Consider the following 57,083-nt stretch of genomic DNA (forward strand, 5'->3'; position numbering starts at 1 on the left):
CGGTGCGCGGGACGCCGGCCGCGAAGGCGATCCTGGACGACACCGAGCGCGACGTCGTCATCACGTCGGCGAAGCCGGCCCGGACACTGGCGCAGCTCAAGGCGCTGCCGCTGGGCGCGGTGAAGCTGGGCGACATCGCGACCGTCCAGCTGGTGGACGGCCCGGTCTCGATGACCCGCATCGACGGTCAGCGCGCGGCCACGATCACCGCCCGCCCGACCGGCGACAACACGGGCGCGGTGAGCGCGGACCTGACGTCGAAGCTGAACGCGCTGAAGCTCCCGGCGGGCGCGACGGCCGAGATCGGCGGTGTCTCGCAGGACCAGGACGACGCCTTCAAGAACCTCGGCCTGGCGATGCTCGCGGCGATCGCGATCGTCTTCATGCTGCTGGTGGCGACCTTCCGTTCGCTCGCGCAGCCGCTGATCCTGCTGGTCTCCGTCCCGTTCGCGGCGACCGGCGCGATCGGCCTGCTGGTCGCCACGGGCACCCCGATGGGTGTCCCGGCGATGATCGGCATGCTGATGCTGATCGGCATCGTGGTGACCAACGCGATCGTCCTGATCGACCTCATCAACCAGTACCGCAAACAGGGTTACGGCGTCGTCGAGGCCGTGGTCGAGGGCGGCCGCCACCGTCTGCGGCCCATCCTCATGACGGCCCTGGCGACCATCTTCGCCCTGCTGCCGATGGCCCTGGGCGTCACCGGCGAGGGCGGCTTCATCGCCCAGCCGCTGGCGGTGGTCGTCATCGGCGGCCTGATCACCTCGACCCTGCTCACCCTGCTCCTCGTCCCGACCCTCTACGCGATGCTCGAACTGCGCAAGGAGCGCCGGGCGAAGAAGCGGGCGGCGAAGCGGCAGCCCGAGCCGGAGGGGGTGCCGGAGCCGGCCGGCGTGTAGGACGTGTGGGAACGGCCCGGCCGACCCCCCTTCCCCCGCGGGGTTTTCATATCCTGTGAACTCGAACTGCTCTGCGGGGGAAGGGGATCGGGGCGGTGCCACTGCACAAGGACGACCCGAGGTCGCTCGGCGGATACCGGATCGTCGACCGGCTCGGGGCCGGCGGCATGGGGGTCGTCTACCGGGCCACATCCAGATCCGGCCGGGAAGTCGCCGTCAAGGTGGTGCACGCCCAGTACGTCGAGGACCCCGTCTTCCGCACCCGTTTCCGCCAGGAGATCGAGGCCGTCCGCAAGGTGAGCGGTGCCTTCACCGCACCGGTCGTGGACGCGGACCCGGACGCCGTACGGCCCTGGATGGCCACCCAGTACGTGGCCGCGCCCTCGCTCGCCGAGCGGATCAAGGCCGACGGCCCGTTGCGGGGCGCGGAGTTGCGGCGGCTGGCGTTGGGCCTGGTGGAGGCGCTGCGCGACATCCACCGTGCGGGCGTCGTCCACCGCGACCTCAAGCCCGGTAACGTCCTGATGGCCGAGGACGGGCCCCGCGTCATCGACTTCGGCATCTCGCGCGTGACGGAGAACCAGACGCTCACCGAGACCGGTCACATGATCGGCACCCCGCCCTTCATGTCACCGGAGCAGCTCACGGACGCCCGCTCGGTGGGCCCGGCCACCGACGTCTTCTCTTTGGGCGCCCTCCTGACGTATGCGGCGACCGGCCGCGGCCCGTTCGACGCCGACAGCCCTTATCTGACGGCTTATCGGGTGATGAACGAGGAACCGGCGCTGGAGCACCTGCCTCCGTCTCTGCGCGCGATCGTGGTCCGTTGCCTGGCCAAGTCCGCCGGCGAGCGGCCGACACTGGATGAGCTGCTGAAGGAGTTCGCGGTCATCCTGCCCGAGGAGCGCTCTGCGCCCGGGGACACAGCCACCGTGGCGCTGCGCCGGCCCGTTCCCGAGGCGAGCCGTGCGCCGGTCGCCGTGCCGTCCGCGGGGCGCCGCGGCCGCCTGCTCGCCCTGACCGGGGTGACCGGCGTGCTCGCCGTCGCCCTCGCGGTCTACCTCGTCCTCGGTTCGCTGGAAAGCCGCGGTACCGCGGACGCGGGCCGTTCCAGCACGGCGGCGGCCTCCCGCTGGGCGGCCGTGCCGGCCGGCTGGAAGCCCTGGAGCACCACGGTGCGCGAGGACGCCGAAAGCGGCGTCATCCACGCCCCGGAATCCCCCGGGGACACGGGGACCCCGTCCTGCGCGCTGAACGCCGACGCCGTCTACTGCGCCGGAGGCGGCGTCCCGCCGGTCCGCCTCGACGCGCTGACCGGCCGCACCCTGTGGCGGGCCGACACCGCGCCGTACGGGAAGGAGGCCGGCGGCTACGAGGGGTGGATCCTCGGGGCCCACGACGGGGTGGTGCTGGTGCGGCAGTCCGTGCTCCTCGGGTCGGGGGACGGCCGCACCCCGTCCGTGGTGGCCCTCGACGCCGACACCGGCAGACAGCTGTGGTCCCGCCCGGTGACCGCGGAGAACGGCGCTCCGGGCCTGGCGGGCGGGCTCGCCCTGATCCAGGACGCCGACGGCCGCACGGTGACCGCCCGTTCCCTCCTGGACGGCGCCCGCCGCTGGTCGGCGCCCCTGCCGGCCGACCACTCGTGTGTCTTCGAGGGCTCCGGCGCTGCTCTGTACGCCCTGTGCAGCAGGTACGACGGTGACAGCCCGGGCGTCCGGCTGATCTCGGTCGACCCGGCCGACGGCACGACCCGCCCGCTGGCGACGCTCGCGCCCCACAGCGTCCATCTCGGTGCGCTCGACGACTCGCTGGTGTTCGTGGAGCAGAACAAGGCGAGTCTGGAGAGCTCCTCCGACGACCCGGCGTACGCGCGCGTGGTGCTCGTCGACCGGGCGAGCGGGGCCCGGCGGACGGTGCCACTCGCGGGGGACCCGGCCGGGCAGGCGGCGCTGGTCGGCGGGGTGCTCTGCTTCGCAGCCTCCAACGGCCTGGTCACTGCCGTCTCCCCGACCACGGGCAAGCGGCTGTGGCAGACCCGGACGACCCTGGAACGGCCGGGGCAGCCGATGGCGGACCCGCGGGGTACGGCGGTGTTCCTCGCCAGTGTGACCGGACGGGTGGCCGCCCTGGACACCCGCGAGGGCACCGTGCTGTGGGAGTCCCTCCCGCGCGCGAGCCGGGCGGTGAGCAACGGCTGGACCCCGGCGATGTTCCGCCAGGCGGGCGCGCTCGTGGTGATCACCCCCGACGGGACCGTCTTCTCCGTCGACCCCGCGCACCCCCACAGCACCCCGGCACCGGCGTGACCACGCACGCCGGTGCCGGAGCGCGGTGAGGCCTACGGCAGCGCCAGCATCCGCTCCAGCGCCAGCTTCGCGAACGCCTCGGTCTCCTTGTCGACCTCGATGCGGTTGACCAGCTTGCCCTCGGCCAGGGACTCCAGGGCCCAGACCAGGTGGGGGAGGTCGATGCGGTTCATGGTCGAGCAGAAGCAGACCGTGCGGTCGAGGAAGACGATCTCCTTGCCCTCGGGCGCGAAACGGTTCGCCAGCCGGCGCACGAGGTTCAGCTCGGTGCCGATGGCCCACTTCGAGCCGGCCGGGGCGGCCTCCAGGGCCTTGATGATGTACTCGGTCGACCCGACGTAGTCCGCCGCGGCCACGACCTCGTGCTTGCACTCCGGGTGGACCAGCACGTTCACGCCGGGGATGCGGGCGCGGACGTCGTTCACCGAGTCGAGGCTGAAGCGGCCGTGGACGGAGCAGTGGCCGCGCCACAGGATCATCTTGGCGGCGCGCAGTTCGTCGGCGGTCAGACCGCCGTTCGGCTTGTGCGGGTTGTAGACCACGCAGTCGTCCAGGGACATGCCCATGTCGCGGACGGCGGTGTTGCGGCCCAGGTGCTGGTCCGGCAGGAACAGGACCTTCTCGCCCTGCTCGAAGGCCCAGTCCAGAGCGCGCTTGGCGTTCGACGACGTGCAGATGGTGCCGCCGTGCTTGCCCGTGAAGGCCTTGATGTCCGCGGAGGAGTTCATGTACGAGACGGGCACGACCTGCTCGGCGATCCCCGCCTCGGTCAGCACGTCCCAGCACTCGGCGACCTGCTCGGCCGTCGCCATGTCGGCCATCGAGCAGCCGGCGGCGAGGTCGGGCAGGACGACCTTCTGGTCCTCGGAGGTCAGGATGTCCGCGGATTCCGCCATGAAGTGCACACCGCAGAACACGATGTACTCGGCCTCCGGGCGCGCGGCCGCGTCCCGGGCCAGCTTGAAGGAGTCGCCCGTGACGTCGGCGAACTGGATGACCTCGTCGCGCTGGTAGTGGTGACCGAGGACGAAGACCTTGTCACCGAGCTTCTCCTTGGCGGCGCGGGCCCGCTCCACGAGGTCCGGGTCGGACGGGGAGGGCAGGTCGCCGGGGCACTCGACGCCCCGCTCGCTCTTCGGGTCGGCCTCACGGCCGAGCAGCAACAGGGCGAGCGGAGTCGGCTGTACGTCGAGCTCCGTGGTCTGGGCGGTGGTCACGACACGCACCCTTTCTACTTTTCGTCGAACTGACGCTTAATATCATAACCTGCTTCACGTCACTTTGACGATGGTCATTGCGTCGATGTGACGTGAATCCCTGACCCGACCGCGGCCCGGCCCCGGCGGTTGCTGTTCGCTCCGACGCGCGTGTGCGAGCATGAAAGGCAGGAAGAGGAAAGAAGTGGAAACACGATCCTCGGCCCGGAATGAATCCGCGGCCCCGCCGGTTGCAACCGTCGGCAAGCAGTCTCCGTACAACCCGGGAGAGATGTAGATGTCCGTATCGGACGAGACCACCACCGTCACCGACGGCATCATCCTGACCGACGCCGCCGCGTCGAAGGTCAAGGCCCTGCTCGACCAGGAAGGCCGTGACGACCTCGCCCTGCGCGTGGCCGTCCAGCCCGGCGGCTGCTCCGGCCTGCGCTACCAGCTCTTCTTCGACGAGCGCTCCCTCGACGGCGACGTGGAGAAGGACTTCGGCGGCGTCAAGGTCGTCACCGACCGGATGAGCGCCCCGTACCTGGGCGGCGCCACCATCGACTTCGTGGACACGATCGAGAAGCAGGGCTTCACGATCGACAACCCGAACGCGACCGGCTCCTGCGCCTGCGGCGACTCCTTCAGCTGAGCCGTCCCTGAACGACGCGAAGGCGGCGGCCCCCTCCGAGGGGGCCGCCGCCTTCGCGTACGGGGGAGCGGACTACTGCGGCAGCCGTGCCCCGGGCTTCTCCAGCGGGATCTCCCGGTTGTCCGACCCGACCACGGTCCGCCCGCCGAGCGGCTCGTCCAGCTGAACGGTCTGGTGGAACACCTTGGCGATCAGGATGCAGATCTTGTCGGGTTCGGTCGTCGCGGTCACGGTGACCTTCACCTCGTTCTCGCTCTCGACCGCCGTCGCCTTGTAGGTGGAGCACACCCCGCCCGTGAAGCTCACGGTCAGCTCCCTGCCCTCGGCCGTGTACCCCTCGACCTTCACCTCACTGGTCTGCGCGCCGGAGGCCGGCGGTTCGGACGGCGTGGCCGCCGTGGACGAGACCAGGTACTCCGGCTCGACCGCCGGGTGCGTCACCGTGTAGCCGTCCCCGGCCCCCTCGATCTCGAACAGCCAGGACGGCACGAGCACCTGCCGCCCGCCCGAGGCATGCGGGGCGAGCCCGAACACCGCGTCCCCGACCGTGAGCGACTGCTTCTGCGGAACGTCCGTGGACCCACCGCACGGGCTCTCCAGCCGGTCCTCCAGCGGCACCGGGCTCGCACAGCCGCCGATGCCCATCCGGTGGTCCGTCGCCCCCGGAGCCGCGTTCATCCGGTCCAGCGTCTCCTGCGCGCTCAGCACCGGATACGTGTTCCCCTTCGCCGGCGTCTCCAGCTGCCCGCTCCCGCCGACGACCTCGCCCTGGGAGCTGACGGTGACGCCGGTCGTCCACCCGTAGGTGGGCAGGCCGCCGACCTCGGGGTCCGCGTTCACGACCCGCTGCGCGCCCATGAGCTGGCTCGCGTCGATCTTGGCGTCGTCCTGGCCGACCGCCTTCAGGACCGGCGCCGCCGCCTTCTTCGCGGCCGCCTCGCTCACCGGGTCGCCGGCCGGAGCCACGGGATCCTGGGTGCAGACCTCGGCGCCGCCCTCACAGGCGTCGGTGCCGGGCGCGTACCGGCTGAACGTCCACAGGCCGGGCGCCTGCTTGTTCACCCGCAGCACCGGGCCCGAGCCGTCCTTGCCGGAGCCGACCTTCCACTCCTGCCCCTCGGTGACCGGCGTCCCGTCGACACCCAGCGCGGCCGCCAGCCGGGCCACCTCGTCCTTCGTGACCTGGCCCTTCGCCCAGTACACGGGCGCGGAGTCGGGGCCGTCCGGAAGAGTGCCGTCGGCCCGGTACGTCACCCCGTAGGGGTTCGGCTCGCCGGGTGCGATGCCGTTCGTGGTGCCGCCGGAGGGGCTGCCGGCGTAGTCGTCGAGGACGAGCGCCGGGGGAGTGCCGTCCCCCGAGGGCGCCCCCGCGTCCGAGCCGCCGCCCGAGCCGCCGATCGTGTTCGCGGCGAGGTAGGCGCCCCCGCCGCCCACGAGGAGCACGGCTGCGGCGACGGAGGCGATGAGGACGGAGGAGCGGCGACGGGATCCGGCCGAGGACTCGTCGTCGGCGGAGGAGGCGGCAGCGGGCTCCTCGGCATCGGAGGCATCGGAGGCATCGGGGGTCTCGGAGGTCTTGGGGGCCTCGGGGGTCTTGGGAGCTTTGGAAGCCTCGGGACCTTCCGAAGCCGTGGAAGTCGGGGACCCCGAGGTGGCCGGCTCGGAGGCGGCGCCCTTCTCGGCGCTCTCCTCGTCCTCCTCGACGTTCTCCTCGGCGGTTGCCTCGACGTTCTCCTCGGCGGTTGCCTCGACGTTCTCCGCGCCCGAGTCCCGCGCAGACGTCTCCTCCGAACGGCTCTCCCGCGAACGGGTCTCCCCCGAACGGGTCTCCTCCGGCGTACCCCGGTCCTCCGGCCCGCGCGCGGTGTCGTCGTTGTCGGGTCGCTCGGTGTTCACCGCATCGCTCCTTCGGCTGCCCTGCTGTCGTACCTCACATCCCCTCGACGGGGGACAGCGATGGGACGCGGCGGGGGAGCGCACGGTTCCCTGCCGGGCGCTCCCCGCCGAAGAATTGCCGAAGAAAGCCGACGAACGGCGGAAGAAGGAGTGAGACTCAGTTGCCGTAGTCGGGCATCGCCTCCAGCATCCGTGCCGAGGCCGCCGGGACGGTCACCCCGTGGATCAGGGACGGCGGCACGGGACGGGTGGCGATCTTCTCCGGGGCGGTCCAGTGCGGAGCCATCCGGGCGCAGTCCCCGCGCAGCGACGCCAGGTCGCCTTCGAGGTCGACCGGAGCGGGAGCGTGGACCTTGAGGTTCGTCATAGCGGCACCGTACGCATGGTCGAGCCCGCGAAGAAAGATCTACTATCGGGTAGTTTCGTCTGCTTCAGTGGCGCCGGTCCACCGGGTAGCGTGAACTGTCAATCCACCTCCCACAGGAGAATCCACGCCGTGCGCATCGCAGTCACCGGCTCCATCGCGACCGACCATCTCATGACGTTCCCCGGCCGCTTCGCCGACCAGCTCGTCGCGGACCAGCTCCACACGGTCTCGCTGTCGTTCCTGGTCGACAAGCTGGACGTACGGCGCGGCGGGGTGGGCGCGAACATCGCCTTCGGTATGGGGCAGCTCGGCACGAAGCCCATCCTGGTCGGCGCCGCGGGCGCCGACTTCGACGAGTACCGCGCCTGGCTCGACCGGCACGGAGTGGACACCGAGTCCGTCCGCATCTCCGAGACGCTGCACACCGCCCGCTTCGTGTGCACCACGGACGCCGACCACAACCAGATCGGCTCCTTCTACACCGGCGCGATGAGCGAGGCCCGCCTCATCGAGCTGAAGACCGTCGCCGACCGCGTCGGTGGACTCGACCTGGTCCTGATCGGCGCCGACGACCCCGAGGCGATGCTCCGCCACACGGAGGAGTGCCGCTCCCGGAACATCCCCTTCGCCGCCGACTTCTCCCAGCAGATCGCCCGCATGGACGGCGAGGAGATCCGCATCCTGCTGGACGGCGCGACCTACCTCTTCTCCAACGAGTACGAGAAGGGCCTCATCGAGTCCAAGACCGGCTGGAGCGACGAGGAGATCCTCGGCAAGGTCGGCCACCGCGTCACCACCCTCGGCTCGCGCGGCGTCCGCATCGAGCGGGCCGGCGAGGACCCGATCGAGGTCGGCTGCCCCGAGGAGGAGCGCAAGGCCGAACCGACCGGCGTCGGCGACGCCTTCCGCGCCGGCTTCCTCTCCGGCCTGGCCTGGGGCGTCTCCCTGGAGCGCGCCGCCCAGATCGGCTGCATGCTGGCCACCCTCGTCATCGAGACGGTCGGCACCCAGGAGTACCAGCTCCGCCGCGCCCACTTCATGGACCGCTTCACCAAGGCCTACGGCGACGAGGCCGCCACCGAGGTCCAGAAGCACCTGGGCTGAGTCGGGACCGGCCCTCCCGATCACCCCGGAGCCGTGAGCTCCGGCACCCGAGCCCGCGCGGGGGCACACCCACGCCCCCGCGCCGAGGCCGACCAGCCCCGCAGCCCCGAGCCGGGCCGCGGGGCCCGGTACCCGCGTCGGGCTACGGGTCTCGGCACCCACCTCTGCGGCGGGCTGATCCCACGGGACCTGCCCCAGGGCCTGTCCGGCGGATCATGCCGTAGACGCGGGGCTTGGCACGCCCTCCCCCGCTCTCGGCTTCTCCCCACGCTCGGCTTCGCTCGCGCGGCGGGACCCCCATCGCGCCGACGCCCTCCTCCGCCTTGCAGCTGGACGCTCTCCCACGCTCGAACAGCCTCGCGCCGGGGGGACCCCATCGCCCCGCTCACCTGCGTTGATGAGTCATCGCCGGCTTCCCGCGACCTGATCCGCCGGACAGGCCCTAGACGAGTCGGCGGACGACATAGGCCGAGCCCCGGTCCGCCGGCTCCTCGCCCATGTACTCCTGCCCCCGCATCGCGCACCACGCCGGGATGTCGAGCCGGGCCGCCTCGTCGTCCGACAGGACGCGGACCGTGCCGCCGACCGGCACGTCCCCGATGACCTTCGCCAGCTCGATGACGGGGATGGGGCAGAGCTTGCCGAGGGAGTCCACGACCAGCTCGTGCTCCCGTACGACAGCCGTGGGCGCGGGCGCCCCCAGCTTCTCCCGCACCCCCGCCACCGCCCCCGGCAGCACCGCGAGGAACCGCTCCACGTCCTCCTCCGCCGTCCCCGGCGGCAGCGACACCCGCACGTTCCCCTCACTCAGCACCCCCATCGCCTTCAGCACATGGCTGGGCGTCAGCGTGCTGCTCGTGCACGACGACCCGGACGACACGGAGAAACCGGCCCGGTCCAGCTCGTGCAGCAGAGTCTCCCCGTCGACATAGAGACACGAGAACGTGACGACCCCGGGCAGCCGGCGCTCCGGATCCCCGACCACCTCCACATCCGGCACCAGGTCCGGCACCCGCGCCCGGATCCGCTCCGTCAACTCCCGCAGCCGTACCGCCTCGGCCACCGCCTCCGCGCGCACCGCCCGCAGCGAGGCCGCCGCCGCCACGATCGCCGGGATGTTCTCGAACCCGGCCGCCCGCCCCGACTCCCGCTCGTCCACGGGCCCTCGGGGCGCGAACCGCACGCCCTTGCGCACCACCAGCAGCCCCACCCCCGACGGCCCGCCCCACTTGTGCGCACTCGCCGTCAGCAGCGACCAGGGCCCCTCCACCGGCCCCCACCCCAACGACTGGGCCGCGTCCACCAGCAACGGCACCCCCGCCTCCCGGCACACCTCGGCCACCGCCGCCACCGGCTGCTCGGTCCCCACCTCGTGGTTGGCGGACTGCAGACAGGCCAGCGCGGTGTCGGAGCGCAGGGTTTCCTCGTACGACTCCACGGTCACGGCCCCCGACCGCAGCACCGGCACCCGCGTCACGACCCCGCCGTCCGCCTCGAACACCTCCGCCGAATGGAGCACCGAGGAGTGTTCGACGGATGACACGATCAGGTGGCGCCCCACCCGCCGCCGCCCCGCCAACGCCCCCGCGACACCGCTGTGCACGGCCCGCGTTCCCGACGAGGTGAACACCAACTCGTCCGCCCGGCACCCGACGGCCTCAGCAGCGGCCTCCCGGGCCGCGTCGATCAACATCCGCGCCCTGCGCCCCTCCCGGTACAGCCGAGCGGGATCGGCCCATCCCTCGTCGATCGAGGCCAACAAGGCCTGACGAGCCACGGGATGAAGGGGAACGGCGGAGGCGGCATCGAAGTAGGACACAGGTCAACGCTAGAGCTTGGGGAGGGCAGCGGACCTCAAGGGGCGGCGCTGTTTCGATGTGGGGCGCCACCGCGACGGGGGTCCCCCGCTCGAGCGCAGCCGAGAGTGGGGGGCGACCAGCCACAATCCACCCGCACACGCCCAACAAGCCCCATCCCCGAGCTATTAGGCGCCCCGTCCCACCCCTTCGGGGTCACCCGCGGCGCGTATGCCACCCTCCCCGCGAACCCCCGGAGGGCGTCGGCTAGGGTTTGGTCCGCATAAACATCCAAACCCCTGCCCGACGCAGGGCGGCGACCGACCAGCGAGAAGGCCGCAGCCAACACGCGCGGGCGAGACTCTCGGGAAGGCGCTACGTGAGTCCCAACGGCTCCGACCGCTCGCCGCGGCGCCCGATGCGGCGGAAGCTGCTGCAGGCAATGACCGCGGGCCTGGTCCTGGCGACCGCCACCGGTTGCACATGGGAGGACTTCCCCCGCCTTGGTATGCCCACCCCCACCACGGAAGAGGCTCCGCGGATCCTCTCCCTGTGGCAGGGATCCTGGGCTGCCGCGCTCGCCGTCGGCGTGCTGGTGTGGGGCTTGATCTGCTGGAGTGCGATCTTCCACCGGCGCAGCCGCACCAAGGTGGAGGTTCCTCCGCAGACCCGGTACAACATGCCGATCGAGGCCTTGTACACGGTGGTCCCGATCATCATCGTGTCGGTCCTCTTCTACTTCACGGCCCGTGACGAGTCGAAGCTGCTCAGCCTCGAGAAGAAGCCCGATGTCACGGTCAACGTGGTCGGCTTCCAGTGGAGCTGGTGCTTCAACTACATCGAGAACGTCGACGGTTCCACCGGTGACGCGAAGACCGACGAGAACCTGAACGCGATTCCGGACCGGTACAAGAAGGACTTCCCGGCCGACGCGGGCGGCGTCTACACCTGCGGCACCCCCGGTGAGCGGAACCCGCAGACCAACAACCCCGGTCCGACCCTCTGGCTCCCCGAGGGCAAGACGGTCCGCTTCGTCCTCACGTCGCGTGACGTCATCCACTCCTTCTGGGTGGTGCCGTTCCTGATGAAGCAGGACGTCATCCCGGGCCACACCAATGCCTTCCAGGTGACCCCCAACAGGGAGGGCACCTTCCTGGGCAAGTGCGCCGAGCTCTGCGGCGTCGACCACTCCCGGATGCTGTTCAACGTGAAGGTCGTCTCCCCCGAGCGTTACGAGCAGCACCTCAAGGACCTCGCCAAGAAGGGGCAGACCGGTTACGTTCCCGCGGGCATCGAGCAGACGAGCCACGAGAAGAACCGGGAGACGACAAACCTGTGAGCATCCTCAACGAACCCCAGGGTGCCGCGGCAGCAGGGTCCCACTATGCGGACGAGCTGCCGGTCCGGCGCCAGCGCCGCGGCGAAGTCGTCGTCAAGTGGCTGACCACCACTGACCACAAGACGATCGGCACGTTGTACCTCGCCACCTCGTTCGCGTTCTTCATCATCGGTGGCGTGATGGCGCTCCTGATGCGCGCCGAGCTGGCCCGCCCGGGCCTGCAGCTCATGTCGAACGAGCAGTTCAACCAGGCGTTCACGATGCACGGCACGATCATGCTGCTGATGTTCGCGACGCCGCTGTTCGCCGGCTTCGCGAACTGGATCATGCCGCTGCAGATCGGCGCGCCCGACGTGGCCTTCCCCCGGCTGAACATGTTCGCCTACTGGCTGTACCTGTTCGGCTCGCTCATCGCCGTCGGTGGCTTCCTCACCCCGGACGGCGCGGCCGACTTCGGCTGGTTCGCCTACTCCCCGCTGTCGGACGCGGTCCGCAGCCCGGGCATCGGCGCCGACATGTGGATCATGGGTCTGGCCTTCTCCGGCTTCGGCACCATCCTCGGCTCGGTCAACTTCATCACCACGATCATCTGCATGCGCGCCCCGGGCATGACCATGTTCCGCATGCCGATCTTCACCTGGAACGTGCTGCTGACCGGTGTCCTGGTCCTGCTGGCCTTCCCGGTCCTGGCGGCCGCGCTGTTCGCCCTGGAGGCGGACCGCAAGTTCGGCGCGCACATCTTCGACTCGGCCAACGGCGGCGCGTTGCTGTGGCAACACCTCTTCTGGTTCTTCGGACACCCAGAGGTGTACATCATCGCCCTGCCGTTCTTCGGAATCATCTCCGAGGTCATCCCGGTGTTCTCGCGCAAGCCGATGTTCGGTTACATGGGCCTGATCGCGGCGACCATCTCGATCGCCGGTCTGTCCGTGACGGTGTGGGCGCACCACATGTACGTCACCGGCGGTGTGCTGCTGCCCTTCTTCTCCTTCATGACGTTCCTCATCGCCGTCCCGACCGGCGTGAAGTTCTTCAACTGGATCGGCACGATGTGGAAGGGCTCGCTGTCCTTCGAGACCCCGATGCTGTGGGCGACGGGCTTCCTGATCACCTTCACCTTCGGTGGTCTGACCGGTGTCATCCTGGCCTCGCCGCCGATGGACTTCCACGTCTCCGACTCGTACTTCGTGGTGGCGCACTTCCACTACGTCGTCTTCGGCACCGTCGTCTTCGCGATGTTCTCCGGCTTCCACTTCTGGTGGCCGAAGTGGACCGGCAAGATGCTGGACGAGCGCCTCGGCAAGATCACCTTCTGGACGCTGTTCGTCGGCTTCCACGGCACGTTCCTGGTGCAGCACTGGCTGGGCGCCGAGGGCATGCCGCGCCGGTACGCGGACTACCTGGCCGCCGACGGCTTCACCGCCCTGAACACGATCTCGACGATCAGCTCGTTCGTGCTCGGTCTGTCGATCCTGCCGTTCTTCTACAACGTGTGGAAGACGGCCAAGTACGGCAAGCCGGTCGGCGTCGACGACCCGTGGGGCTACGGCCGCTCCCTGGAGTGGGCCACCTCCTGCCCGCCGCCGCGGCACAACTTCCTCACCCTGCCGCGGATCCGCAGCGAATCCCCGGCGTTCGACCTGCACCACCCCGAGATCGCCGCGCTCGAGCAGCTCGAGCACGCCGGTGCCGGTGCCATCGCGGGCAGCAAGGAGGCCGGCAAGTGAAGATCCAGGGCAAGATGTTCATCTGGCTGAGCGTCTTCGTCCTCGCCATGGCGGTCGTCTATGGCGTGTGGTCGAAGGAGCCGGCCGGCACCACGGCCCTCTTCCTGGCCTTCGGCCTGTGCATCATGGTCGGCTTCTACCTGGGCTTCACCGCCCGGCGGGTCGACACCGGTGCCCAGGACAACAAGGAGGCGGACGTCGCGGACGACGCCGGCGAGCTGGGCTTCTTCAGCCCGCACAGCTGGCAGCCGCTCTCCCTGGCCATCGGCGGCGCCCTCGCCTTCCTGGGGGTCGCGGTCGGCTGGTGGCTGCTGTACTTCTCCGCCCCGCTGATCCTCATCGGCATCTGGGGCTGGGTCTTCGAGTACTACCGCGGTGAGAACCGCACCCAGTAACACGCGCTGAACGCGGCAGGAGCCCGGACACTCCGTCAGGAGGGTCCGGGCTCCTGCCTTTGCCGCAATGCACATCACCCGTCCGTGTCTCCCGGCGCGCCGCCGTTGACATGGCTCCCTAGCGTGATCCTCATGAGCCACTCACCCCGCCCCCGCACCGTCGTCAGCTGCACGCTGCTGGTGATCGCCCTGGTCGAGGGCGCAACCGCCTGCGACTCGGACGGCAACCCGCTCGCCTCGCGTCCCTACGACGCGACGGACCAGATCTCCTTCAACGGCCCCCGAGCCGAAGGCAGGAAAGCAGACCCGGACAAGCCCCTGGAGATCACCACGGAGGATTCCGGCGGCCGCATCACGGACGTCACCGCCGTGGACGCCGCGGGCCGCTACGTGGCCGGCGAACTCGCCGCCGACGGCAGCCGCTGGCACAGCACCGAGCCCCTCGCCGCCAACGCCCGCTACACGGTCCGCGTGAGCACCGAGGACGAGGACGGCGCCCCCGGCCGCCGGGTCCTCACCTTCGACACGGGCATGCCCAGCACCAAGAAGCTCCTGACGGTGACGTTCGGCCCCCAGACGGGCACCTACGGCGTCGGCCAGCCCGTCACCGCGGAACTGAGCCAGCCCATCAAGGACGCCGCCCAGCGCGCCATCGTCGAACGCGCCCTCAAGGTCGACGCCAAGCCCTCCGTGCAGGGCGCCTGGCACTGGGTGGACGACAAGAAGCTCCACTACCGCCCGAAGGACTACTGGCCCGCCCACGCCGCGATCCGCGCCCACAGCAACCTGGACGGCATCAAGGTCGGCGACCGCCTGTGGGGCGGCAGAACCCAGGACCTCGAACTCACCATCGGTGACCGCGTCATCGCCCTCACCGACGCCTCGGCGCACAACCTGACCGTGTTCAAGAACGGCGAGGAGATCAAACGAATACCGGTCACCACCGGCAAGCCCGGCTTCGAGACCCGCAACGGGGTCAAGGTCGTCCTGGGCAAGGAGTACTTCGTACGGATGCGCGGCACCACCGTCGGCATCGCCGAGGGCTCCGCGGAGTCGTACGACCTGCCCGTCTACTACGCCACCCGCGTCACCTGGAGCGGCGAGTACGTCCACGCCGCCCCCTGGTCCGTCGGCTCCCAGGGCTACGCCAACGTCAGCCACGGCTGCACCGGCATGAGCACCGCCAACGCCGCCTGGTTCTTCGCGAACGTCCGCCAGGGCGACATCGTCCAGGTCGTCAACAGCTACGGCCACACGATGGAGACGTTCGGCAACGGCTTCGGTGACTGGAACATCGACTGGACGAAGTGGACCACGGGCAGCGCCTTGACGAGCGGCGAGCAGAGGCCCCGACAGGACACGTCAAGACTGCGGCCCACGTCCGTGTAGGCGCCCGCACCCCGTCAGCCGCGCAGGCGCCCGCACCCCTCTCAGGCGCTCAGCAGCCGCTTCCTCCGCAGCAACGAAGCCAACGCCCCCGCGAACTCCACCGGCTCCACGGGCAGCGTCACAGCCGCGTCAGCCCGGCTCCAGGTGGCCAGCCACGCGTCCTGGGGCCGCCCGATGAGCAGCAGCACCGGCGGGCACTGGAACACCTCGTCCTTGATCTGCCGGCACAGCCCCATACCTCCCATGGGCACCGCCTCGCCGTCCAGGACGACGACATCGATGCCGCCCCTGTCCAACTCCCGCAGAACCGCCGGAGGCGTCGCGCACTCGATGAACTCGACCAGGGGCGCATCCGGAGCGGGCCGGCGGCCGGCGGCCAACCGCACCTGCTCGCGGGTGGTGGCGTCGTCGCTGTAGACCAGCACCGTGGCGGTCGCCTGCATGGTTCCTCCGCGTCATTGGGTGTGGAACATCCGGGTACCGATGAGGCGGATGCTACTCCCCTCAACAGCCTGTCAACACCTGTCGGAACAGGGCTCCGATGGGCCATACGGGCCCTCCGCACAGTGCGAACACTCCGAACGGCACCCCCCGGAGTGAGGGCGGGATAAGCGACCGACATAATGTCGGTCGTGGCGACAGCAACGACAGTAGAAACCGGGCACGCGCACCCGTCGGTCAACCGGCCGAACCTCACCAGCGTCGGAACCATCATCTGGCTGAGTTCCGAGCTGATGTTCTTCGCGGCCCTCTTCGCGATGTACTTCACCCTGCGATCGGTGACGGGACCCGAGTTCTGGAAGGAGAAGGCAGATTTCCTGAACTTCCCGTTCTCGGCGACCAACACCACGATCCTGGTGCTCTCCTCCCTCACCTGCCAGCTCGGCGTGTTCGCCGCCGAGCGCGGTGACGTCAAGAAGCTCCGGGGCTGGTTCATCGTCACCTTCATCATGGGTGCGATCTTCATCGGCGGCCAGGTGTACGAGTACACCGAGCTGGTCAAGCACGAGGGTCTCTCGCTCTCCTCCGACCCCTACGGCTCGGTCTTCTACCTGACCACCGGCTTCCACGGCCTGCACGTGACGGGCGGCCTCATCGCCTTCCTGCTGGTCCTCGGGCGCACCTACGCGGCCAGGAGGTTCACCCACGAGCAGGCGACCGCCGCGATCGTCGTGTCCTACTACTGGCACTTCGTCGATGTCGTCTGGATCGGCCTCTTCGCCACGATCTACATGATCAAGTAGCCGGGCCCGATCCCGCACCCATCCCAGAAGCATCGACGCAGAAGATCCTGACACCGGGGTAATCCGTGAAAAAGCTCTCCGCACGACGACGCCATCCGCTGGCGGCGCTCGTCGTCCTACTCCTCGCGCTGGCATGCACCGGGGGGCTGTACGCCGCGTTCGCACCCGCGAGCAAGGCGCAGGCAGATGAAACCGCCCAGTCCCTGGCCATCGAAGAGGGCAAGAAGCTCTACGCCGTAGGCTGCGCCAGCTGCCACGGCACCGGCGGTCAGGGCAGCTCCGACGGTCCGAGCCTGGTCGGCGTGGGCGCCGCGGCCGTGGACTTCCAGGTCGGCACCGGCCGTATGCCCGCGGCGACCTCCCAGGGCGCCCAGGTGCCGCGGAAGAAGGTCGTCTACACGCAGGCCGAGATCGACCAGCTCGCCGCGTACATCTCCTCGCTCGGCGCCGGCCCGAACATTCCGACCGAGGCCGAGTACGGTCCGGAGGGCGCGGACATCGCCAAGGGCGGCGAGCTGTTCCGCACCAACTGCGCGCAGTGCCACAACTTCACCGGCAAGGGCGGTGCCCTCACCCGGGGCAAGTTCGCTCCGACCATCGAGGACGTGGACCCGAAGCACATCTACGAGGCCATGCAGACCGGCCCGCAGAACATGCCCTCCTTCCCCGACACCACGCTGTCGGAGCAGAACAAGAAGGACATCATCGCGTACCTGAACGCGGTCAACGGAGATGAGACGGAGAGCCCCGGCGGTCTCGAGCTGGGCGGCCTCGGGCCGGTCAGTGAGGGTCTGTTCGGCTGGATCTTCGGTCTCGGCGGACTGATCGCCGTCGCCGTGTGGGTCGCCGCCCGGACCGCAAAGGCCAAGAAGTCATGAGTAGCCAAGACATTCCAGAAGAGAACCTGCCCGCTGAGCAGGACGACCACGGTGCCCACGGTGCGGTGACCGTCGCGGACGAGAAGAACCCGTTCGCCGACCCCGGGCTGCCGCCCCACGAGCACCGGATGCAGGACATCGACGAGCGGGCCGCCAAGCGGTCCGAGCGTACGGTCGCCTTCCTGTTCACGCTGTCGATGCTGGCGACCGTCGGCTTCATCGCCTCGTTCGTGACGATCCCGGTCGACGAGTCGGTCTACATCTTCCCGCTCGGGCACATCAGCGCGCTGAACTTCGCGCTCGGCATGACGCTGGGTGTCTCCCTGTTCGCCATCGGCGCGGCGGCGGTCCACTGGGCCCGCACCCTGATGTCCGACGTGGAGATCGCCGACGAGCGTCACCCGATCGAGGCGTCCCCCGAGGTCAAGGCCAAGGTCATGGCCGACTTCAGGGACGGCGCCAAGGAGTCCGCGCTGGGCCGCCGCAAGCTGATCCGCACCACGATGTTCGGCGCGCTGGCCCTGTTCCCGCTCTCCGGTGTCGTGCTGCTGCGCGACCTGGGCCCGCTGCCCGAGGACAAGCTGCGCCACACGCTGTGGGCCAAGGGCAAGCTGCTCGTGAACATGAACACCAACGAGCCGCTGCGTCCCTCGGACGTCGCCGTCGGTTCCCTCACCTTCGCCAAGCCGGAGGGCCTGGAGGAGCACGACCACGACTTCCAGACCGAGATCGCCAAGGCCGCCCTGATGATCGTCCGGATCCAGCCGGAGAACATCAAGGACAAGCGCGAGCTCGAGTGGTCGCACGAGGGCATCGTGGCGTACTCGAAGATCTGCACCCACGTCGGCTGCCCGATCTCGCTGTACGAGCAGCAGACGCACCACGTGCTGTGCCCCTGCCACCAGTCCACCTTCGACCTGTCCGACGGTGCCCGAGTGATCTTCGGCCCGGCCGGTCACGCCCTGCCGCAGCTGCGCATCGGCGTGAACGACGAGGGCTACCTTGAGGCGCTTGGCGACTTCGAAGAGCCCGTCGGTCCTGCCTTCTGGGAGCGCGGATGAGTAACAACGACGACCGCCGCAAGGCACCCGCAGGCGAGCGGGTGGCCGACTGGGCGGACGGCCGGCTGGGGATCTACTCCCTGGCCAAGGCCAACATGCGCAAGATCTTCCCGGACCACTGGTCCTTCATGCTGGGCGAGATCTGCCTCTACAGCTTCATCATCATCATCCTCACGGGTGTGTACCTGACGCTGTTCTTCCACCCGTCGATGAACGAGGTGGAGTACCACGGCAGCTACGTCCCGCTGCAGGGACAGCTGATGTCGGAGGCGTTCGCCTCCACGCTGGACATCAGCTTCGACGTCCGCGGTGGTCTGCTCATCCGGCAGATCCACCACTGGGCGGCGATCATCTTCCTCGCCGGCATGTTCGTGCACATGATGCGCGTCTTCTTCACCGGCGCGTTCCGCAAGCCGCGTGAGATCAACTGGCTGTTCGGCTTCCTGCTGTTCGTCCTGGGCATGTTCACCGGTTTCACCGGCTACTCGCTCCCGGACGACCTGCTCTCCGGCACCGGTGTCCGCTTCACCCAGGGCGCGATCCTGTCCGTGCCGATCGTCGGCACGTACATCTCGATGTTCCTGTTCGGCGGGGAGTTCCCGGGCGGCGACTTCGTCGCGCGGTTCTACTCGATCCACATCCTGCTGCTGCCGGGCATCATGCTCGGTCTGGTGGTCGGCCACCTGATCCTGGTCTTCTACCACAAGCACACGCAGTTCGCGGGTCCCGGCCGGACCAACAAGAACGTCGTCGGCATGCCGCTGCTGCCGGTCTACATGGCCAAGGCCGGGGGCTTCTTCTTCCTGGTCTTCGGTGCCATCGCGGCCCTCGCCGGCATCGCGTCCGTCAACCCGATCTGGGCCCTGGGCCCGTATCGTGCGGACCAGGTGTCCACCGGCGCCCAGCCCGACTGGTACATGGGCTTCGCCGAGGGTCTGGTCCGCGCCATGCCGGGCTGGGAGATCAACTTCTGGGGTCACACGCTCGTCCTGGGCGTGTTCATCCCGCTGGTGCTCTTCGGTCTGTTCCTCGGTGTGATCGCGCTCTACCCGTTCATCGAGTCCTGGATCACCGGCGACAAGCGCGAGCACCACATCCTGGACCGGCCGCGCAACGCCCCGACCCGTACGGCCTTCGGCGTCGCCTGGGTCACCGGCTACATGATCATGCTGATCGGCGGTGGCAACGACATCGTCGCCACCCACTTCCATCTGTCGATCAACGCGGTCACCTGGTTCGTCCGGATCGGCTTCTTCGCCGGACCGGTCCTGGCCTTCGTCATCACCAAGCGGATCTGCCTCGGCCTCCAGCGCCGCGACAAGGACAAGGTGCTGCACGGTCGCGAGACCGGCACCATCAAGCGCCTGCCGCACGGTGAGTACATCGAGGTCCACGAGCCGCTCAGCCAGGAGCAGCTGTACACGCTCACCTCGCACGAGCAGTACGCGCCGGCCGAGATCGGCCCGACGGTCGACGAGAACGGCGTCGAGCGCAAGGTGAAGCGTTCCGAGAAGGTACGCGCCAAGCTGAGCAAGGCGTACTACGGCGAGGAGAGCCAGATCGCCAAGCCGACCGTCGAGGAGTACAAGGAGATCACGAGCGGCCACGGCCACCACTGATCACTGGGTCGCCACGCAACCAGCGAAGGGCCCCGTCCGGTGTTCGGACGGGGCCCTTCGCCGTGCCCCGCGGCTGGATAGGGTGGACCCGTTGAGACGCGCGTCCCGTAGAGCGGGACCGGACTGACCCAGGAGCGGCTTATGAGCGCTGTGACCCCCGCTGGAGGCGACACCGCGGCGGGCCGTTCCTGGCCCGAGGTGCTGAACGCCCTGCTGTACGGCCACGACCAGAGCGCCGACGCGACGGCCTGGGCGATGGACCGGATCATGCGGGGCGAGGCCACCGACGCGCAGATCGCCGGGTTCGTGGTGGCCCTGCGGGCCAAGGGCGAGACCGTCGAGGAGATCAACGGGCTCGTGCGCACGATGTACGAGCACGCGAACGTGATCGAGGTGTCGGGCCGTACGGTCGACATCGTCGGCACGGGCGGCGACGGCGCGAAGACAGTGAACATCTCCACGATGTCGGCGCTGGTGGTGGCCGGCACGGGCGCGAAGGTCGTCAAGCACGGCAACCGCGCGGCCTCGTCGGCGTCGGGCTCCTCGGACGTCCTGGAGAAGCTGGGCGTCAATCTGGACCTGTCCCCGCAGCGGGTGGCCGAGGTCGCCGAGGAGGCCGGGATCACCTTCTGCTTCGCCATCAAGTTCCACCCGGCGCTGCGTCACGCGGGCGCGGCTCGCGGCCAGTTGGGCATCCGGACGGTGTTCAACGCCCTCGGTCCGCTGACCAACCCGGCCAAGGTGCGTGCCCAGGCCGTCGGGGTCGCCGACCCGCGCATGGCACCGATCATCGCGGGTGTCTTCGCCGAACGCGGCAACTCCTCCCTGGTGTTCCGCGGTGACGACGGCCTCGACGAGCTGACGACGACGTCCACCTCCCGCGTCTGGACCGTCCGGGACGGCAAGGTCACCGAGGAGTCCTTCGACCCGCGGGACGTCGGCATCGAGCTGGTGCCGGTGGAGGCCCTGCGCGGCGGTGACCCGTCCTACAACGCCGAGATCGCCCGCCGCCTCCTCGACGGCGAGACGGGACCGGTACGGGACGCGGTGCTCCTGAACTCGGCGGCCGCGCTGGTCGCCCTGGACCCGACGGACGCACCGCTCGCCGAGCAGCTGCGGGCCGGGATGGCGAAGGCCGCGGAGGCCGTCGACTCCGGCTCCGCCAAGCGGGCGCTGGAGCGCTGGGTGGCGGCCAGCAACGCGTAAGACAGCCGGGACGCGGTCCCGTAATCCGGACACGAGTTGCGGGACCGCGATCACTTCACGTACGTTCCTGTCCAGGTCATGAGCGACAGTCATGAGGCCCCGGCCGACTGTCCGGCAACCCTCCGTCCGTGGCGGGGTGCCCCGGGTGAAGACCAGGTCGTAGGCAGCGAGGTCTACGGCAAGCGCGGACCCCTCGAGAAACCAGGGGTCCTGGTCGTCGAGGAGCCTTCCGTGAGCAAGCGAATGCGATAGGGCCGCAGAGCCCCGCCTCCGCATCCCCCTTTTTCTCCTTCACCCACGCTGAGCCATACCCTCCGCCATATCCGTCGTACGGGTGCTCGCGTGGTGAATTCAGCCTGCTTTCACGGGAGTTCACCCATGTCCGTCTCCACCGCTGCCGCCGCCCAGTCTCTTTGTGCCCCGCTGCCCGTTCTGGGCCGGGATGTCACCGTCCCGCTCGTCACGGGCGGCGAAGTCACCTATGCGGCGCTCGACTACGCGGCCAGTGCCCCCGCCCTCCAGCGCGTCTGGGACGACGTGGCGGCCTACGCCCCGTACTACGGCAGCGTCCACCGCGGTGCCGGCTACCTCTCCCAGCTCTCCACGGACCTCTTCGAGAACGCCCGCAGGACGGTCGCGGAGTTCCTCGACTGCCGGGCCGACGACCAGCTGGTCTTCACCCGCTCCACCACCGACTCCCTGAACCTCCTCGCCGCCGCGCTCCCCGCCGACTGCCAGGTCTTCGTCTTCGAGACCGAGCACCACGCCTCGCTGCTGCCGTGGAAGGACGCCCGGGTCACCTACCTCGACGCCCCCCGCACCCCGCGCCAGGCCGTCGAGACCCTGGAGCGCGCCCTCGCCGACCGCACTGTGTCCATTGAAGGGGGCCACGGCCCGGCCCTGGTCTGCGTCACCGGCGCCTCGAACGTCACCGGCGAGCTGTGGCCCGTACGCGAGCTGGCGGCCGCCGCTCACGCGCATGGTGCCCGGATCGTCCTGGACGCCGCCCAGCTGGCCCCGCACCACCCGGTGAGCATCCGTGACCTGGACGTCGACTGGGTCGCCTTCTCCGGTCACAAGCTGTACGCCCCGTTCGGCTCCGGTGTCCTGGCCGGCCGCGCCGACTGGCTGCGCACGGCGGAGCCGTACCTCGCGGGCGGCGGCGCCAGCCGCAAGGTCACGCGGCGGGAGGACGGGGGAGTGGACGTGGAGTGGCACGAGACCGCGGCCCGGCACGAGGCGGGCTCCCCGAACGTCATCGGCGCCTACTCCATCGCCTCCGCCTGCAAGGCCCTCACCGAGGCGGGCTTCGACACGCTGGTCGCCCGCGAGCAGTACCTGATCGAGAAGGTGCGGGCAGGCCTCGCCGAGGTCCCCGAGGTGCGGGTCCTGTCCCTCTTCGGCGACGACGCCCCGCGGGTGGGCGTCCTCTCCTTCGTCGTCGAGGGCTGGAACAGCTCCCACTTCGCCGCCGCCCTGTCCGCCGAGTACGGCATCGGCGTCCGCGACGGCCTCTTCTGCGCCCACCCCCTGGTCCGCACCCTCCTCGGCACCGACCCGCAGACCCAGGGCGAGTGCGGCGCCCCCGAGGCGGCCCCGGGCGAGAAGTCCCTCAACGCGATCCGCGTGAGCTTCGGCGCGGGAACACCGGACGAGCACGTGGAGCGCTTCGTGAACGCGGTGCGGGAGCTGGTGACCGAGGGCGCGAAGTGGCAGTACCGCACGGAGGACGGCCGCTGCGTCCCCGCGGTGTAGGAGGATCTTCGCCCGGAGGCGGTGTTCAGGCGCTCAGGAGTCCAGCCCGATCGCGAACGCCGCCTCCAGGTCGTGCTGCGAGTACGTACGGAAAGCGACGTGCGTGTCCGTCGCCTCCACCCCCGGGATCTTGCTGATCCGGCCGGGAATGACCTCGGCCAGGTCCTCGTGCTGCCTGACCCGCACCATCGCGATCAGGTCGTACGTCCCGGTCACGGAGAACACCTCGCTCACGCTGTCCAGCGAAGCGATCGACTCGGCGATCTCGGGAATCCGGTCCACGCTGGTCTTGATGAGGACGATCGCGGTGATCACGGCTGGTTCTCTCCCTCGGGGGCCGGAGCTGGGGCGGCCTTCACTCTAGTCGGATGGTCGAAGCGGGCCCACGCGTAGCAGAAGCCCAGGCCGAAGCCCAGCACGTGGGCCAGGTACGCCACGCCGGGGCCCTGCCCGGCCTGCCCCGCGGCCAGCCACTGCAGCGCCGCCCAGAAGGGCAGCACCACCCAGGCCGGGAAGCGCAGCGGCAGGAAGAAGAGGAACGGCAGGAGACTGGTCACGCGTGCCCGGGGGAACAGGTACAGGAACGCGCCGAGGACCGCCGAGATGGCCCCGGAGGCGCCGACCAGGGACCGCTCGGAGTCGGCGTCGGCGGCGGCGTAGCCCAGGAGGGCCAGGTAACCGCAGCCGAGGTAGAAGAGCGCGAACTGGACGCGGCCCATCCGGTGCTCGGTCATCGCCCCGAAGACGTAGAGGAAGAGCATGTTGCCCAGCAGGTGCACCCAGCTGCCATGGATGAACAGGGCCGTCGCGGGGGTGAGGGCGGCGGGTGCGGAGCCCTCGAACAGGTCGGCCGGGATCACGCCCCACCGCCGGAAATAGGCCCGCTGCGCGGCCGGCAGCTCCTCGCCGGTGCCGTACGCCGGACTGAGGCCCGAGGCGGGGCCGATCGCGAAGATCAGGCAGCACAGGGCGATCAGTCCGTAGGTCACTGGCGCCGAAGGCCGCCGGAGCGCTCGGCTCACCGTCCTGCTCACGGTCCCGCTCCCGTCGCTGATCATGGACACAGAGCATGACGTAACGGGACGCACTACCCCAGGCCGCCTCGCCGCCGTGGACGGACGGGCGGCGAGTACCCGCCAGGCCGTAGGGTTACGAGCCACACGCGGCGGGGAGCCTTGGGCGCGACCCGACGCTTGAAGACCGACACTAGAAGGAAGCGGACAGTCACGATGACGGTTCCCCTGCCGACCGCCGCGACGCGGTGGCGCTGCACGCTCTGCGGCAACCTCACCCGGTTCGACGTGACGCGCTCGTCGAAGGTCGTCGAGTACGTGCACCTCGATCTCGCCGGTGAGCCGACGATCGAGGAGCGCCAGGTGGTCAGTGAGACCATCGAGTCGGTGCGGTGCCGTTGGTGCAACGCCGTGGACCAGGTGGAACTCGTGGACAGGCCGGGCGCCGGCTCCTGACGATGGGGGTCCCCCCGCTCGAGCGAAGTCGAGAGTGGGGGAGGGCTCCGCACAGCTAGCTAGTGGGGTGTGACGGATGGTGGAGAGCGCAGGCGGGGGGCCGGGCGACGGCGCCGCTGAGGTGCTCGACCGTCCGCTGCCCGACGGTGTGCGCCGCCGGGTCGTCCAGATCGTCTCGGACGGCTTCGGCGGTCTGACCGTCGGTGAACTGCCTGCCCAGTTGCGGCAGTATGCCAGGTTCGCCCCGAATCGGCGGGCCAAGTTCGCGGGCAACGCGATGGCGGCCGCGCTGGAGACCGACCCGCTGTTCCGGCAGCGCATCGCGGAGAAGTTCAGAGAGGTCCAGCCGGAACTGGCCGGCGCGCTCGACTCCGGCTCGCCGCCCCCGGCCGCGGATCCGCTCGATGTGGCGGCCGCGGCCTACGTACTGCGGCCCACCGGCTGGGTGAAGCTGGTGACCGCGGCCGGTGAGGAGGCGCAGCGGGCGGACGCCGAGCGGGCCGGCGAGGAGAGCCGGGCGGAGCTGGAGCGGCTGCGTGAGCAGCTCGCCCAGGCGCGGGAGCAGACCCGCGCCGAGACCGAACGGCTGCGTACCGAGCTGGAGGCGGCGAAGAAGGAAGCGGACTCGCTTCATCGCAAGCTGCGTTCGGCCCTCAGTGACGTCAAGCGTGGCGAGGCGGCCCTGCGCAAGGTGCAGGGCGAGATCGAGGCCGTACGGGCCGAGGGGCAGGCGCAGGTGTCCGCGGCCGAGAGCGAGGCGCGGCGGCTGAAGGCGCGGCTCAGTGAGGCGGAGGCCGCCCTGGAGGCGACCCGGCGGGCGGCGCGCGAGGGGCGCAGTGTCGAGGACATGCGGGTGCGGCTGCTGCTGGACACCGTGCTGGACGCGGCCCAAGGGCTGCGCCGGGAACTGGCGTTGCCGCCCGTGTCGGTCCGCCCGGCGGAGACCGTGGATGCGGTCGAACCGGGACGAATGACCCCGAAGGACATCGCCGCGCGGGCGTTGTCCGAGAACGACCCCGCGATCCTGGACCAGTTGCTCGCGCTGCCGCAGGCGCATCTCGTCGTCGACGGCTACAACGTCACCAAGACCGGCTATCCCCAGATGCCGTTGGAGAAGCAGCGTCTGCGGCTGCTGGGGCAGCTCTCGCAGCTCGCCGCGCAGACCGGCGCCGAGGTCACCTGTGTCTTCGACGGCGCCGAACTGGCCGCGCCGGTCCTGCTCGCGCCGCCGCGCGGGGTGCGGGTGCTGTTCTCCAAGCCGGGGGTCACCGCCGACGAGCTGATCCGCCAGCTGGTGCGCGCCGAGCCGCCCGGCCGGCCGGTCATCGTCGCCTCGACCGACCGCGAGGTGGCCGACGGGGTCGCGCGGGCGGGGGCGCGGCCGGTGGCTTCTGCGGTACTTCTCAAGCGGCTGACCTGAAGGTCAACCTTCAGGGCGAATGCCCGAATTGGCATAGGTGTCACGCAACGTAGCGTCAACCTGGCATCACTGCTGGTGTGTTAGTCGTAAAGAATGCATTGCGTCACAGACTTTTTTGGTGCGAGGATTTGAACTGATCACAGGATGGTCACTAGGGTCTGCCATCATCGAATCTCCGCACGAGTGATCACTCACAAGAAGGAGCTCGTCCTCCGTGGCGTCCCACCGTCGTCCCAAGCAGCCGAGCCGCGCACGTGTGACCGTGCTGACCACCGCCGCTGCCGCCGCTGTCGCCCTGAGTTCGCAGGCTGCCAACGCCGCGCCGAGCGAGAAGCCGAGCAAGGACGAGGTCAAGGCCAAGGTCGACAAGCTCTACGAAGAGGCGGAGCACGCCACCGAGAAGTTCAACGGGGCCAAGGAGAAGCAGGAGAAGCTCCAGAAGGAGATCTCCACCATCCAGGACAACGTCGCCCGCGGCCAGGAAGAGCTCAACGAGCTGCGCGACAGCATCGGCCTCGCGGCCGCCGCCCAGTACCGCACGGGCACCATCGACTCCTCCCTCCAGCTCTTCCTCTCCTCGAACCCGGACGACTACCTGGACAAGGCGTCCACCGCCGACCAGCTCAGCGCCCAGCAGGTCGAGGCCCTGAAGAAGATCCAGGAGAAGCAGCGCGAGCTCGCCCAGGACCGCGCCGAGGCCTCCGACAAGCTCAAGGACCTCACTTTCACCCGCACCGAGCTGGCCAAGCAGAAGAAGGCGGTCCAGGGCAAGCTCGCCGAGGCGCAGAAGCTCCTCAACACGCTGACGGCTCAGGAGAAGGCCGCCCTGGCCGCCGCCGACGCCCGCGCCAGCCGCGACGCCGGCGAGCGCGTCGACCTCGGCAACACCGGCCCCGCCTCCGGCCGCGCCCTCGCCGCCTTCCAGGCCGCCCAGAGCAAGATCGGCTCGCCCTACGTCTGGGCCGCCTCCGGCCCGAACTCCTTCGACTGCTCGGGCCTGACCTCCTGGGCCTACGCCCAGGCCGGCGTCCAGATCCCGCGCATGTCCCAGGACCAGGCCAACGCCGGTACGCGCATCTACTCCCAGTCCGACCTCAAGGTCGGCGACCTGGTCATCTTCTACAGCGACCTGCACCACGTCGGCTTCTACGCGGGCAACGGCCAGATCCTGCACGCCCCGCGCTCCGGCACGGTCGTGCGCTACGAGTCGATCAACAACATGCCGTTCCAGTTCGGCGTCCGGATCTGACCGTCCCTCAAGGACCTCCGGCCCGCGCGGGCAGGTTTCAAGATCAGGACCTCGTGGCGCCCGAACGGGCGAATCGGAACAACCAGGTGTGACCCCACGCCCCGCCGATGACCTGCGTCAGAGGCGGGGCGTCACTGTGCGTGACCTCGGAGTTTCTTTGGTCGGCCCTCGGTCCCGGGGCTACTGTCTGCCGCGTTTCCCCCGGCACCCCGTGCCGAGGGGACGGTCTCTGTCCGCCAGTGGAAGGAGCGCGGCTTCCCGTGAGGTCCCATCGCCGCCTTGCACCGCCCGTGACCGACCGGGGCGCCCTGTGCGTCCTGTCCGCCGCGGCCGCCGCCCTGGGCGCCCTGGCCGCCGCCGTACCGGCCCCGGCCGCGCCGTACGACGACGCCGGGGCCGAGGTGGGCCGTCTCTACGAGGAGGCCGAGAAGGCCACCGAGGCCTTCAACAAGGCCGGTGAACAGGCCGGCACGCTGCGCCGGCAGGTCGGTGACGCCCAGGACCGGATCGCCCGCCAGCAGGAGCGGGTCAACGATCTGCGGGGCCGGCTCGGCACGCTGGCCGGCGCCCAGTACCGCTCGGGCGGCCTCGACCCGTCCCTGGCGCTGCTGTTCGCCGACGACCCGGGCGACTACCTCGACAGGGCCGTCGTCCTCGACCGGATCACCCTCCATCAGGCCGGCGAGCTGAAGGACCTTCAGGACGCCCTGCGGGAACTCGCCCAGGAACGCGCCGAGGCCACCCGCAAGCTCGGCGAACTGGAGAAGAGCCGCAGGGCCGTCGCCCGGCACAAGCGGACCGTCGAGCAGAAGCTCGCCACGGCCCGGCACCTGCTCAACTCCCTGCCGTTCGCGGAGCGAGCCGCCTACGAACGGGCCTCCCGCTCCGGCCGCTTCGACCTGTCCGGCCTCGGGGACGCCGTGCCGCTCCCGGGCCGTGCGGCCGCCGCGGTGGCCGCCGCCCGCTCCGCGCTCGGCAAGCCGTACGTCTGGGGCGGCAACGGCCCCTCAGGCTTCGACTGTTCGGGCCTGATGCAGTGGTCGTACGCGCAGGCCGGCGTCTCCCTGCCGCGCACCTCGCAGGCCCAGGCGCACGCCGGCCGGCAGGTCCCGCTCTCCCAGGCCCGACCCGGCGACCTCGTCACCTACCGCTCCGACGCCAGCCACGTCGGCATGTACGTCGGCAACGGCCAGGTCATCCACGCCCCGTATCCGGGCGCGCCCGTGCGCTACGACCCGGTGGGGATGATGCCGGTCTCGGCGGTGACGCGGCCCTGAGGGGTGCCTTCGGCGATGGCCGTGGGGAGGCGGGTGGGGGGCGTGCGGCGCGGGCGGGAGCGGTTGCTTGCGGGCAGTGCGGTGAGGGTGTCGTCTGTCGCCCGGCGGTCGGCCGTGTCGGTGACGGCAGGTGCCGTTCTTCGCGCTGACTCGGTCCTGACCGGGGTCGGCCGGGTTCGCAGGGCGGGTTCCGCTTCGGGCGGGGCGCCGTACGATCGGGAGGATGGCTGGTCGTGGGCGGGCGCGCGGATCCGGAGCCGTGGGGCTCGCGGTGCTGCTGCTCGTCCTTCTCGTGGGGTGCGGTGGGCGTCCCGCGACGGACAGTGCCCGGGCCGACGTGCAGCGGGTGCTCGACCGGCGGGCCGCGGCAGTCCTGGCCCACGACCGGAGCGCCTACGCCGCCACCGGTGACAGCACCGGATACACCCGCCTGCGGGCCGTACCGCTGGCCGCCTGGTCGTACCGGGTGACCGCCGTCGACCGCGAGGGCGACACCGCCACCGCCGCCGCCGAGTTGAGCTTCCGGATAGCGGGCTACGACAAGGCGCCGGCGACCGTGGCCCGGACGCTGAGCCTGAGCCGCGGCGCGGACGGGCAGTGGTCCGTGACCTCGGAGCGGCCCGCGAAGAAGGCCGGGGCGCAGCTGTGGGACCAGGGCACGGTGGCCGTCGTCCGGGGCGCGCACAGTCTCGTCCTGGGCGTCGGGCAGAGCGGCACCCGGCTGCGGACCTTCGCGAACCTGGCCGACCGCGCGGTCCCGGCGGTCTCGCAGGCGTGGGGCACCGACTGGGCGCGGCACGTCGTTCTCCTCGTACCGAAGTCGCTGGACGGCATGGCGGCCCTGCTCGGCTCGCCCGCCTCCTCCTACCGGGGGATCGCCGCGGTCACCACGGCCGAGACGGGCGGCGCGGCCAAGGCGCCCGCGGACCGGGTCGTCGTCAACCCGGACGCGTACGCCGTGCTCGGCCCGGTCGGGCAGCAGGTCGTGCTCACCCACGAGACCACCCATGTCGCCACCCGCGCCCACACCAACGCCGCCACCCCGCTGTGGCTGTCCGAGGGGTACGCCGACTGGGTCGGCTACCGCGGCACCGGGCGCACCCCGTCGCAGGTCGCGCCCGAGCTGCAGAACGCCGTCCGTCAAGGACAGGTCCCGGAGGGGCTGCCGGCCGACGGCGACTTCGGATTCTCCGGTGACGCGAACCGGCTGGCGCGGGCGTACGAGGGCGGCTGGATGGCCTGCCGGATGATCGCGGAGCAGTGGGGCGAGGAGCGGCTGGAGGCGTTCTACCGGGCCGTCGGGGAGCACGGGAAACGGGACGGGGCGGTCGAGGGCGCGATGCGGAGCGTGCTGGGGACGACGCTGCAGGACTTCACCGCCGGGTGGCGGCAGTACCTGCACGACCAGCTGGGCTGATCAGCCCGCCCGCTCCAGCTGGGCGATCGCCTCGGTGAGCCAGGCCCGCTCCGCCTCGCCCGTCGCCCGCGCCACCCGCAGCATGCCCTGCCGGAACAGGTCCCCGGCCTCCTCCGCCCGTACGGGCTCGCCCTCCCGGTAGAAGAAGCTGGACGGGGTCTCGAGGAACTCCAGGCGGCGGCGCAGCACGGCCGCCTGCTCGTGCCGGTCGGGAAGGTGGCGCAGGAACGAGAGGACGGTGTTGAAGCGGACCTGATCGGTGATCTCGGTCTGCTTCGGGTGGCGCAGCCGCTCCAGCAGGTCCGCGCGGCCGGCGTCCGTCAGGGACAGCACCCGGCGCGGGGCCGCGCTCGCGCCCTCCTCCGTGTGCTGGTCGAGCTTGCCGGCCGTCACCAGACGGGTGATCGCCGGGTAGAGCGCGCCGTCGCTGACCGGGCGGACGTGGCCGCTCAGCGCCTTGATCCGCTCCTTCAGCTCGTAACCGTGCAGGGGTTGTTCGGCGAGGAAGCCGAGGATCGACAGTTCCAGCATCGGCGGGACCCCTCCTTGCGGTGGCCGTGACAACCATGCTACCTCTTATCGAGCTACCTCGTTTAGAGGTAGCTCGCTTCGAGGGGCCCATCGCCGTGAACCGTCACCGCAAGCAGCTGATCGCGCTCGCACACCCCGTCTACCTCTCCCTCCTCGCCTCGGTCGCCGCCGGGCTGATCAACACCGTCTGGGTCTCCCGGCTCGGCGGTCCGGCGGTCGCCGCCGTGGCGGTCGCCACCAACACCGAGAACGTGCTGCTCGGCGTCGCCCTGGTCTTCGCCTCCGGGACGACCGTGCTGGTCGCGCACGCCCGGGGCGCACGGGATCCGGCCGCCGTGCGCGCGGCCGTACGCGGTGGCTGGGCGCTGTGCGCGGTGGTCACGCCGGTCGTCGCCGTGGGCGGGTTCCTGCTGCGCGAGCCGCTGTCCCGGCTGGTGCTCGGCGGCGACGACGGCCCGGCCCTGTCCCTCGCGGTCTCCTACTTCGCGATCTCCCTGCCGGGCATGGCCGTCTTCTTCGCCCAGAACCTCGTCGACGGCATCCTCAAGGGCGCCGGCGACACGAGAACCCCGATGCGGCTCGCCCTCCTCGCGAACGGCCTGATCCTGGCCCTCGACCCGCTCTTCATCCACCTCTACGGCGTCCCGGGCGCCGCCGCCTCCACCGTGCTCTGCCGGAGCGTGGCCCTGGGCGTGGGGCTGGTCGCCCTGCGCCGCAACGCCCTGCTGCGCTCGGCCGCCGACGCCCCGCACGGCGGAGCCCCGCTGCGGCGGACACTGACGACCGGCCTGCCGATGTCCCTCGACTTCACGGTGCGGCAGGCCGGCGCGCTCGGGCTGGTCGCGGTCGTGGCGCGGCTCGGGGTGACGGCCGTGGCCGCGTACGCGATCGCCTACAAGGTCCTGTACGTCGCCACGATGGCCTTCTACGCGGTGCGACAGGCCGCCTCCATCCACACCGCGCACACCCGGGGCGCCGGGAAGGACGAGCGGCGGGCGATCGGCCGGCAGGCGCTGCTCGTCTCCGGGACGGTCGGGCTGGCGGCGGCCCTGACGCTGGCCGCCACGGCCCCATGGATCATGGCCGCGTTCGGCGCCGGCCCCGCCGTGGCCCACGAGGGCGTGCTGTTCCTGCGCTGCGTCGGGCCGTATCTCCTGCTGATGGCCGGGTTCATCGCGCTCGGCGGGGTCTTCGAGGGCAGCGGGGGAGCGCCGCTGCTGCTGCGGGTGACCGTGCTCGGTACGGCTGTCCAGCTGCCGCTCGCGTACGGCCTGTCGGGGCTCGGGCTGCCGGGGGTGTGCCTGGCCCTGGCGCTCGCGATGGCGGTGCAGTGCGCGGTGGTGGGCGGGCTGCTGCGGCGGGCCCGGCGTCAGGAGGAGACCGGGGACTCCCTGGTCCGGGCGGCCTGACCGGGGAGGAGAGTCGTGCGGCACGGCCGGGCACAGCCGTGAACACAGGTTGGATAGGGTCGGCCGCGATGCACAAGACCCTGATCGTGACGAACGACTTTCCGCCCCGCCCCGGCGGCATCCAGGCGTTCCTGCACAACATGGCGCTCCGCCTCGACCCCGAGCGGCTCGTCGTCTACGCGTCCACCTGGAAGCGCAGCCGGGAGGGGATCGAGGCGACGGCCGACTTCGACGCCGAGCAGCCCTTCACCGTCGTACGGGACCGGACGACGATGCTGCTGCCGACGCCGGGGGCGACCCGGCGGGCCGTGGGGCTGCTGCGGGAGCACGGGTGCACGTCGGTGTGGTTCGGGGCGGCCGCGCCGCTCGGGCTGATGGCGCCCGCGCTGCGGAAGGCCGGCGCCGAGCGGCTGGTGGCCACGACGCACGGCCACGAGGCCGGATGGGCCCAGTTGCCCGCCGCCCGGCACCTGCTGGGGCGGATCGGCGAGGCCACGGACACGATCACCTACCTCGGTGAGTACACACGCTCGCGGATCGCGACCGCGCTGAGCACCGAGGCGGCCGGGCGGATGGTGCAGCTGCCGCCGGGCGTCGACGAGAAGACCTTCCATCCCGGCTCCGGCGGCGACCAGGTCCGCGCGCGGCTCGGGCTCACCGACCGGCCGGTGGTGGTGTGCGTCTCGCGGCTCGTGCCGCGCAAGGGCCAGGACACGCTGATCCTGGCCATGCCCCGGATCCTGGCCGCCGAGCCGGAGACCGTGCTGCTGATCGTCGGCGGCGGGCCCTACGAGAAGGACCTGCGGCGACTGGCCCACGAGAGGGGGGTCGCGGGCTCCGTCCGCTTCACCGGATCCGTGCCCTGGTCGGACCTGCCCGCCCACTACGGCGCCGGGGACGTCTTCGCCATGCCCTGCCGCACCCGCCGGGGCGGGCTCGACGTCGAGGGGCTCGGGATCGTCTACCTGGAGGCCTCCGCGACCGGCCTGCCCGTCGTCGCCGGCGACTCCGGCGGCGCCCCGGACGCCGTACTCGACGGCGAGACCGGCTGGGTCGTACGGGGCGGCTCCCCCGAGGAGGCCGCCGAGCGGATCGTGGCCCTGCTCGGGGACGCGGAACTGCGCCGCAGGATGGGGGAGCGGGGCAGGCAGTGGGTGGAGGAGAAGTGGCGGTGGGATCTGTTGGCCGAGAGGCTCAAGGAGCTGCTGTGAACGGCCGTTCCAAAGGTCTGGGCAAACCCCGCCGCGTGCACTAGGCGGAGCAGCAAAATCCGCACATGCTGCGCACATGACAGCAAAACTGATGCAGCATCAGCTGACAAGACGTCAAATCCTCGGTATGGCCGCCCTCCAGACGGCAGCCACCCTCGGCTTCACCCGCGTCGGACTCGCCTCCGCCCGAGCCGCCGAGCCCGACGCGGTCGACTCCGCCCCCGCGATCGTCGTCGGCTCCGGCTACGGCGGCGCCGTGGCCGCCCTCCGCCTCGGCCAGGCCGGCATCCGCACCCTCGTCCTGGAAATGGGCCGGCTGTGGAACACCCCCGGCGCCGACGGCAAGGTCTTCTGCAGCACCGCCAACCCCGACCGGCGCTCCATGTGGTTCCGCACCCGCACCGAGGCGCCCCTGGCCACCTTCCTGTGGCTGGACGTCGTCAACAAGGACATCAGCCCGTACCCCGGTGTCCTGGACCGTGTCCGCTTCGCCGACATGTCGGTCTTCCTGGGCCGTGGCGTCGGCGGAGGTTCGCTGGTCAACGGCGGGATGGCGGTCACCCCGCTTCAGTCCTACTTCGCCGAGCAGTTCCCGGCCGTCGACGTCACCGAGATGTACTCCACGTACTTCCCGCGCGCCCGCGCCATGCTCGGCGTCAACTCGATCGACCCCGCCTGGTTCGAGTCGACCGAGTGGTACCGGTTCAGCCGGGTCTCCCGGAAGCACGCCGCGAACACCGGCCTGAAGACCACCTTCGTGCCCAACGTCTACGACTTCGGCCACATGCAGCGCGAGGCCGCCGGCACCGCCACCAGGTCGGCCCTGGGACAGGAGGTCATCTACGGCAACAACCACGGCAAGCGCAGCCTCGACAAGACGTACCTGGCCTCCGCGCTCGGCACCGGGAACGTCACCCTCCACACCATGGAGAAGGTGAAGTCGGTCAGCCGGGCGGGCGACGGCACCTGGGTGCTGACCGCCGACCGCTTCGACGACACCGGCGCGGTCGTCGAGACCAAGCAGTACGGCTGCACCTACCTCTTCCTCGGCGCCGGCAGCCTGGGGACCAGCGAACTCCTGGTCAGGGCAAGGGAGACGGGCACGCTCCCGGCACTGGACGCGAGCGTCGGGGCCGGCTGGGGACCCAACGGGAACGTGATGCTCGGGCGGGCCAACCACCTGTGGGACACCGTCGGCGCCAACCAGTCGACCATGCCGGTGATGGGCATCGACGACTGGGCCAACACCGCCAACCCCGTCTTCGCCGAGATCGCCCCGCTGCCGACGGGCCTCGAGCACTGGGTCAGCCTCTACCTGGCGATCACCAAGAACCCGCAGCGGGCGTCGTTCACGTACGACAGCGCCACGGGCGGTGTGAAGCTCGGCTGGACGGCGGCGCAGAGTGCCGTCTCCATGCGCATGGCGAAGAAGCTGTTCGACCGGATCAACTCGGCGAACTCGACGATCTACCGGTACGACCTGTTCGGCTCGGCCGACAAGGTGTTCGCCGACGACTTCACCTACCACCCGCTGGGCGGCTGCGTGTTGGGGAAGGCGACCGACAACTACGGCCGGGTGAAGGGGTATTCCAAGCTGTACGTCACCGACGGCTCGCTGGTTCCCGGCAACATCGGGGTGAACCCGTTCGTCACCATCACCGCGCTCGCCGAACGCACGATGGCGCGGGTCCTCGCCGAGGACACCGCGCCATGAGACGACTCGGGTACTACTTCGCGTAGATCGCCTCGATCTCGGTCGCGTAGTCCTTCGCCACCACGTTGCGCTTGAGCTTCAGCGACGGGGTGAGGTGGCCCGAGTCCTCCGTGAACTGGGAGGAGAGAATGCGGAACTTCCGCACCGATTCCGCCTTCGACACCGCGGCGTTGCCGTCGTCGATCGCCGTCTGGATCGCGGCCAGCAGGTCGGGGTCCTCGCGCAGCGACGCCGCGGTGGAGCCCGCCGGCTTGGCGTGCTCGGCGGCCCAACGACCCAGGAACTCCTCGTCGATGGTGACCAGCGCGCCCACGAACGGCCGCCCGTCGCCCACCACCATGCACTCCGCGACCAGCGCGTGCGCCCGGATGCGGTCCTCGATCACGGCCGGGGCGACGTTCTTGCCGCCCGCGGTGACGATGATCTCCTTCTTGCGGCCGGTGATCCTGAGGTAGCCGTCCTCGTCGAGGGTGCCGATGTCACCGGTGTGGAACCAGCCGTCGGCCAGCGCCTCCGCGGTCGCGCCGGGGTTGTTCCAGTACTCCTTGAACAGGTGCTCGCCGTGCAGCAGCACCTCGCCGTCGTCCGCGATCCGCACGACCGAGCCCGGCAGCGGCTGACCGACCGTGCCGATCTTCTGCCGGTCCCAGGGGTTGAAGGCGGTGGCGGCACAGGACTCCGTCAGGCCGTAGCCCTCCAGGACGGTGAAGCCGATGCCGCGGAAGAAGTGGCCCAGGCGCTCGCCCAGCGGGGCGCCGCCGGAGATCGCGTACTCGCCACGGCCGCCGAGGACCGCGCGCAGCTTGCTGTAGACCAGCTTGTCGAAGACCTTGTGCTTGATCTTCAGCCCGATCGACGGGCCCGACGGGGTGTCCAGCGCCTTGCTGTACGCGATCGCGGTGTCCGCCGCCTTGTCGAAGATCGCGCCCTTGCCGTCCGCCTGCGCCTTGGCGCGCGCCGAGTTGTAGACCTTCTCGAAGACGCGCGGCACGCCCAGGATCAGCGTCGGCCGGAAGGCCGCCAGCTCGTCGGTGAGGTTCTTGATGTCCGGGACGGTGCCCAGCTTGATCGGCGCCATCATCGGGGCGATCTGCACCAGGCGGCCGAAGACGTGCGCGAGGGGGAGGAACAGCAGGACGCTGCACTCGCCGGTGCGGAAGAGCGGGCGGAGCCGCTCGACGACGTTCCCGCACTCGGCGAAGAAGCTGCGGTGGGTGAGGACACAACCCTTGGGGCGCCCGGTGGTGCCACTCGTGTACACGATCGTCGCCGGGTCGTCGGCCTTGGCCAGCGAGCTGCGCTCCTCGACGGCCCTGTCGGAGACGTCCTGGCCGAGCCGCCCGAGCTCCTCCACGCCCCCGGCCTCGATCTGCCAGACGTGCTTGAGGGCGGGCAGCGAGTCACGCACCGACTCGACGGCGGCGGTGTGGTTGTCCAGCTCGACGATGATGGCGGTCGCGCCCGAGTCGGACAGGATCCACTGCACCTGCTCCGGCGAGCTGGTCTCGTACACCGGCACCGTGACCCCGCCCGCGCACCAGATCGCGAAGTCGAGCAGCGTCCACTCGTAGCGGGTGCGCGACATCAGGCCGACCCGGTCGCCGGGCTGGACACCGGAGGCGATGAGGCCCTTGGCGGCGGCGTGCACCTCGGACAGGAAGGCCGTGGCCGTGACGTCCTGCCAGACACCGCCGACCTTGCGGGCGATGACGGCGACGTCAGGGTGCTGCGCGGCGTTTCTGCGGACGATGTCGGTCAGATTGCCGTCCGCAGGGACCTCGTACAAAGCCGGAAGGCTGAACTCGCGCAAGACTGCTGCTCCTCATAGGGCGCCGGCGCCACGACGTTGTGTGATGCGACGGTGCGGTCCAAGGCTCGGGCAGGTGCTCCGGGTCGCCAGGGGGCCGCGGGGCCCACTGGTTGAAATCCTGAGCACGACTGGACTGCCCGGACGTTACCCGCCGGTATGGCTTCTTCGACAGGGGGTCCCGGCGAGATGTTCGCTGCGTCACACAGATTGGTGTTTTCCTGGCGCACAGTAGTTCATCGACTTACTGACTGGCCAGTAACCGCAGGCCCGGCCGCCACTGTTCACGTATGCCGCACAGGCTTACTCTTGATCGCCATGGCATCCACACCGCCCGGTAACCGCAGGACGCGCATTCATGTGGTCAGCGACGTGCACGGCAACGCGCGTGACCTGGCCCGGGCCGGCGAGGGCGCGGACGCCCTGGTCTGTCTGGGCGACCTGGTGCTGTTCCTGGACTACGCCGACCACTCCCGCGGCATCTTCCCCGACCTCTTCGGCGTGGAGAACGCGCACCGGATCGTCGCCCTGCGCACCTCCCGCCGCTTCGAGGAGGCGCGGGAGTTCGGGGCGCGGCTGTGGGCGGGCATCGGCGAGGACCGGGCGACGGTGATCGAGCAGGCGGTGCGCAAGCAGTACGCCGAGATGTTCGCGGCGTTCCCGACACCGACGTACGCGACCTACGGCAATGTCGACATGCCGCCCCTGTGGCAGGAGTACGCCGGACCGGGGACAACCGTGCTGGACGGGGAGCGGGTGGAGATCGGGGGGTGGGTCTTCGGCTTCGTCGGCGGGGGCCTGCGGACGCCGATGCGGACCCCGTACGAGATCAGCGACGAGGAGTACGCGGCGAAGATCGAGGCCGTGGGCGAGGTGGACGTGCTGTGCACGCACATCCCGCCCGAGGTGCCCGAACTCGTCTACGACACGGTCGCGCGCCGCTTCGAACGGGGGAGCCGGGCGCTGCTGGAGGCGATCCGCCGCACCCGCCCCCGGTACTCGCTCTTCGGCCATGTCCATCAGCCGTTGGTGCGGCGGATGCGGATCGGGGCCACCGAATGCGTGAACGTGGGGCACTTCGCGGGGGCGGGGAAGCCGTGGGCGCTGGAGTGGTGAGCGCCGGTACGGGGCGCGGTGCGGGGCACGGTGTGCGACGGGGTGTGCGACGCGGTGCGCGACGGGGTGAACTCGGCTGGTCGGCCGCGCGGTAGCCTTCACGCTGCACACCCGTGCGCACGCTCGCGCACAGCGACCTCTTCTCTACCGGCCCGCATCTGGAGGAGCCACGGCGATGGCGGAACACACCAGCTCGAGCATCACGATCGAGGCGGCACCGGCCGACGTCATGGCGGTCATCGCCGACTTCGCCCGCTACCCGGACTGGACCGGCGAGGTGAAGGAGGCGGAGGTCCTCGCGACCGACGCGGCGGGGCGCGCCGAGCAGGTGCGGCTGGTCATGGACGCGGGGGCGATCAAGGACGACCAGACGCTGGCGTACACCTGGACCGGTGAGAACGAGGTGTCCTGGACGCTGGTGAAGTCCCAGATGCTGCGGTCGCTGGACGGCTCGTACCTCCTCAGGCCGGAGGGGGACCGCTCCACGAAGGTCACCTACCAGCTGACGGTGGACGTCAAGATCCCGATGCTCGGGATGATCAAGCGGAAGGCCGAGAAGGTCATCATCGACCGGGCGCTGGACGGCCTGAAGAAGCGGGTGGAGTCCGGGCGGTAGGTCGGCACCCGGCGTCGGTGCGGGCCTCGCTGGGGGCTGCCGCCCCCAGCCCCCCGCTTCGGCCCTGAACGGGCCTCGTCCTCGAACTCCCCCGGAAGGGGGTGCCCCGGACGGGCTGTGTTCACCGGCACCGGCAAACAGAGGGCAACCCCCGCGTCCGTTACCGTTCACCCTCATGCGCACCCTCCTGATCACCGGCCCCGGCGGCAGCGGCCGTACGACCGTCGCTGCGGCCACTGCCCTCGGGGCGGCCCGTGCGGGCGTCAAGACGCTCGTGCTCAGTGCCGACCGCACCGACACCCTGGGGGCGGCGCTCGGCGTCAGGACGGGCGCGGCCCCCGTACAGATCACCCCGGCACTCACCGCCTGGCGCCCCGACGCCGCCGCCGGTTTCCGGGACGACCTCGCCGGCTTCCAGGACCGTGCCTCCACCGTCCTCGACCTGCTCGGCGCCTCCCTGCTGGACCCCGAGGAGGTCACCCCGCTCCCCGGCGCCGAGGAACTCACCCTCCTGCGCGCACTGCGGGACGCCGCCCTCGCCGAGGGCGACGATCTTCACGAACTCCTCGTCGTCGACCTGCCGCCCACCCCGCAGGCCCTCGCCCTCCTCGCCCTCCCCGAGGAGCTGCGCCGCTACCTCCGTCGTCTGCTCCCCCCGGAACGGCAGGCCGCCCGTGCCCTGCGGCCGGTGCTGGGGCGCCTCGCCGGTGTCCCCATGCCCGCCGAGTGGCTGTACGAGACGACCGCCCGCTGGGACATGGAACTGGCCGCCGTCGAGGCCGTCCTCGCCGACCGGCACACCGCCGTACGCCTGGTCGCCGAACCCGGACCGGCCGGCGACGACGCCGTGCGCGACGCCCGCCTCGGCCTCGCCCTGCGCGGCCTGCCCGTCGAGTCCCTCGTGGCGAACCGCGTCCTGCCCGAGGAGGTCGCCGACGGCGGTCTCCTGTCCGGGCTGGTGGCCCAGCAGCGGAAGTTCCTGGGGGAGTGGGGCGAGGTGCACACCGTCGCCCACCTCGGTCGCGACCCCCGCGGCGACGACGACCTCACCGCGCTCGCCGTGCCCGGCGTCAACCCGGCCGCCTTCCCCATCGAGTGGCCCGTGGCCGACCGGCTGGCGGAGGACGGTGTGCTCGTGTGGCACATCCCGCTGCCCGGCGCCATACGGGACGACCTCGACCTCATCCGGCGCGGCGACGAACTCGTCGTCACCGCCGGACCGTTCCGCCGGATCGTCCCGCTGCCCTCCGCCCTGCGCCGCTGCACCGTGGCCGGCGCCGCCCTGCGCGAGAGTGAGCTGCGCGTCCGGTTCGCGCCGGATCCCGCGCTGTGGCCGCGGACACGGTGAACGACGTTCCGCCGTTCGGGTAACGTCGTAAGGACGAGCCGTAGTCAGGAGTCCGTCATGAGCGAAGAGCTCCCCCCGTCCGACGCGTGGGGGTCCCCCCGCTCGAGCGAAGCAGAGAGTGGGGGAGAGCAGGAGGCTGTCGTCGAGGAGCCTCGCGCGACCGACGCCGACGCCTGGGCCACCGCCTGCGCCGAGGACCTGGAGGCCGAGAAGGCCCGCCGCCGCGCCCAGCACGGCCCGCCGCCGGGTTCGGCCGCCGAGGAACTGCGCAAGCTCGTCGACACCGTCGCCGACAAGCTCTCCGGCCTGCAGTCCCCGCTGTTCGGCGCGGTCGCCGGGCCCGCCGCCCAGCAGGTGGTCCGCCAGGTCGTCCAACAGGCCAGGGCCGCCGTCGAACCGGTCATCGAACGCAACCCGGACGTCTTCGACCACCTCGCCGCGGCCGGCAACGAACTGCTCGCCGCGTACCGCTCCGCCGTCCAGCACCAGGAGCAGCGCTGGACGGCCCGGACGGCGGATCTGCACCGGGACGACAAGGACCGTGCCGAGCCCCGCGACGGCGACGAGGGCACCGGCCCCGGCCAGCGCATCGACCTGGACTGACGGCCCTCCCTCACCCCGGTCTCTCTCCGGGCCGCGCTCGCGCGAGCCGCGTCGCCTCCGCAGGCCCGCCCACCGGGCGGACGACGGGCCCTCGACGGCAGGGCCTCGGGTACGGTTGGCCGTAGCGGGGCTCGACCGAAACTGAGGGATTCATGGGACTCACCATCGGCGTCGACATCGGCGGCACGAAGATCGCGGCCGGCGTGGTCGACGAGGAAGGCAACATCCTCTCGACCTTCAAGGTGCCGACCCCGGGCACGCCCGAGGGCATCGTGGACGCCATCGCCTCGGCGGTGGAGGGCGCGCGCGCCGGGCACGAGATCGTGGGTGTGGGCATCGGCGCCGCCGGCTACGTCAACCGTCAGCGCTCGACGGTCTACTTCGCGCCGAACATCGACTGGCGCCAGGAACCGCTGAAGCAGAAGGTCCAGGCGCGCGTCAACCTCCCGGTCGTCGTGGAGAACGACGCCAACGCCGCCGCCTGGGGCGAGTACAAGTTCGGCGCCGGCAAGGGCCACCGCAACGTCATCTGCATCACGCTCGGCACCGGCCTCGGCGGCGGCATCATCATCGGCAACGAGCTGCGCCGCGGCCACTTCGGCGTGGCCGCCGAGTTCGGCCACATCCGCATGGTGCCGGACGGTCTGCTCTGCGGCTGCGGCTCCCAGGGCTGCTGGGAGCAGTACGCCTCCGGCCGCGCCCTCGTCCGGTACGCCAAGCAGCGCGCCAACGCCACCCCGGAGCGGGCCGAGGTCCTGCTGGGGTTCGGTGACGGAACCCCCGACGGCATCGAGGGCAAGCACATCTCCATGGCCGCTCGCCAGGGCGACCCGGTCGCCGTCGACTCCTACCGTGAGCTCGCCCGCTGGGTCGGCGCCGGTCTCGCCGACCTCGCCTCCCTCTTCGACCCCTCCGCCTTCATCGTCGGCGGCGGCCTCTCCGACGAGGGCGACCTGGTCCTCGACCCCATCCGCAAGTCGTACAAGCGCTGGCTCGTCGGCGGCAACTGGCGGCCGGTGGCGGACGTGATCGCGGCACAGCTGGGCAACAAGGCCGGTCTGGTCGGAGCGGCGGACCTGGCCCGCGAGCCCGACCCGATCATGTAAGGGCCACTTTTCGAGAGACGTGCGTTCCCCGCGCCCCTGAGGGGCGCGGGGCCGTGTCGATGTGTGGCTCCGCCGCGTGGGCGCGAGCAACCACAACGGACCCGCGGTCGAACGAACACCCCACAACCTCGACCGCAAGGAACGCGCACCACTTATCGTGACGGTATGGTGACGCCACCGCTCCCAGACTCCCGCACGGAACCGGACGGTTCCGCCGTCATCCGCGTCCTCAGCTACAACATCCGCTCGATGCGCGACGACACCGCCGCCCTGGCCCGTGTGATCACCGCCTGCGCCCCCGACCTGGTCCTCGTGCAGGAAGCCCCCCGCTTCTTCCGCTGGCGCAAGAAGCTCGCCCGCCTCGCGGCCGCCTCCGGCCAGGTGATCCTCACCGGCGGCGGCACGGCGGCCGGCCCCGCCGTTCTCTGCTCGCTGCGGACGACCGTCGAGCGCACGGAGGACGTGCTTCTGCCCCTCACCCCCGGTGAGCACCGCCGCGGTCTCGCCACCGCCGTGGTCCGCTTCGGGGGCGCCCGGCTCGGCGTGGTCAGCTGCCACCTCAGCCTGAAGCGGGACGAGCGCTACGAGCAGGCCGGGATGCTCCTCGACCGGCTCGCCGCGATGGGCGTGGAGCACGCGGTCGCGGGCGGCGACATCAACGAGGGGCCCGACGGACGCGCCTTCGGCCGTCTGACCCACACCCTCGAGGACTGCCGGGTGACCGCCCCCTGGGGCGCTGAGCACACCTTCCCGTCCACCGGGCCGAACCGCCGTATCGACGGGATCTTCGTGACCAAGGGGGTGGAGGTACTGGGCTGCGGGGTTCCCCAGGGGCTGCCCGGGATCACCGAGAGCGACCTGAGGGCGGCCACGGACCACCTTCCGGTCCTCGCCGCCCTCAGCATCCCCGTCGACTAGACGACGGCACCCGCGTACCCGTCGATCAGACGACCGTGCCCGCATCTCCGCCGATCAGACGACCGCGCCCCGCCCCGGATCCCCGTCGTCCTCGTCGTCCGGCCGCATCCGCGCCACCAGCGTGGCGAAACCGCCGAGGAAGCCGCCGATGCTGACCGTCGCCAGCCACCAGGTCATGTCCCAACCGAGCAGGATCGACAGCAGGAGCAGGACGGGACCGCCGATCACCCCGAGCCAGGCGAACTTGGCCGTGGTGTCGGCGGCGGGCAGGGGTGGCGGCTCGGGCGGGACGAAGTGGCCCTCGTCGCCCTCGTCGAAGTCCGCCTCGGACGGCTCGGGGGTCGTGTAGTCGCGCGGGCCGACACCGGGCGCGAAGGAGACGGAGCTGCCCAGCGGCTTGGCCGGCTTCTGCTCGTCGCCGGTCTCCTTCCCCGAGCCCGGGCCGGAGCCGGACCCGGTGCCGGAACCGTCCTCGTTCGGCTCCGCCTCGAGCAGCGCCAGGTCCTCGACCGACTTGAACGGTTTGGCGCCCGGCGGATCCGCCGGCTCCTCGCCGTACCCCGCGACGATCGCCGCCCACGCGGCCTCCTCGTCGAAGGGCACGCTCTGCTCCTCCGGCTCGCGGTCGCGGCCGCCCTCGCGGTCGTCGCGGTGTTCGCGGTCGTCGCGGTCCTCGCGGTCCTCGCGGTCGGAGTCGTGCTCAGCCACCTGCCGTCGTCCCTTCCTTGCCGACACTGGGTGCGAGCCGGCCGATGAACGCGAGACTCTCGTCGAAAATCCGGTCCGCGTCGTGGTCCAACGTCGCCACGTGATAGCTCTGTTCCAGCAGAATCTCGGTCACGTCCGTCGACGACACCCGGCTGAGGATCCGGGCCGAGTCGGCGGCCGGCACGACATGATCCCGCACGCTGCGCAGAAGCAGCAGCGGCTGGGTGACCTGTGGCAGCTCTCCGTCGACCAGCCGCAGGAAGGTCCGCAGGGAGTGCGCCGCGTGCAGCGGCACCCGGTCGTACCCGATCTCCAGGGCGCCCTCCTTCGCGATGTCGCTCCTGATGCCCTTCGTCGTGCGCACGAGGTGGCGGGCCATCGGAAGGGTGTAGGCGGACAGGCCGTGCACCTTGTTCGCCGGGTTGACGACCACGACCCCCTCGACACCCTCGCCGTGCTTCGCGGCGAGTCGCAGCGCCAGGGCGCCGCCCATGGACAGCCCGGCCACGAAGACCCGCGCGCAGCGCTCGCGCAGGAGGCGCAGCGCGCGGTCCACCTCGGCGTACCAGTCGGGCCAGCCGGTGAGCGCCATGTCCTCCCAGCGTGTGCCGTGCCCCGGCAGCAGCGGCACGGAGACCGTCAGGCCGTGCCCGGACAGATACCGCGCCCAGGGGCGCAGCGACTGCGGGGAACCGGTGAAACCGTGGCAGAGGAGGACCCCGACCTCCCCGCCCTCACGGCGGTACGGCTCGGCTCCAGGAAGGACCGGCACCTTCGGTCTCCTGTCTTCGTCTGGTCTTCGTGGGAGGGACGTGTGGTTCACCGTACGCGACCGCACTGACACCGACCAGGGCCGTCGGAGCCTTTGACGGTGCTCCGGGTTAAGGTCTGATCGACAGATAACAGGAGGCACTCCGTTGTTGTACGGCGCGATGAAGGTTTCCGTCGGGGGGCCACTGAAGATGATCTTCAGACCCTGGGTGGAGGGCCTGGAGAACGTTCCCGCCGAGGGCCCCGCGATCCTGGCGAGCAACCACCTCTCCTTCTCGGACTCGTTCTTCCTGCCCGCGGTCCTCGACCGCAAGGTGACGTTCATCGCGAAGGCCGAGTACTTCACCACTCCCGGCGTGAAGGGCCGGCTCACGGCGGCCTTCTTCAAGGGCGTCGGTCAGCTCCCGGTGGATCGTTCCGGCGCGCGCGGCGCGGGTGAGGCGGCGATCAGGAGCGGGATCGAGGTCCTGGAGCGCGGCGAGCTGTTCGGCATCTATCCGGAGGGCACGCGCTCGCCCGACGGCCGCCTCTACCGCGGCAAGCCCGGCGGCCTCGCGCGCGTGGCCCTCGCAACCGGCGCGCCCGTGATCCCGGTCGCCATGATCGACACCGAGAAGATCCAGCCGCCCGGCAAGGTGATGCCCAAGCTGATGCGGCCCGGCATCCGCATCGGCAAGCCGCTGGACTTCAGCCGCTACCAGGGCATGGACCACGACCGCTTCGTGCTCCGCGCGGTGACCGACGAGGTCATGTACGAGATCATGAAGCTCTCTGGCCAGGAGTACGTCGACATGTACGCGACCGCCGCCAAGCGGCAGATCGCGGAGGCCGCGAAGGCCGGCAAGGAAGCGGAGAAGGCCGCCAAGGCGGCCCTCGCGCAGGCCGAGAAGGACCAGGCGAAGAAGGAGAAGTCCGAGCGGCCCGAGTCCTAGACAGGACACAATCCGGGCAGGGGCGGGGCCACAAGAAAACGGGGGGGGACATGGCCAAGCGCGAGAAGGTCATGCGGATGTCGGTCGAGGTGCCGCTGTGGCGTGCGCTGACCGCCTACCGGGTGCTGACCATGCTCTACGCGGTCGGCCTGTTCGTCTCCGCCTACGACGACTACGACCGGCCCGGCGTCGCCATCGCCTACTACGCCGTCCTGTGCGTCTGGACGCTCGCCACCCTGCCCCGCGTGCAGAACGCGACCGCCTGCACCAAGCGCTTCCTCGCCGCCGACCTCGCCATCGCGCTCATCGGCATCGTCCTCACCCCGCTCGTCGTCAACGACCAGCACATCCTGGACGGCGGCCCCACCCTGCCGTCGATATGGACCGCCGGCTCGGTCCTCGCGTACGCCCTCAAGGGCGGCTGGCGCTGGGCCGCGTTCGCCTCCACCCCCGTCGCCGTCGCCAACCTCCTTGAGCGCGGCGCCCCCGCCCGCGACACCGTCCACAACGTGATCCTCGTCTGGGTCGCCTCCATCGCCATCGGCTACGTCGTCGAGGTCGCCCGTGCCTCCGAGCGCACCCTCGCCCGCGCCCTGGAGATCGAGGCCGCGACCCGGGAGCGGGAGCGGCTCGCCCGGGACATCCACGACAGCGTGCTGCAGGTGCTGGCCATGGTGCAGCGGCGGGGCGCGGTCATCGGTGGCGAGGCGGCCGAGCTGGGCCGGATGGCCGGCGAGCAGGAGGTGGCGCTGCGCACGCTGGTCTCCGGCGGCCTCGTGCCCGTCTCCCGGGTGTCGGAGGACGAGGCCGAGGGGGCCGTCGTACGCGCGGTGGAGGAGCCCGACGACGACGCGGCCGGCGACGGTCCGGTGGACCTGCGCTCGCTGCTCGCGCGCTTCGCCGCCGCACGGGTCAGCCTCGCCGAGCCGGGCGCCCCGGTGCTGCTGCCGCCGCCCGCCGCACGGGAGCTGGCCGCGGCCGTCGGGGCCGCGCTGGACAACGTACGCAAGCACGCGGGAGAGCACGCGCGCGCGTGGATCCTGGTCGAGGACGAGCCCGACGCGGTGATCGTCTCCGTACGGGACGACGGGCCCGGCATCCCGGAGGGGCGGCTCGCCCAGGCCGAGGGCGAGGGGCGGCTCGGGGTCGCGCTGTCGATCCGGGGCCGGCTGCGCGACCTCGGCGGCAGCGCGGAGCTGATCTCGACGCCGGGGCAGGGCACGGAGGTCGAACTGACCGTGCCGAAGAAGGAAACGAAGGACGCACGGGGGAAGGCAGGCACACGATGAGCGAAGAACAGGGTAGGCAGGCGGGGGCGCGCGGCCTGATCAAGGTCATGGTGGTCGACGACCACCCCATGTGGCGCGACGCCGTCGCCCGGGACCTCGCCGAGTCCGGCTTCGACGTCGTGGCCACCGCCGGCGACGGCGAGCAGGCGGTGCGCCGCGCCAGGGCCACCACGCCCGACGTCCTCGTCCTGGACCTGAACCTGCCCGCCAAGCCGGGCGTCCAGGTCTGCAAGGAGGTCGTCGCCGCGAACCCGGCGCTGCGCGTCCTCGTCCTCTCCGCGAGCGGCGAGCACGCCGACGTGCTGGAGGCGGTGAAGTCCGGCGCGACCGGCTATCTGCTGAAGTCGGCGTCGACGGAAGAGCTGTTGGACGCGGTCCGCCGCACGGCTGTCGGCGACCCGGTGTTCACCCCCGGCCTCGCCGGCCTGGTCCTCGGCGAGTACCGTCGCCTCGCCTCCGAGCCCGCGCCCGCGGCCGGCACCGACGAGCCGGACGCGCCCCGGCTGACCGACCGCGAGACCGAGGTGCTGCGCCTGGTCGCCAAGGGCCTGAGCTACAAGCAGATCGCCGAACGCCTCGTCATCTCCCACCGCACGGTCCAGAACCACGTCCAGAACACCCTCGGCAAGCTCCAGCTGCACAACCGGGTCGAACTCGTCCGGTACGCCATAGAGCGCGGCCTCGACGACGACTAAGGCCCCCGCATTTCACGGGAATTGCACCTCCCGGGGCATATCTGTGTGACCTGGATCACCATTACCGTGACCTTCGTCAGGCAACCGCGGCGAAGGGACACGTCCATGCGCGTCGGAGTACTGACCGGAGGCGGCGACTGCCCCGGCCTCAACGCCGTCATCCGGGCCGTCGTCCGCAAGGGCGTCCAGGAGTACGGCCATGACTTCGTCGGCTACCGGGACGGCTGGCGAGGACCCCTCGAAGGAAGGTCGGTCCGCCTCGGCATCCCCGCCGTCCGGGGCATCCTGCCCCGCGGCGGCACCGTCCTCGGCTCCTCGCGGACCAACCCCCTCAAGGTGGAGAACGGCATCCGCCGGATCAAGGAGACCCTCGCCAGGCAGGAGGTCGAGGCCCTCATCACCATCGGCGGCGAGGACACCCTCGGCGTCGCCGCACGCCTGTCCGACGAGTACGGCGTGCCCTGCGTCGGTGTGCCGAAGACCATCGACAACGACCTGTCCGCCACCGACTACACCTTCGGTTTCAACACGGCGGTCGGCATCGCCACGGAGGCCATCGACCGCCTGCACACCACCGCCGAGTCCCATATGCGCGTCCTGGTCGTCGAGGTGATGGGCCGGCACGCCGGCTGGATCGCCCTCCACTCCGGCCTGGCCGGCGGCGCCAACGTCATCCTCATCCCCGAACAGCGCTTCGACATCGAGCAGGTGTGCGCCTGGGTGACCTCCCGCTTCCGGGCGTCGTACGCGCCGATCGTGGTCGTCGCCGAGGGCGCGATGCCCAAGGACGGCGACATGGTGCTCAAGGACGAGTCGCTGGACCCGTACGGGCACGTCCGCCTCTCCGGTGTGGGGGAGTGGCTGGCCCGGGAGATCGAGAAACGCACCGGAAAGGAGGCCCGCACGACGGTCCTCGGACACGTCCAGCGCGGCGGCACCCCCAGCGCCTTCGACCGCTGGCTCGCCACCCGCTTCGGACTGCACGCCATCGACGCCGTCCACGAGGGCGACTTCGGCACGATGGTCGCCCTGCGCGGCACGGACATCGTCCGCGTCCCGCTCGCGGAGGCGACGGCCCGGCTGAAGACGGTGGACCCCACACTGTACGCGGAGGTCGGAGTGTTCTTCGGCTGACGGACCATCAAACCGTCGGAGAAACGGGGGAATTGTGGCCGGATGGTGGAAGGCGCTGGGCCTGCGGGCGCTGCTGGAGGCCAACGCGGAGACACTCGCCGCCGTCTGGCCCGCCGTACGCGACGGCACAGCCCCGCCGGCCCCGGAGCCCGCGCGGACGCGCTCGCTCGCCGCACTGTCCAGGGCGGCGTCCAAGGCGGCCGCCGGCGGGGGAGACGACGCGCCGGAGCTCGCGGTCGCCCTCCTCGTCGGCGCCGTGCTGCACCGCGCGTTTCCGACGGCCGTGTCACCGGCCCTGCTCCCGCTCGTCGCCCCGTCGGCGGACGTCGACGCCCAGGCGGCCGCCGTCGCCGGCCGGGCCTTCGGCGGCTTCGCCGGCCGGTCCGGCTCGGACCGCACACCGCCCTGGCTGCGCCGCTGGTGCCTGGACGCCGCCCTGCTCTGCGGCAGCCGCTGTCTGCACGGCCCGGCGCCCAGCGACACGGCGCGCGGTAAGGTCCACGACCTCCTCGCTCTGCTCGCGGGCCAGCGCTTCAAGGCGGGCGGCGACCCGGCCGACGAGGACGTCGCGCTCACCCACGCCCGCGCCGCGCTCGACCTGGCCACCGGGCCGGAACGCCCCGATCGCGCCGCCCGCCTCGCCCAGCTGCTGACCAGCCGCTCCCTCCGGCTGCGCGACCCCTCCCTCCTGGAGAACGCCGTCGAGCTGGCCCGGTCCGCGCTCGCCCCGCTGGACCCGGAGAGCTTCGCCTGGCAGGCCCGGGCGGCGCTGACGGTGAGCGCCCTCCTCGCCGCCACCGCCCAGGACACCAAGGACGTCGAACTGCTCGACGAGGCCCTGGACCTGGAACGCGCGATACGGCGCCATCCGCAGTACCACCGCGTCCAGGACGGCTACCTGGGACCGCACGCGGGCCTGCTCGCCCAGCGCTTCGCCCGGCGCCGCGACCCGGGGATCCTGGACGAGGCCATCGCGGCGTACGAGGAGCTGTACGCCCTCGAGCCGGGGCGGTACGCCGCCGATCTCGGCCGGCACCTCCAGTACCGCTATCAGATGCACGGCGACACCGCGGACCGGCACCGCGCCCTGGACCTGATGGCCGAGGGACTCTCCGCCGCACCGGCCGACCAGGAGGCGATCATGTCCTACGGCACCGCCGTGCTGCAGGAGCACCGCGAGTCGGGCGACCCGGAGGCGGTGGAGCGGGCCCTGGCCACGGTGACCCGGCTCACCGCCCCCGGCGCCGCCCACGCCGACGACAGCCAGGTCCTCGGCACCCTCGCCGACCTGCTGCGCGCCACCGGCGAACGGGCCCGCCCGCCGGAGTACGGCCCCGCCGAGGCCGCCGCCCGCCGCTCCCTGGCCCGCGCCGGCACCGCCGAGCACCGGGCCCGCGCGCTGGCCCGGCTCGCCGAGGTGCTCGTGCACCGCTACCGGGCCACCCCCGACCTGGCCCTGCTCGACGAGGCGGTCGCCTGCTGCCGCGAGGGTTCCGCCGTACTGCCGCCGGGTGCCGACGTGCCCCCGCAACTGCCGGGCGCCCTCGTCATGGCGCTGGTCGAGCGGCACGCCCGGACCCGGCACCTCGCCTCCCTGCGCGAGGCGGTCGACGCGGCGGAGTGGCTGGAGAAGGAGACCCCCGACTTCGTCTCCGAACACCCCGTCATCCTGGGCAACCTGGTCGCCCTGATCGTCGAGCACGCCCAGCGGACCGGAGACCCCGCCGAACTCGACCGGGGACAGCGGCTCGTGGAGCACGCCCTGGCCACCACCGCGCCCGGCCACCACTGGCGCAGCCACCTGCTGGTCGCCCTCGGCGGCATCCTGCTCGCCCGCACCCGGCTGCCCGGCGCCGGCCCCGAGGCCGCCGACACCGCCGTACGGCACTACGAAGCCGCCCTGCGGGACGTGCCCGAGGACCCGCGGGGCGCCGCGCCCGTCCTGTACGGCAACCTGGCGCACGCCCTGTGGGCCCGCCACGGTCACGGCGGCGGGCGTGCCGACCTGAAGCGGGCGCTGGAGGCGGCGCGTACGTCCGTACGCATGCTGCCGCCCGGCGAGCCGCGCCGCGGCCACGCCCTCACCGTGCTCTCCCGGATGCTCACCACGACCGCGCTCGCCGACGGCGACCACGACGCCGTACGCGACGAGGTGTTCGCCGTCAACGCCGAACTCGCCGCCGACCCGGGGCAGTCCGCGCGCGTCCGTACCGGCGCCGCTCTGGAGATCGCCACCCTGGCGGGGGCGTCCGGCGACATGGAGCGGTCCCTGGCCGCGGCCCGCACCGCGATGGAGACGCTGCCGCTGCTCGCCTGGCGCGGAGTCGACCGGTCCGAGCAGGAGGAGATGCTCGGCGACATGGCGCGGGCCGGCGCGTTCGCCGGGCTGATCGCGCTGGCCGCCGGACGGCCCGCCGAAGCGCTGGAACTGCTGGAGGCGGGGCGCGGAGTGCTCGCCGCCCAGGCCCTCGAACTACGCACCGAGACCGACGAACTGTCCGCCGAACAACCGGAGTTGGCGGCCCGGCTCGACGCGCTGCGCCAGGACCTGGACCGGGTCGCCGTCGACGGCATGGCGGGCGAGGAGGCGGACCGCCGCCACCGGCTCGCCCGCGAGTGGCAGGAGACCCTGGACGAGATCCGCGCCCACGACGGCTTCCAGGACTTCCTGCGCCCGCCCCGCGCGGAGCAGTTGCTGCGGGCCGGGGAGCACGGACCGGTCGTCATGGTCACCGGCGGACCGCGCAGCGGTGGGTACGCCCTGCTGCTCGACGGCCCCGACATCAAGGCCCTGCCGCTGCCGGGCTTCTCCGAGGCCGAGGCCAGGGAGCGCGGCGAGACGCTGGTGCGGGCCGCTGCCGCCGCCGCCCGCTCCGGCCTGGCCCGCGCCTTCGCCGAACAGGCCACCCTGGACATCCTCGACTGGCTCTGGCGCACGGTGGCCGGGCCGGTCCTCGACGCCCTCGGCATCACCGGCCCTCCCACGCCCGGCGAGGACCCGCCCCGCCTGTGGTGGTGCCCCTCCGGAGCGCTGTCCTTCCTGCCGCTGCACGCGGCGGGCGAGGTACCGGACCGGGTGGTGTCCTCCTACACGCCGAGCGTCGCCGCCCTGCTCCGGGCCCGCAGCGGCACGGCGGCCGGAGCGCACCCCTTGATCGTCGCCGTCCCCGAACTCGACGGCCAGGCACCGCTCCCCGGCGCCCTGCGCGAGGCGGACCTGGCCCACGCGGCGGTCGGCGGCACCCTGCTCACCGGCGACGCGGCACGGGCCGACACCGTCCGCACGGCACTCGCCGCACACTCCTGGGCACACTTCGCCTGCCACGGCGTCCAGGACCCCGAACAGCCCTCCCGGGGACGGCTGTTGCTCCCCGACGGGGAGCTGTCCGTACTGGACATCTCCCGGCTCCACCTGCCCGGCGCCCAGTTCGCCTACCTCTCGGCGTGCGAGACCGCCGTGGGCGGCACCCGTCTGCCCGACGAGGCACTGCATCTGGCCGGAACGCTCCAACTCGCCGGGTTCTCCCAGGTGATCGGCACGCTGTGGCGGGTGGACGACGAGTCGTCGGCCGAGATCGCACAGGGGGTGTACGGGCTCCTGAAGGACACGGGCACGGGCGCCCCGCCGGCCGCCCTCGCCCTCCACCAGGCGGTGGGCCGCCTGCGCGCCCGCCACCCGGACCGCCCGCTGAGCTGGGCCGCGCACATGCATTCCGGGGCGTGAGCGGGGTGATCGGCTCTACGATCGTCGCCGTGGACACAGCCGACGACGATCTCCATGCCGAGTTCTGCCGGGAGTTGGCCACCCTGCGGCTGCTGAGCGGGCCCCGGCGGGCGGCACTCGAACAGGCGGTACGGCGGTTGCGTGAGGGCGCGGCCATCGGCGAGGTGCTCGCCTCGCTCGACGTCGCGCTCACCGCCCCGCTGCTGGCCCGTGCCCCCACGCCCGTGGGGACGCCCGGTCCGCCCGTGCGTGGCAGCTACGTCTGCCCGGTCGGCGCCTGCCCGCGCGTCGAGCGGCGCCGGCCCGGGCAGGGGCCGCCGGAGTGCCTGGTTCACGAACGCGTCCTGAGCTTCGTGGCGGACGGCTGAGGACCGCGCGATGACGGGCTTCCTCGCCGAGCTCGGCCGCAGACTGGCCGAACGCTGGTTCACGCTGCTGGTCCTGCCGGGCCTGGCCTACCTGCTGGTCGCGGCGGCCGCCGTCCGCCTCGGCCACAGCGACTGGGCCGACTGGCGCGCGCTGTGGGACGGCTTCGGCGCGCTCACCGAGGGCAAGCCGGACCGCCAGAACGCGCTCGCCGTCCGTGCCGTCCTGCTCGTCGTCGTCGCCGTCCCCGTCTCGGCCGGGCTCGGCCTGCTCGCCCAGGCGCTCGCGGCGCCCGTCGAACGCGCCCTGTGCGGCGACTGGCCGCGCCCCTTCGCCGCCCTGGCCGCCCGGCTGACCGCCCGCCGGGCCACCGCCTGGCAGGAGGCCGACACGGCGTACGACGAGGCCTGCGCGGCGGCCGGTGGACAGGCCGCCGCCATCGCCCACGCCGCCCGCCGCAACGCCGTCTCGCTCATCCCGCCCGAGCGGCCCACCTGGCTCGGCGACCGCCTCCGCGCCCCCGCCGTGCGCCTCGGCCAGGAGTACGGCATCGACCTCGCCACGGTCTGGCCCCGCCTCTGGCTGCTGCTGCCGGCCCCCACCCGTGACATCCTCACCGAGGCCCGCACCCGCCTCGACGCCGCGTTCGCGCTGGGCGGCTGGGCGCTCCTCTATCTCCCGCTCGCCGCATGGTGGTGGCCGGCCGCGGCGATCGCCCTCACCGCCGCGGCGGTGGCCCGCCGCAGGGCCTCCCTCGCCGCCGAGGCCTACGCGGAGCTGGTCGAGTCCGCCGTGGACCTCCACCTGGACCGTCTCCTGACCCGCCTGGCGGAGCCCCGCCCGGCACCACAGCAGGGCAGGGCACTGACGGAGCGCCTGCGCCGGGGCCTCTAGGACCGAAGGCCCCGGCCGACGCCACGGAGAAACGTCCGCGCCTACAGCGCGGGCCGCCGCTCGGAGAACGTGCCGGCATCCCGCAGCTGCCCCACCAGCTCCCGCACCACGGCGGCCCCGTTCAGCGTCAGCACCGACTCCGGATGGAACTGCACCCCCGCGAACCCCGGCCCCCGCAGCGCATGCACCTCACCGTTCTCCGCACGGCTCACCTCGACCCCGTGCGCGGTCAGCTCCTGCCGGGCGTCGTCGTCGCACCGCGCCACGAAGCTGTTGTAGAACCCGACGGTCTCCGGCCTCCCGAACAGGTCGATCACCGTCTGCGCCCCCTGGTACGGCACCTCCTTCCGTACGATGTCCAGCCCCAGCTCCGCCGCGATCAGCTCGTGCCCGAGGCAGACGCCCAGTACGCCGTGCCGGTGCTCCCGGAGCACCCGCGCGGTCAGGTCCCGCAGGAACCGCATCTTCGGGTCGGTCATGTCGGACGGGTCACCGGGGCCGGGGCCCAGCACCACCGGACCCTCGTGCGTGAGCACCGCCTCCCGCAGCCCCGGCTCGTCGTACCGCCGGACCGAGACCTCCAGCCCGGCCGACCGCAGCACGTGCGCGAGCATCGCCGTGAAGGTGTCCTCGCCGTCGACCACGAGGGCGTGCCCGCTCAGCTCCTGCGACCGCTCCTGCATCCGCAGCCAGAACGGCGCCAGCGAGGCCCGCCGCCCGTCCAGCGCCGCCCGCACCCGCGGATCGTCGGCGAGCCGGGGCCGCGTGCCGTCCTCCCGCGGCCGCCCGGGCCGTACACCCAGCGCGGCCAGCACGCCCGCCGCCTTCGCGTGCGTCTCCGCGACCTCGCCCGCCGGATCTGAACCGCGCACCAGCGTGGCCCCGACCGGCACCCGCAGCCGCCCGGCCGCGTCGATGTCGGCGGTCCTGATCAGGATGGGGGAGTCGAGGGTCTGCGCCCCGCCCGAGTCCCTGCCGAGGAGCGCCAGCGCACCGGCGTAGTAGCCGCGCCCGACACCGTCCCGCCCGAGGGGCTCGTACCGCTCGATGACCCGGCAGGCGTTCTGCACCGGCGAGCCCGTGACGGTCGCCGCGAACATGGTTTCCTTCAGCACCTCCCGCACGTCCAGCGAGGACTTCCCGCGCAGCTCGTACTCGGTGTGCGCGAGATGGGCCATCTCCTTCAGCCGCGGCCCGATCACCACCCCGCCCATGTCGCCGACGGTGCACATCATCTTGAGCTCCTCGTCGACCACCATCGACAGCTCCTCGATCTCCTTGCCGTCGGCGAGGAAGTCCAGCAGATGCTCCGGGGTCGGCCCCTCCGCCGGATAGCGGTACGTCCCGCTGATCGGGTTCATCACGACGGTCCCGCCGGACATCCGCACATGCACCTCGGGGCTCGCGCCGACCAGAGTCCTCTCCCCGGTGTGCACCACGAACGTCCAGTACGCCCCCCGCTCGCCCTCCAGCAGCCGCCGGAACAGCGCGAGCGCGTCCGCCCGGGAGAAACCGGCGATCTCCCCCTCGTACGTCCGCCGGATGACGAAGTTGGCGCCCTCGCCCCGCCCGATCTCGTCCCGCAGCACCCGGCCGACGATCTCCGCGTACTCCTCGTCGCCGATGTCGAAGCCGCCGCCCTCGACCCGCACCTCGTGCGCGGGGAGCTGCTCCAGGGCCTCGGCGAGCGGGATCTCGTACCGCTCCTCGGGGGTCAGCACGGTCAGCGGGGTGCCGTCGTCGCGGACGTCGAAGCCGCGCTCGCGGATCTGGCGGAACGGGACGAGCGCGAGGCCCTCGTCGGGGAGGTCGGCGAGGCGGTCGCAGTCGGCGACCGGGCCGAGGAGCAGTTCGACCGTGTGCTCGTCGTGGCCGGGGGTGCGGCGACGGAGCAGGGCGAAGGGGCGTGGGTCGTGCAGCAGGTCCAGCAGATTCATGGGTCCGTGATCCTTCTCGATCTTCTCGACGGAGAGGAACGACCCCGGAAACACCGAAGGCCGCCCCTCGGGCGGCCTTCGCGAAGTCTTGCGTACGCGCAGTCAGTGGGCCGCCGGATGAGCGGTCCACCACCAGTTCTGGTTCAAAAGCGCGAACATGCGACGCACCCTACCCCATGCCGCACGCCGTCACAGGTGAGCGTGAGCCCGTCTCACCTGTCGAGCCGCGGGAAAATCACTCGACGCGACCCCGTAATGTTGGGGGCGTGACCGTGAACGCTAAGACCAGCCCGAGCGCTGGCAACACCTGGCGAAACCTGCCCGCGGCGCAGCAGCCCGAGTACCCCGACGCCGAGGCTCTGCGCGCAGTGATCGCGGACCTCGAGTCGTATCCGCCGCTCGTCTTCGCGGGCGAGTGCGACCAGCTGCGCGCCCGGATGGCGGCCGTCGCCAAGGGCGAGGCGTTCCTCCTCCAGGGCGGCGACTGCGCCGAGGCCTTCGACGCGGTGTCCGCCGATCACATCCGCAACAAGCTGAAGACGCTGCTCCAGATGGGCGCCGTGCTGACGTACGCCGCGTCCGTGCCCGTGGTGAAGGTCGGCCGCATCGCCGGCCAGTACTCCAAGCCGCGCTCCAAGCCGACCGAGACCCGAGACGGTGTGACGCTCCCGACCTACCGGGGCGACTCCGTCAACGGCTTCGACTTCACCGAAGAGGCCCGCGTCCCGGACCCGGAGCGGCTGAAGCGGATGTACCACGCGTCCGCCTCCACGCTGAACCTGGTCCGCGCCTTCACCACCGGCGGCTACGCCGACTTGCGCCAGGTCCACGCCTGGAACCAGGACTTCGTGAAGTCGTCCCCCTCCGGCCAGCGCTACGAGCAGCTCGCCCGCGAGATCGACAACGCGCTGAACTTCATGCACGCCTGCGGGGCCGACCCGGAGGAGTTCAAGACGGTCGAGTTCTACTCCTCGCACGAGGCGCTGCTGCTCGACTACGAGTCGGCGCTCACCCGCGTCGACTCGCGCACCGGCCGGCTGTACGACGTCTCCGCGCACATGGTGTGGATCGGTGAGCGCACCCGGCAGCTGGACCACGCGCACATCGAGTTCGCCTCGAAGATCCGCAACCCGATCGGCATCAAGCTCGGCCCGACGACGACGGCCGAGGAGGCGCTGCAGTACATCGAGCGCCTCGACCCCGACCGTGAGCCCGGCCGGCTGACCTTCATCGTCCGCATGGGCGCCGACAAGGTCCGCGACAAGCTGCCCGAGCTGGTCGAGAAGGTCTCCGCCTCGGGCGCGACCGTGGCCTGGGTGACCGACCCGATGCACGGCAACACCTTCGAGGCGGCCTCCGGCCACAAGACCCGCCGCTTCGACGACGTGCTCGACGAGGTCAAGGGCTTCTTCGAGGTCCACAAGGCCCTCGGCACCCACCCGGGCGGCATCCATGTCGAGCTGACCGGTGACGACGTCACCGAGTGCGTGGGCGGCGGCGACGAGATCTTCGTCGACGACCTGCACCAGCGCTACGAGACGGCCTGCGACCCGCGGCTGAACCGCAGCCAGTCACTCGACCTGGCGTTCCTCGTGGCGGAGATGTACAGGGACCAGTAGGGGTTCGCCTGTTACAGGAGCGTGCACTGGGGCGCGGATCACATACGATCCGCGCCCCACAGCACTTTTGCGGCCCTCAGGGGCCGGGTAAGGTTAGGTTAGCCTCACCGATCATCGGGACGGCACTACTTATCGATCCCGGCGGGAGGTGTACCGCGTGTACGTCTGCAGTTGCTTCGGCATCACCGAGCAGCAGGTCAAGAAGCACGCGGAGGACGGTGCCTGCACCCCTCGCCAGATAGCGTCGGCCTGCAAGGCCGGCACGGACTGCGGCTCCTGCGTCCGTCGGATCCAGGCGATCCTGGGCAGGGGCGCGTGCCCCCGCCGGGAACTGGCCGACCAGGGCAAGCCGGTTCTCGCCGGGCTCGACGAGCTCGAGGAAGCGGCCTAGCTCAGCTCTCCGGCTGTTCGATCAGCTGCGCGAGGTACAGCGCCTCACCGAGCTTCTCCAGCAGCTCCAGCTGGGTGTCGAGGTAGTCGATGTGGTGCTCCTCGTCCTCGAGGATCGACTCGAAGATGTTCGCGGACGTGATGTCGCCCTTCTCGCGCATCACCTTGATCCCGCGCCTGAGGCGGTCGATCGCCTCGACTTCGATCTGCCGGTCGGCCTCGAACATCTCCCTGACCGTCTGTCCCACCCGCACATGGAACAGCCGCTGGTAGTTCGGCAGGCCCTCGAGGAACAGGATCCGGTCGGTGAGCACCTCCGCGTGCTTCATTTCGTCGAACGACTCGTGCCGCGTGTACTTCGCGAGCTTCGTCCAGCCGAAGTTCTCCTGCATCTTGGCGTGGAGGAAGTACTGGTTGATCGCGGTGAGCTCGGCGGTGAGCTGCTCGTTGAGGAACTCGATGACCTCGGGGTCGCCCTGCATCGCAGAGGCTCCTTCCACGTGGGGGTTCGGGGAGGTTGCCGCCGCATGATTTCACCGGTGGGCAAGATCGTCCAGTAAGTGCGTACTTAGTAA

At 71.3% G+C, this 57,083-nt stretch carries 51 protein-coding genes and 1 riboswitch (1 of these 52 only partly in view); of the genes, 37 read left to right on the plus strand and 14 right to left on the minus strand.

The features are described from left to right. Positions 1 to 902, plus strand: partial view of an efflux RND transporter permease subunit gene (locus IE263_RS19995; RefSeq protein WP_189938435.1) — the 3' portion only. The gene continues 2,200 nt to the left of window position 1, outside the view; the window shows 902 of its 3,102 coding nt (coding positions 2,201–3,102); its start codon lies beyond the left edge, outside the window; its stop codon occupies positions 900 to 902. A 95-nt stretch (positions 903 to 997) separates the two neighbouring features. After that, a complete protein-coding gene (locus IE263_RS20000) occupies positions 998 to 3,211 on the plus strand; it encodes a serine/threonine-protein kinase (RefSeq protein WP_189938437.1) in 2,214 nt (737 codons plus the stop codon). A 32-nt stretch (positions 3,212 to 3,243) separates the two neighbouring features. Here IE263_RS20000 and nadA read toward each other — a convergent pair whose 3' ends face one another. Next, the gene (gene nadA / locus IE263_RS20005; protein ID WP_189938439.1) at positions 3,244 to 4,428 is read right to left on the minus strand and encodes a quinolinate synthase NadA; all 1,185 of its coding nucleotides are present in this window, start codon (positions 4,426 to 4,428) and stop codon (positions 3,244 to 3,246) included. A gap of 277 nt (positions 4,429 to 4,705) precedes the next feature. Between nadA and IE263_RS20010 the strand changes: the two genes are divergently transcribed. Beyond that, a complete protein-coding gene (locus IE263_RS20010) occupies positions 4,706 to 5,062 on the plus strand; it encodes a HesB/IscA family protein (protein ID WP_006135694.1) in 357 nt (118 codons plus the stop codon). A 72-nt stretch (positions 5,063 to 5,134) separates the two neighbouring features. Here IE263_RS20010 and IE263_RS20015 read toward each other — a convergent pair whose 3' ends face one another. Together IE263_RS20015 and IE263_RS20020 are read right to left on the minus strand one after the other, a co-directional pair. Continuing rightward, positions 5,135 to 6,958 carry a hypothetical protein gene (locus IE263_RS20015; RefSeq protein ID WP_189938441.1) on the minus strand — a complete coding sequence of 608 codons (1,824 nt, stop codon included), beginning with the start codon at positions 6,956 to 6,958 and terminating at the stop codon, positions 5,135 to 5,137. A gap of 157 nt (positions 6,959 to 7,115) precedes the next feature. Further along, the gene (locus tag IE263_RS20020) at positions 7,116 to 7,325 is read right to left on the minus strand and encodes a hypothetical protein (protein WP_189938444.1); all 210 of its coding nucleotides are present in this window, start codon (positions 7,323 to 7,325) and stop codon (positions 7,116 to 7,118) included. 129 nt (positions 7,326 to 7,454) lie between these two features. Between IE263_RS20020 and IE263_RS20025 the strand changes: the two genes are divergently transcribed. Further along, positions 7,455 to 8,429: a carbohydrate kinase family protein gene (locus tag IE263_RS20025; protein WP_189938446.1), complete on the plus strand. Its 975-nt coding sequence runs from the start codon at positions 7,455 to 7,457 to the stop codon at positions 8,427 to 8,429. 442 nt (positions 8,430 to 8,871) lie between these two features. Here IE263_RS20025 and IE263_RS20030 read toward each other — a convergent pair whose 3' ends face one another. Next, positions 8,872 to 10,248 (minus strand): cysteine desulfurase/sulfurtransferase TusA family protein, encoded by a 1,377-nt coding sequence (locus IE263_RS20030; RefSeq protein WP_189938448.1) that lies wholly within the window; start codon positions 10,246 to 10,248, stop codon positions 8,872 to 8,874. A gap of 356 nt (positions 10,249 to 10,604) precedes the next feature. Here IE263_RS20030 and ctaC point away from each other — a divergent pair, with 356 nt between their 5' ends. From ctaC to IE263_RS20050, 4 genes are all read left to right on the plus strand, one after another. After that, positions 10,605 to 11,564 (plus strand): aa3-type cytochrome oxidase subunit II, encoded by a 960-nt coding sequence (gene ctaC / locus IE263_RS20035; protein WP_189938451.1) that lies wholly within the window; start codon positions 10,605 to 10,607, stop codon positions 11,562 to 11,564. Continuing rightward, positions 11,561 to 13,291 carry an aa3-type cytochrome oxidase subunit I gene (gene ctaD / locus IE263_RS20040; RefSeq protein ID WP_189938453.1) on the plus strand — a complete coding sequence of 577 codons (1,731 nt, stop codon included), beginning with the start codon at positions 11,561 to 11,563 and terminating at the stop codon, positions 13,289 to 13,291. Before ctaC ends, ctaD begins: the two co-directional genes overlap by 4 nt. Next, a complete protein-coding gene (locus IE263_RS20045) occupies positions 13,288 to 13,686 on the plus strand; it encodes a cytochrome c oxidase subunit 4 (RefSeq protein WP_189938455.1) in 399 nt (132 codons plus the stop codon). Before ctaD ends, IE263_RS20045 begins: the two co-directional genes overlap by 4 nt. A gap of 132 nt (positions 13,687 to 13,818) precedes the next feature. Further along, positions 13,819 to 15,075: a L,D-transpeptidase gene (locus tag IE263_RS20050; RefSeq protein WP_189938457.1), complete on the plus strand. Its 1,257-nt coding sequence runs from the start codon at positions 13,819 to 13,821 to the stop codon at positions 15,073 to 15,075. 41 nt (positions 15,076 to 15,116) lie between these two features. Here IE263_RS20050 and IE263_RS20055 read toward each other — a convergent pair whose 3' ends face one another. After that, positions 15,117 to 15,518 carry a response regulator gene (locus IE263_RS20055; protein WP_189938459.1) on the minus strand — a complete coding sequence of 134 codons (402 nt, stop codon included), beginning with the start codon at positions 15,516 to 15,518 and terminating at the stop codon, positions 15,117 to 15,119. A gap of 180 nt (positions 15,519 to 15,698) precedes the next feature. On the opposite strand from IE263_RS20055, the gene ctaE reads away from it, so the two are divergent. The 6 genes from ctaE (at position 15,699) to IE263_RS20085 (ending at position 22,838) form a co-directional block, all read left to right on the plus strand. After that, entirely contained in the window at positions 15,699 to 16,319 is a 621-nt protein-coding gene (gene ctaE / locus IE263_RS20060) for an aa3-type cytochrome oxidase subunit III (RefSeq protein WP_189938461.1), read from the plus strand. Between the two features lie 65 nt (positions 16,320 to 16,384). Then, on the plus strand, positions 16,385 to 17,197 hold the full coding sequence (gene qcrC, locus IE263_RS20065) for a cytochrome bc1 complex diheme cytochrome c subunit (RefSeq protein ID WP_189938463.1): 813 nt from the start codon (positions 16,385 to 16,387) through the stop codon (positions 17,195 to 17,197). Beyond that, complete coding sequence (gene qcrA, locus IE263_RS20070; protein WP_189938465.1) at positions 17,194 to 18,258, plus strand: cytochrome bc1 complex Rieske iron-sulfur subunit; 1,065 nt, start codon at positions 17,194 to 17,196, stop codon at positions 18,256 to 18,258. Before qcrC ends, qcrA begins: the two co-directional genes overlap by 4 nt. After that, positions 18,255 to 19,877, plus strand: a complete 1,623-nt coding sequence (gene qcrB, locus IE263_RS20075) for a cytochrome bc1 complex cytochrome b subunit (protein ID WP_189938467.1) — start codon at positions 18,255 to 18,257, stop codon at positions 19,875 to 19,877. Before qcrA ends, qcrB begins: the two co-directional genes overlap by 4 nt. Before the next feature lie 141 nt (positions 19,878 to 20,018). Next, the gene (gene trpD / locus IE263_RS20080) at positions 20,019 to 21,083 is read left to right on the plus strand and encodes an anthranilate phosphoribosyltransferase (protein ID WP_189938469.1); all 1,065 of its coding nucleotides are present in this window, start codon (positions 20,019 to 20,021) and stop codon (positions 21,081 to 21,083) included. A gap of 74 nt (positions 21,084 to 21,157) precedes the next feature. Beyond that, positions 21,158 to 21,274: riboswitch (SAM riboswitch) on the plus strand. A 187-nt stretch (positions 21,275 to 21,461) separates the two neighbouring features. After that, positions 21,462 to 22,838: an aminotransferase class V-fold PLP-dependent enzyme gene (locus IE263_RS20085; protein WP_189938471.1), complete on the plus strand. Its 1,377-nt coding sequence runs from the start codon at positions 21,462 to 21,464 to the stop codon at positions 22,836 to 22,838. 33 nt (positions 22,839 to 22,871) lie between these two features. On the opposite strand, the gene IE263_RS20090 is transcribed toward IE263_RS20085, so the two are convergent. Then, a complete protein-coding gene (locus IE263_RS20090; RefSeq protein WP_189938473.1) occupies positions 22,872 to 23,153 on the minus strand; it encodes an Lrp/AsnC family transcriptional regulator in 282 nt (93 codons plus the stop codon). Then, the gene (locus tag IE263_RS20095) at positions 23,150 to 23,896 is read right to left on the minus strand and encodes a rhomboid family intramembrane serine protease (protein ID WP_189938476.1); all 747 of its coding nucleotides are present in this window, start codon (positions 23,894 to 23,896) and stop codon (positions 23,150 to 23,152) included. The genes IE263_RS20090 and IE263_RS20095 overlap by 4 nt, the downstream gene beginning before the upstream one ends. Before the next feature lie 171 nt (positions 23,897 to 24,067). Between IE263_RS20095 and IE263_RS20100 the strand changes: the two genes are divergently transcribed. From IE263_RS20100 to IE263_RS20120, 5 genes are all read left to right on the plus strand, one after another. Then, on the plus strand, positions 24,068 to 24,307 hold the full coding sequence (locus IE263_RS20100; RefSeq protein WP_189938478.1) for a hypothetical protein: 240 nt from the start codon (positions 24,068 to 24,070) through the stop codon (positions 24,305 to 24,307). Between the two features lie 76 nt (positions 24,308 to 24,383). Further along, complete coding sequence (locus IE263_RS20105) at positions 24,384 to 25,727, plus strand: NYN domain-containing protein (RefSeq protein WP_189938480.1); 1,344 nt, start codon at positions 24,384 to 24,386, stop codon at positions 25,725 to 25,727. Positions 25,728 to 25,941: 214 nt separating this feature from the next. Further along, on the plus strand, positions 25,942 to 26,976 hold the full coding sequence (locus IE263_RS20110; protein WP_189938482.1) for a C40 family peptidase: 1,035 nt from the start codon (positions 25,942 to 25,944) through the stop codon (positions 26,974 to 26,976). 260 nt (positions 26,977 to 27,236) lie between these two features. After that, a complete protein-coding gene (locus IE263_RS20115) occupies positions 27,237 to 28,253 on the plus strand; it encodes a C40 family peptidase (RefSeq protein ID WP_229911072.1) in 1,017 nt (338 codons plus the stop codon). Positions 28,254 to 28,476: 223 nt separating this feature from the next. Beyond that, entirely contained in the window at positions 28,477 to 29,670 is a 1,194-nt protein-coding gene (locus tag IE263_RS20120) for a hypothetical protein (RefSeq protein WP_189938486.1), read from the plus strand. Here IE263_RS20120 and IE263_RS20125 read toward each other — a convergent pair whose 3' ends face one another. Then, the gene (locus IE263_RS20125) at positions 29,671 to 30,201 is read right to left on the minus strand and encodes a PadR family transcriptional regulator (protein WP_189938488.1); all 531 of its coding nucleotides are present in this window, start codon (positions 30,199 to 30,201) and stop codon (positions 29,671 to 29,673) included. It lies immediately after the preceding gene. Positions 30,202 to 30,236: 35 nt separating this feature from the next. On the opposite strand from IE263_RS20125, the gene IE263_RS20130 reads away from it, so the two are divergent. The 3 genes from IE263_RS20130 to IE263_RS20140 all read left to right on the plus strand — a co-directional run bounded on the left by IE263_RS20130 (position 30,237) and on the right by IE263_RS20140 (position 34,535). Beyond that, on the plus strand, positions 30,237 to 31,610 hold the full coding sequence (locus IE263_RS20130; protein WP_189938966.1) for an MATE family efflux transporter: 1,374 nt from the start codon (positions 30,237 to 30,239) through the stop codon (positions 31,608 to 31,610). Positions 31,611 to 31,678: 68 nt separating this feature from the next. Continuing rightward, the gene (locus tag IE263_RS20135) at positions 31,679 to 32,821 is read left to right on the plus strand and encodes a glycosyltransferase family 4 protein (protein ID WP_189938490.1); all 1,143 of its coding nucleotides are present in this window, start codon (positions 31,679 to 31,681) and stop codon (positions 32,819 to 32,821) included. Positions 32,822 to 32,912: 91 nt separating this feature from the next. After that, the gene (locus IE263_RS20140) at positions 32,913 to 34,535 is read left to right on the plus strand and encodes a GMC oxidoreductase (protein WP_449342051.1); all 1,623 of its coding nucleotides are present in this window, start codon (positions 32,913 to 32,915) and stop codon (positions 34,533 to 34,535) included. 13 nt (positions 34,536 to 34,548) lie between these two features. On the opposite strand, the gene IE263_RS20145 is transcribed toward IE263_RS20140, so the two are convergent. Continuing rightward, the gene (locus IE263_RS20145; protein ID WP_189938493.1) at positions 34,549 to 36,345 is read right to left on the minus strand and encodes an AMP-dependent synthetase/ligase; all 1,797 of its coding nucleotides are present in this window, start codon (positions 36,343 to 36,345) and stop codon (positions 34,549 to 34,551) included. Between the two features lie 315 nt (positions 36,346 to 36,660). On the opposite strand from IE263_RS20145, the gene IE263_RS20150 reads away from it, so the two are divergent. From IE263_RS20150 to IE263_RS20175, 6 genes are all read left to right on the plus strand, one after another. After that, positions 36,661 to 37,458, plus strand: a complete 798-nt coding sequence (locus IE263_RS20150; protein WP_189938495.1) for a metallophosphoesterase family protein — start codon at positions 36,661 to 36,663, stop codon at positions 37,456 to 37,458. A gap of 175 nt (positions 37,459 to 37,633) precedes the next feature. Next, on the plus strand, positions 37,634 to 38,074 hold the full coding sequence (locus IE263_RS20155; protein ID WP_189938497.1) for an SRPBCC family protein: 441 nt from the start codon (positions 37,634 to 37,636) through the stop codon (positions 38,072 to 38,074). A gap of 175 nt (positions 38,075 to 38,249) precedes the next feature. Beyond that, the gene (locus tag IE263_RS20160; RefSeq protein WP_189938499.1) at positions 38,250 to 39,422 is read left to right on the plus strand and encodes an ArsA family ATPase; all 1,173 of its coding nucleotides are present in this window, start codon (positions 38,250 to 38,252) and stop codon (positions 39,420 to 39,422) included. A 57-nt stretch (positions 39,423 to 39,479) separates the two neighbouring features. Further along, positions 39,480 to 40,025, plus strand: a complete 546-nt coding sequence (locus tag IE263_RS20165) for a DUF5304 domain-containing protein (protein WP_189938500.1) — start codon at positions 39,480 to 39,482, stop codon at positions 40,023 to 40,025. Between the two features lie 152 nt (positions 40,026 to 40,177). Then, positions 40,178 to 41,131, plus strand: a complete 954-nt coding sequence (locus IE263_RS20170) for an ROK family glucokinase (protein WP_189938507.1) — start codon at positions 40,178 to 40,180, stop codon at positions 41,129 to 41,131. A gap of 165 nt (positions 41,132 to 41,296) precedes the next feature. After that, positions 41,297 to 42,049 carry an endonuclease/exonuclease/phosphatase family protein gene (locus IE263_RS20175; RefSeq protein ID WP_189938509.1) on the plus strand — a complete coding sequence of 251 codons (753 nt, stop codon included), beginning with the start codon at positions 41,297 to 41,299 and terminating at the stop codon, positions 42,047 to 42,049. Positions 42,050 to 42,103: 54 nt separating this feature from the next. Here the strand turns inward: IE263_RS20175 and IE263_RS20180 are convergent, their stop codons facing one another. Next, a complete protein-coding gene (locus IE263_RS20180) occupies positions 42,104 to 42,757 on the minus strand; it encodes a hypothetical protein (RefSeq protein WP_189938511.1) in 654 nt (217 codons plus the stop codon). Continuing rightward, positions 42,750 to 43,529: an alpha/beta hydrolase gene (locus tag IE263_RS20185; RefSeq protein ID WP_189938513.1), complete on the minus strand. Its 780-nt coding sequence runs from the start codon at positions 43,527 to 43,529 to the stop codon at positions 42,750 to 42,752. Before IE263_RS20185 ends, IE263_RS20180 begins: the two co-directional genes overlap by 8 nt. A 160-nt stretch (positions 43,530 to 43,689) precedes the next feature. Here IE263_RS20185 and IE263_RS20190 point away from each other — a divergent pair, with 160 nt between their 5' ends. The 7 genes from IE263_RS20190 (at position 43,690) to IE263_RS20220 (ending at position 52,562) form a co-directional block, all read left to right on the plus strand. Then, a complete protein-coding gene (locus tag IE263_RS20190; RefSeq protein WP_189938514.1) occupies positions 43,690 to 44,460 on the plus strand; it encodes a lysophospholipid acyltransferase family protein in 771 nt (256 codons plus the stop codon). Between the two features lie 50 nt (positions 44,461 to 44,510). Further along, positions 44,511 to 45,749 (plus strand): MacS family sensor histidine kinase, encoded by a 1,239-nt coding sequence (gene macS / locus IE263_RS20195; RefSeq protein ID WP_189938517.1) that lies wholly within the window; start codon positions 44,511 to 44,513, stop codon positions 45,747 to 45,749. Next, the gene (locus IE263_RS20200) at positions 45,746 to 46,444 is read left to right on the plus strand and encodes a response regulator (RefSeq protein ID WP_229911074.1); all 699 of its coding nucleotides are present in this window, start codon (positions 45,746 to 45,748) and stop codon (positions 46,442 to 46,444) included. Before macS ends, IE263_RS20200 begins: the two co-directional genes overlap by 4 nt. A 105-nt stretch (positions 46,445 to 46,549) precedes the next feature. After that, positions 46,550 to 47,578 (plus strand): 6-phosphofructokinase, encoded by a 1,029-nt coding sequence (locus tag IE263_RS20205; RefSeq protein WP_189938518.1) that lies wholly within the window; start codon positions 46,550 to 46,552, stop codon positions 47,576 to 47,578. A gap of 34 nt (positions 47,579 to 47,612) precedes the next feature. Next, a complete protein-coding gene (locus IE263_RS49540) occupies positions 47,613 to 51,302 on the plus strand; it encodes a CHAT domain-containing protein (protein ID WP_189938520.1) in 3,690 nt (1,229 codons plus the stop codon). Positions 51,303 to 51,331: 29 nt separating this feature from the next. Further along, positions 51,332 to 51,670: a hypothetical protein gene (locus tag IE263_RS20215; RefSeq protein ID WP_189938521.1), complete on the plus strand. Its 339-nt coding sequence runs from the start codon at positions 51,332 to 51,334 to the stop codon at positions 51,668 to 51,670. A gap of 10 nt (positions 51,671 to 51,680) precedes the next feature. Continuing rightward, positions 51,681 to 52,562, plus strand: coding sequence for a hypothetical protein (locus tag IE263_RS20220; RefSeq protein WP_189938523.1), 882 nt, complete (start codon positions 51,681 to 51,683; stop codon positions 52,560 to 52,562). Between the two features lie 41 nt (positions 52,563 to 52,603). Here IE263_RS20220 and IE263_RS20225 read toward each other — a convergent pair whose 3' ends face one another. Together IE263_RS20225 and IE263_RS50045 are read right to left on the minus strand one after the other, a co-directional pair. After that, entirely contained in the window at positions 52,604 to 54,499 is a 1,896-nt protein-coding gene (locus IE263_RS20225) for an anthranilate synthase family protein (RefSeq protein WP_189938525.1), read from the minus strand. A gap of 102 nt (positions 54,500 to 54,601) precedes the next feature. Continuing rightward, positions 54,602 to 54,658 (minus strand): trp operon leader peptide, encoded by a 57-nt coding sequence (locus tag IE263_RS50045; protein WP_189938970.1) that lies wholly within the window; start codon positions 54,656 to 54,658, stop codon positions 54,602 to 54,604. A gap of 107 nt (positions 54,659 to 54,765) precedes the next feature. Between IE263_RS50045 and IE263_RS20235 the strand changes: the two genes are divergently transcribed. Both IE263_RS20235 and IE263_RS20240 read left to right on the plus strand, forming a co-directional pair. After that, complete coding sequence (locus IE263_RS20235; RefSeq protein WP_189938527.1) at positions 54,766 to 56,118, plus strand: class II 3-deoxy-7-phosphoheptulonate synthase; 1,353 nt, start codon at positions 54,766 to 54,768, stop codon at positions 56,116 to 56,118. Positions 56,119 to 56,266: 148 nt separating this feature from the next. Next, positions 56,267 to 56,509, plus strand: a complete 243-nt coding sequence (locus tag IE263_RS20240) for a (2Fe-2S)-binding protein (RefSeq protein ID WP_189938529.1) — start codon at positions 56,267 to 56,269, stop codon at positions 56,507 to 56,509. 1 nt (position 56,510) lies between these two features. Here the strand turns inward: IE263_RS20240 and bfr are convergent, their stop codons facing one another. Next, on the minus strand, positions 56,511 to 56,990 hold the full coding sequence (bfr, locus tag IE263_RS20245; protein WP_189938531.1) for a bacterioferritin: 480 nt from the start codon (positions 56,988 to 56,990) through the stop codon (positions 56,511 to 56,513). Positions 56,991 to 57,083 lie beyond the last annotated feature (93 nt).

The sequence above is a fragment of the Streptomyces aurantiogriseus genome, from assembly GCF_014649375.1.
GTDB classification, from domain to species: domain Bacteria; phylum Actinomycetota; class Actinomycetes; order Streptomycetales; family Streptomycetaceae; genus Streptomyces; species Streptomyces aurantiogriseus.

Bases quoted from the DNA above. Each gene is read 5' to 3' on its own strand.
- IE263_RS20010 (WP_006135694.1), top strand. From the start codon at position 4,706: ATGTCCGTATCGGACGAGACCACCACCGTCACCGACGGCATCATCCTG.
- IE263_RS20020 (WP_189938444.1), bottom strand. From the start codon at position 7,325: ATGACGAACCTCAAGGTCCACGCTCCCGCTCCGGTCGACCTCGAAGGC.
- IE263_RS20050 (WP_189938457.1), top strand. From the start codon at position 13,819: ATGAGCCACTCACCCCGCCCCCGCACCGTCGTCAGCTGCACGCTGCTG.
- IE263_RS20055 (WP_189938459.1), bottom strand. From the start codon at position 15,518: ATGCAGGCGACCGCCACGGTGCTGGTCTACAGCGACGACGCCACCACC.
- ctaE (WP_189938461.1), top strand. From the start codon at position 15,699: ATGTCGGTCGTGGCGACAGCAACGACAGTAGAAACCGGGCACGCGCAC.
- qcrA (WP_189938465.1), top strand. From the start codon at position 17,194: ATGAGTAGCCAAGACATTCCAGAAGAGAACCTGCCCGCTGAGCAGGAC.
- qcrB (WP_189938467.1), top strand. From the start codon at position 18,255: ATGAGTAACAACGACGACCGCCGCAAGGCACCCGCAGGCGAGCGGGTG.
- trpD (WP_189938469.1), top strand. From the start codon at position 20,019: ATGAGCGCTGTGACCCCCGCTGGAGGCGACACCGCGGCGGGCCGTTCC.
- IE263_RS20085 (WP_189938471.1), top strand. From the start codon at position 21,462: ATGTCCGTCTCCACCGCTGCCGCCGCCCAGTCTCTTTGTGCCCCGCTG.
- IE263_RS20095 (WP_189938476.1), bottom strand. From the start codon at position 23,896: ATGATCAGCGACGGGAGCGGGACCGTGAGCAGGACGGTGAGCCGAGCG.
- IE263_RS20100 (WP_189938478.1), top strand. From the start codon at position 24,068: ATGACGGTTCCCCTGCCGACCGCCGCGACGCGGTGGCGCTGCACGCTC.
- IE263_RS20105 (WP_189938480.1), top strand. From the start codon at position 24,384: ATGGTGGAGAGCGCAGGCGGGGGGCCGGGCGACGGCGCCGCTGAGGTG.
- IE263_RS20120 (WP_189938486.1), top strand. From the start codon at position 28,477: ATGGCTGGTCGTGGGCGGGCGCGCGGATCCGGAGCCGTGGGGCTCGCG.
- IE263_RS20125 (WP_189938488.1), bottom strand. From the start codon at position 30,201: ATGCTGGAACTGTCGATCCTCGGCTTCCTCGCCGAACAACCCCTGCAC.
- IE263_RS20130 (WP_189938966.1), top strand. From the start codon at position 30,237: ATGCTACCTCTTATCGAGCTACCTCGTTTAGAGGTAGCTCGCTTCGAG.
- IE263_RS20135 (WP_189938490.1), top strand. From the start codon at position 31,679: ATGCACAAGACCCTGATCGTGACGAACGACTTTCCGCCCCGCCCCGGC.
- IE263_RS20140 (WP_449342051.1), top strand. From the start codon at position 32,913: ATGCAGCATCAGCTGACAAGACGTCAAATCCTCGGTATGGCCGCCCTC.
- IE263_RS20150 (WP_189938495.1), top strand. From the start codon at position 36,661: ATGGCATCCACACCGCCCGGTAACCGCAGGACGCGCATTCATGTGGTC.
- IE263_RS20155 (WP_189938497.1), top strand. From the start codon at position 37,634: ATGGCGGAACACACCAGCTCGAGCATCACGATCGAGGCGGCACCGGCC.
- IE263_RS20160 (WP_189938499.1), top strand. From the start codon at position 38,250: ATGCGCACCCTCCTGATCACCGGCCCCGGCGGCAGCGGCCGTACGACC.
- IE263_RS20165 (WP_189938500.1), top strand. From the start codon at position 39,480: ATGAGCGAAGAGCTCCCCCCGTCCGACGCGTGGGGGTCCCCCCGCTCG.
- IE263_RS20170 (WP_189938507.1), top strand. From the start codon at position 40,178: ATGGGACTCACCATCGGCGTCGACATCGGCGGCACGAAGATCGCGGCC.
- IE263_RS20175 (WP_189938509.1), top strand. From the start codon at position 41,297: ATGGTGACGCCACCGCTCCCAGACTCCCGCACGGAACCGGACGGTTCC.
- IE263_RS20190 (WP_189938514.1), top strand. From the start codon at position 43,690: ATGAAGGTTTCCGTCGGGGGGCCACTGAAGATGATCTTCAGACCCTGG.
- macS (WP_189938517.1), top strand. From the start codon at position 44,511: ATGGCCAAGCGCGAGAAGGTCATGCGGATGTCGGTCGAGGTGCCGCTG.
- IE263_RS20200 (WP_229911074.1), top strand. From the start codon at position 45,746: ATGAGCGAAGAACAGGGTAGGCAGGCGGGGGCGCGCGGCCTGATCAAG.
- IE263_RS20205 (WP_189938518.1), top strand. From the start codon at position 46,550: ATGCGCGTCGGAGTACTGACCGGAGGCGGCGACTGCCCCGGCCTCAAC.
- IE263_RS20220 (WP_189938523.1), top strand. From the start codon at position 51,681: ATGACGGGCTTCCTCGCCGAGCTCGGCCGCAGACTGGCCGAACGCTGG.
- IE263_RS20225 (WP_189938525.1), bottom strand. From the start codon at position 54,499: ATGAATCTGCTGGACCTGCTGCACGACCCACGCCCCTTCGCCCTGCTC.
- bfr (WP_189938531.1), bottom strand. From the start codon at position 56,990: ATGCAGGGCGACCCCGAGGTCATCGAGTTCCTCAACGAGCAGCTCACC.